The sequence below is a fragment of the Streptomyces spiramyceticus genome (assembly GCF_028807635.1).
In the GTDB taxonomy this organism is placed as follows: Bacteria; Actinomycetota; Actinomycetes; order Streptomycetales; family Streptomycetaceae; genus Streptomyces; species Streptomyces spiramyceticus.
In genome coordinates, this window is sequence record NZ_JARBAX010000001.1 from 2,261,432 (window position 1) to 2,315,626 (window position 54,195).

The following is a 54,195-nucleotide window of genomic DNA, read 5'->3' on the forward strand; positions in this document are numbered from 1 at the left end:
GACTCAGGCAATACCTGATGCGCCGCTTCTCCGCGTACGGGATCGACGTCTCCCACTTCAAGCTGCGGCCCTACACGCGCCATGAGATGCCGGATGAGGACTCCCTACGGGACGCGGTTACCGCGTCGACATCACTGGCGGAGACTCTGCGACACCTCGACCGGCCCGACAGCTTTGGCTGGAGGCAGTCCCTCAAAACGTGGATTCGCGAAGCAGGACTGGACACCTCGCACTTCCTGGGTCAGGCACATCAGCGCGGGAAGCCAGGGACCGTTCCCGCTCTTGCCGCCGAGGACGTGCTCGTGCACCACGAAGGGAAGCGACGCACGACAACCAAGATCTTGCGTCGTGCGCTTCGCGAGATCGGCGTTCCGGACTGCTGCGACAGCTGCGGGACGCCGCCCGAATGGCACGGGCGCCCCATGACGCTGGAGATCGACCACATCAACGGCGACTGGAGTGATGACCGCCGACAGAACCTGCGGCTGCTGTGCCCCAACTGTCATGCGATCACTAGCACCTGGTGCCGAGGAGGAGCCCGTCGGCAGCAAGGCTAGTTCCAAAAAAATCCGTTCCCTCAGCCGGGCCGCTACGATGAGGCAGGACACGCGGCCGTGGCGGAAAGGCAGACGCGCGCCGGTTTAGGTCCGGGTGAGCACAGCTCGTGTGGGTTCGAATCCCACCGGCCGCACCAACACGAAGGCCCCGTACGACATGCGTACGGGGCCTTCGACGTGCTTGGGCTCAGCCCAACAGTTCCCGGACCACCGGAACCAAGGCACGGAACGCCTTGCCCCGGTGGCTGATCGCGTTCTTCTCGGACGCCGACAGCTCCGCGCATGTGCGCGTCTCGCCGTCCGGCTGGAGGATCGGGTCGTAGCCGAAGCCGCCCGTGCCCGACGGGGTGTGGCGCAGGGTTCCCATGAGGCGGCCCTCTACTACGCGTTCCGTGCCGTCCGGGAGGGCCAGGGCTGCCGCGCAGGCGAAGTGGGCGCCTCGGTGGGCGTCGTCGATGTCCGCGAGCTGGGCCAGCAGCAGGTTGAGGTTCGCGGCGTCGTCGCCGTGGGTGCCCGACCAGCGGGCGGAGAAGATGCCGGGGGCGCCGTTCAGGACGTCCACGCACAGGCCCGAGTCGTCGGCGACGGCCGGGAGGCCGGTGGCCTGTGCCATGGCGTGGGCCTTGAGCAGGGCGTTTTCGGCGAAGGTGACGCCGGTTTCCTTGACGTCGGGGATGTCGGGGTACGCGTCCGCGCCGACGAGGTCATGGGTGAGACCTGCGTCGGCGAGGATCGCGTGGAGCTCGGTGATTTTCCCGGCGTTGCGGGTGGCGAGGATCAGGCGCGTCATGCCACCAGTATTTACGACGTGCAGACGTTGCCGATTTCCTTGGCCGCGTCGGTGACCGGGCTCACGTCGGGGGTGCTGTCGCCGTCCTCGATGGCCTTGCGGACGTTGTCCACGGCCTTGTTGAGGTCGTCGACGGCCTTGTCGAGATCGGCGTTGTCGGTCTTGTCGCCGAGGTCGTTCAGTTCCTTGTCGATGTCGTCGAGGGCCTTTTCCGCCTTCAGCGGGTCGTCGGCCGCACTGGAAACGGCCTCCGTCAGCTTGTCGACGCTGTTCGCGATGGAGTCGGCGGTCTGGACGCAGTCCAGCGCCTTGTCCACAGCGCCGCAGCCGGACGCTGCGGTGAGCGTGAGCAAGGTGGCGGATATTGCGAGTGCGGTGCGGAGGCGCGAGGCCATGGAACGGTCCCTCCCGGAAGTGGAAGTGCGGACGGGCGCACGGTTTTGTCCGTACGCCCGTATTCGTTACGACGCGTGGGGCGCGTACGCGGTTGCTCGGCCCTGCCTCAGCCCTGGAGGGCCTCGGTCTGGAGCGCGGTGAGGTCGGCGCAGCCGCCGGTGGCGAGGTCGAGGAGGGCGTTCAGTTCCTTGCGGTCGAACGGCTCGGCCTCGGCGGTGCCCTGGACTTCGACGAAGCGGCCGTCGCCGGTGCAGACGACGTTCATGTCGGTCTCGGCGCGTACGTCCTCCTCGTAGCAGAGGTCGAGGAGCGGTTCGCCGTCGATGATGCCGACGCTGACGGCGGCGACGGTACCGGTGAGCGGCTTGCGGCCGGGCTTGATGAGCTTCTTGGCCTGGCCCCACGCGACCGCGTCGGCCAGGGCAACGTATGCCCCGGTGATCGCGGCGGTGCGGGTGCCGCCGTCGGCCTGGAGGACGTCGCAGTCCAGGACGATCGTGTTCTCGCCGAGGGCCTTGTAGTCGATGACCGCGCGGAGGGACCGGCCGATGAGGCGCGAGATCTCGTGCGTGCGGCCGCCGATCTTGCCGCGTACGGATTCGCGGTCGCCGCGGGTGTTGGTGGAGCGGGGCAGCATCGAGTACTCGGAGGTGACCCAGCCTTCGCCGCTGCCCTTGCGCCAGCGCGGGACGCCTTCGGAGAAGGAGGCGGTGCAGAAGACCTTGGTGTCGCCGAAGGCGATGAGGACGGAGCCCTCGGCGTGCTTGCTCCATCCGCGTTCGATGGTGACCGGGCGGAGCTGATCGGGGGTGCGGCCGTCGATTCGAGACATGGTGCCGAGCCTAGCCGGTGGCCGTGCATGCGTGAGGGGCCCGTTCCGGTGGCCGGAACGGGCCCCTTGCGGTGAGACGGCGGTGACTAGGCCGTGAACCGGGCTTGAGTCAGGGGCAGGCCGGGTGGGTCACATCATGTCTTCGATGTCGGCGGCGATCGGGTCGGCGTCGGTGCCGATGACGACCTGGATCGCGGTGCCCATCTTGACGACGCCGTGGGCGCCTGCGGCCTTCAGTGCGGCCTCGTCGACCTTGCTCGGGTCGAGGACCTCGGTGCGGAGGCGGGTGATGCAGCCTTCGATCTCGTCGATGTTCTCGATACCGCCGAGGCCGGCGACGATCTTCTCAGCCTTGCTGGCCATGTCTTTCTCCCTGTTGTCCAAAGCACGAAGTCCCGGCCCACCCGTGGCCGCTTTGCCACGGTAACTCACGGTTGGCCCAACTTCACGGGCGAGTAACTGCCCTGTACCGAATGATGGCGATCACCGGTGCCCCGTCTTCCGGCCGAGCTCCGGACCGTACCGCAACTGGTCTACACCAGTATGCAATGCCCGCCAGACCTCGCTAGCTCCGGGAGGACCCCGATGAGTTCGACCAGCGAGGCTGCGGGCGCGGCCGCACCGAAGAAGAGCTGGTGGAGCGGGCTTTTCCAGGGGCTTCAGAAGATGGGGCGCAGCCTCCAGCTCCCCATCGCCGTACTTCCGGCGGCCGGCATCCTCAACCGCCTCGGTCAGCCCGATGTGTTCGGTGAGGACGGTCTCGGCTGGAACGACGTCGCGAAGGTGATGGCCGGTGCCGGTGGTGCGCTGCTCGACGGAAGCCTTGGTCTGCCCCTGCTGTTCTGCGTCGGTGTCGCGATCGGCATGGCGAAGAAGTCGGACGGCTCGACGGCGCTGGCCGCGGTGGCGGGCTTCCTCGTCTACTACAACGTGCTGCGTCAGTTCCCCAAGGACTGCGAGGGCGGCGCCAAGGCGGTCCCGACCGGCTGCCAGACGGCCGACGGCGCGGTAGTCGCGTTCACGTACCAGAACCCGGGGGTCTTCGGCGGCATCGTCGTGGGCCTGCTCGCCGCCTGGTTCTGGCAGCGCTACCACCGCGTGAAGCTGGTCGACTGGCTCGGCTTCTTCAACGGGCGCCGGCTCGTGCCGATCATCATGTCGTTCGTCGCGATCGCCTTCGCCGCGCTCTGCCTGTGGATCTGGCCGCCGATCGGTGACGCCCTGGAGGACTTCAGCGACTGGCTGGTGGGGCTCGGCGCGTGGGGCTCGGGCATCTTCGGCGTCGCGAACCGCGCACTTCTGGTCGTCGGCCTGCACCAGTTCCTCAACGTGCCCATCTGGTTCCAGTTCGGTACGTACGCCAAGCCGGACGGCACGGTGGTGCACGGTGACATCAACATGTTCCTGGCGGGCGACCCGACCGCGGGCTGGTCCACGACCGGCTTCTTCCCGATCATGATGTTCGCCCTCCCGGCGGCTGCCCTGGCGATCACACACTGCGCCAAGCCACGGCGGCGCAAGCAGGTCGGCGGCCTGATGCTGTCGGTCGCCCTGACGTCGTTCGTCACCGGCATCACCGAGCCGATCGAGTATTCGTTCCTGTTCATCGCCCCTGTGCTGTACGCGATCCACGCCGTGCTCACGGGTGTCTCGATGGCCGTGACCTGGGCACTCGGCGTGAAGGACGGATTCAGCTTCTCGGCCGGACTGATCGACTACGTCATCAACTGGAGCCTGGCGACCAGACCATGGCTGATCATTCCGATCGGCCTGGGCTTCGCGATCATCTATTACGTGATCTTCCGGTTCGCGATCACCAAGTTCAATCTGCCGACTCCGGGGCGGGAGCCGGACGAATTGGGGGAGGAGATCGAGCGGGATATCACGAAGGCATAGGCCAGGAGCATGGAATCGGGGGTTCCTTATCTGTCCTTCACCGTGCTAAAACTGGTCTACACCACTGAGTGGTGTAGACCACGTGGCGAATGCGCTGCGTTTCCCGGAGATGCCGCCGTCCCCCATTTCCCCCTGGCGGCGCCTTTGCCCCCTGGAGGAATTGATGTCCACGGACAGCGCCGCCCCCGCGGCTGCCAAGAAGAAGGGCGCAGGCGCGATGGCTGTCATGCAGCGCATCGGCCGCAGCCTCATGCTGCCGGTCGCCGTGCTGCCGGCCGCCGCGCTGCTGGTTCGTTTCGGCCAGCCCGACATGCTGGGCCGGGAGTCCTTCCCGACCTTCATCACCAAGATCGCAGGCTACATGGCGGCGGGCGGCGGTGCGCTGCTCGACAACATGGCTCTCCTGTTCGCCGTCGGCATCGCGATCGGCTTCGCGAAGAAGTCGGACGGCTCGACCGCTCTCGCGGCCGTCGCCGGTTACCTGGTCTTCAAGAACGTCCTCGCCACCTTCACCGACCCCAACCTGCCGAAGGTCGCCGCTGTCGTCGACGGCAAGATCGTCATGAACGAGGCGCCGGTCAACGCAGGTGTCCTCGGTGGCGTGGTCATGGGCATCGTCGTCGCCCTCCTGTACCAGAAGTTCTACCGGACCAAGCTGCCCGACTGGGCGGGCTTCTTCGGCGGCCGCCGTCTCGTCCCGATCCTCTCCGCCTTCGCGGGCCTCTTCGTCGGCATCATCTTCGGCTTGATCTGGCCGGTCCTCGGCGCTGGTCTGCACAACTTCGGTGAGTGGCTGGTCGGCTCCGGCGCCGTGGGCGCGGGCATCTTCGGTGTCGCCAACCGTGCGCTGATCCCGATCGGCATGCACCACCTGCTGAACTCCTTCCCCTGGTTCCAGGCCGGTACGTACGAGGGCAAGAGCGGCGACATCGCCCGCTTCCTGCAGGGCGACCCGAGCGCCGGACAGTTCATGACCGGCTTCTTCCCGATCATGATGTTCGCCCTCCCGGCGGCCTGCCTCGCGATCGTGCACTGTGCCCGTCCCGAGCGCCGCAAGGTTATCGGCGGCATGATGTTCTCGCTCGCCCTCACCTCGTTCGTGACGGGTGTGACCGAGCCGATCGAGTTCACCTTCATGTTCATCGCCCCGGTGCTGTACGCCGTCCACGCAGTGCTGACCGGTGTCTCGATGGCGCTGACCTGGGCGCTCGGCATGAAGGACGGCTTCGGCTTCTCGGCCGGCGCGGTGGACTTCCTGCTCAACCTGGGCATCGCGTCCAACCCGTGGGGCCTGGCCCTGGTCGGTCTCTGCTTCGCGGCGCTCTACTACGTGGTCTTCCGCTTCGCGATCACCAAGTTCAACCTTCCGACGCCGGGCCGCGAGTCCGACGACGAGCTCGCCGAGCTGCAGAAGGCCGAGGCGAAGTAAGCCACAGGTCGTACCAACGAGAGGGCCCCCGGACCGCTGTCGGTCCGGGGGCCCCTCTTCGTCCTGCTCAGGCTGCTCAGGCTGCTCAGATCTCGTACTCGGCGCCCGCGACAGCCAGTTCCGCCGGTCCGTCGTACACCGCGCGCGCATCGGCCAGGTTGACCTGCGCGTCCGTCCACGGCGGGATGTGCGTGAGGACCAGCCGGGACGCTCCCGCGCGCGCGGCCAGCTCACCCGCCTCGCGGCCGTTGAGGTGGAGGTCCGGGATGTCCTCCTTGCCGTACGTGAACGACGCCTCGCACAGCAACAGGTCGACGCCTTCCGCCAGTTCGTCCAGGGCGCCGCAGGCCCCCGTGTCGCCGGAGTACGTGAGCGTCCGGCCGCCGTGCTGGATGCGGATGCCGTACGTCTCGACCGGGTGGGCCACCTTCTCCGTACGTACCGAGAACGGGCCGATCTCGAACGTGCCCGGCTTGAGGGTGTGGAAGTCGAACACCTCGCTCATCGACTTCTCGGTGGGGGTGTCGGCGTACGCCGTGGTGAGGCGCTGCTCGGTGCCCTCCGGGCCGTACACGGGGATCGCCGGGGGGCGGCCGCCGTCGTGGCGGTAGTAGCGCGCCACGAAGTAGCCGCACATGTCGATGCAGTGATCCGCGTGGAGGTGGCTGAGGAAGACGGCGTCGAGGTCGTAGAGACCGACGTGGCGCTGCAGCTCGCCCAGGGCGCCATTGCCCATGTCGAGGAGCAGCCGGAAGCCGTCGGCCTCTACGAGGTAGCTCGAACAGGCCGATTCCGCGGACGGGAACGACCCTGAGCAGCCGACGACGGTGAGCTTCATGGAGCGTGAACCTCCGTGGCAGGGACGGGGAGGGTTCGTGCGGGTTCGTCGAGCGTAAGGCGCGAAAGACCTGGTCGCTCCTCGATGGCCCGTCGTTGTGGGGGAAGTCACCGGCTCTGTCACCGGTTCGGGCGGAGCGCGCGAGGAGCGCGGAGCGCCGGTACGGTCGGGCGCATGGATACGTCTTGGTGGTCGGCGCTGGTCGGCGTCGTGATGATCGCGCTGGTCGCGGCGGTTGTCGACGGGCGCAGGCGGGGGCGGCGGCCCGGGGGGCGCACGCGTCCGCCGGGTGCGCCGGGGCGGCCGAGGGTGCGGACGGCGGCGCAGAGGGCGCCGCAAGGGCCGCGGGGGCAGCGTCGCAAGCCGCCGGAGCGGGTGCCGCGGGCGGGTGAGATCTGGTGGGCGGATGTGCCGTACGAGGACGGGCCGGGGTCGAAGGACCGGCCCTGCCTGGTCCTTTCCGTACGGGGTGACAGTGCGCTCATCGCGAAGATCACCACCAAGCACCGCGAAGAACGGCCGGGCGTGATCGTGCTGCCGGCGGGGGCGGTGGGGGATGCGCGGGGGCGGCCGAGCTTCCTGGAGACGGATGAGCTGCGGGAGGTGGAGGTGTGGGAGTTCCGCCGCCGGGTGGGGGTGGCGGATCCCGAGGTTTGGGACGGGGTTCGCCACCTTGCCCGCGGTTAGGCGTGGCCTGGCGGGAGTGGGCAGCGCCGGGGTGGGCAGCGGTGGGTGGGCGGACTGGCTGGCTGCTGCGCGGGGCCTTTTCCCCACCCCGCCCCTTCCCGAACCGGGGCGCTGCCCCGGGCCCCGCTCCTCAAACGCTGGAGGGGCTGAGAGTTGCGGCAAGCAAACAACATCCAGCCGGGCGCAGCAAAATCCAGCCCGTCCGGCGTTTGAGGGCACTCCCCCAGACTTCGTCCGGGGGACCCCCAAGGGCGTCCCGAACTGGGGCTTGCCCCAGTTCGGGAAGAATGGGGTCTCCCCTGCTCGAACGAAGTTGAGAGCTTGGGGAAGGGTCGGGGAAAGCCCGCCGCAGGCGCGTCCGCATGCCGCCTACGCCCAGAGCTGGCCCTGCAGGGTTTCGATGGCCGCCTCGGTCGTCTCCGCCGTGTAGACGCCCGTCGACAGGTACTTCCAGCCGCCGTCCGCCACCACGAACACGATGTCGGCCGTCTCCCCCGCCTTGACCGCCTTCCGGCCCACCCCGATCGCCGCGTGCAGCGCCGCGCCCGTCGAGACGCCCGCGAAGATGCCCTCCTGCTGGAGGAGTTCGCGGGTGCGGGTCACCGCGTCGGCAGAGCCGACCGAGAAGCGCGTGGTCAGGACCGACGCGTCGTACAGCTCGGGGACGAAACCCTCGTCGAGGTTGCGCAGGCCGTAGACCAGGTCGTCGTAGCGCGGCTCGGCGGCGACGATCTTGACGTCGGGGACGTTTTCGCGCAGGTAGCGGCCCACGCCCATGAGTGTGCCGGTGGTGCCCAGGCCCGCCACGAAGTGCGTGATGGAGGGGAGGTCGGCGAGGATCTCGGGGCCCGTGGTGGCGTAGTGGGCGCCCGCATTGTCCGGGTTGCCGTACTGGTAGAGCATCACCCAGGACGGGTTCTCGGCCGAGAGTTCCTTGGCCACCCGTACCGCCGTGTTGGAGCCGCCCGCCGCCGGGGACGAGATGATCTCCGCGCCCCACATGGTGAGCAGGTCGCGGCGCTCCTGGGAGGTGTTCTCCGGCATGACGCACACGATGCGGTAGCCCTTGAGGCGGGCCGCCATCGCGAGCGAGATGCCGGTGTTGCCGCTGGTCGGCTCCAGGATGGTGCAGCCGGGCGTCAAGCGGCCGTCCTTCTCCGCCTGTTCGACCATGTGGAGCGCGGGGCGGTCCTTGATCGAGCCGGTGGGGTTGCGGTCCTCCAGCTTGGCCCAGATGCGGACCTCGCCCGAGGGGGACAGCCGCGGGAGGCGGACGAGCGGGGTGTTCCCGACCGCCGCCAGCGGGGAGTCGTACCGCATCAGACCATGCCGCCGGCGACGGCCGGGAGGATCGTGACGCTGTCGCCGTCGGCGAGCTTCGTGGAGATGCCGTCCAGGAAGCGGACGTCCTCGTCGTTGAGGTAGACGTTCACGAAGCGGCGCAGCTGGTCGCCGTCGACGATGCGCTCCTGGATGCCGTGGTGGCGCGCTTCCAGGTCGTTGAAGAGGTCGGCGAGCGTGTCGCCGTTGCCCTCGACGGCCTTGGCGCCGTCGGTGTAGGTGCGGAGGATGGTCGGGATGCGGACCTCGATGGCCATGGCTTTCGACTCCTGTCAGGAGGGCGGCGTGCGTGAAGGGCGCGGCAGTTCGTCCCCCGCGCAGGGGCGTGCATGTGGTGCGTACTACTACATGGTGCTGCGTGGTGCGTGCGGCCGTGTGCTGGGGTGGGCCCGCGGCTCAGGGCGTACAGATCGCGCTGGCGAGCCGGCACAGGTCGACGTGCAGGCGCGCGACAAGCAGCACTGTGCTCGGCGTCGTCTCAATCACGTCGTGGGGAACCATTCGGTCATCGTATAGATTCCCGACCCGCTTCCGGGTATGTGATCTCACATAGTGACCGAAAAACGTTCATTATATGGACACGGGAGGTGGAAGACGGTCGGGGTGCCGGCCGTTGGATGCGTGCTGACCTCGGCCGATACCCCGTAGACGGTACGCAGGAGCGACGAGCAGTTGACTATCCCTGTACGACCTTGACGTCTTCCTCAGTGATCACGCCGCTCACAATGCGGAACGAACGGAACTGGAACGGGCCGGCGTCGTCGGTGTCTGCCGTGGAGACCAGGACATAGTGGGCGCCGGGCTCGTTGGCGTAGCTGATGTCCGTACGGGACGGGTAGGCCTCGGTCGCCGTGTGCGAGTGGTAGATGATCACGGGCTCTTCGTCCCGGTCGTCCATGTCGCGGTAGAGCTTGAGCAGGTCGGACGAGTCGAACTCGTAGAACGTGGGCGAGCGGGCGGCGTTGAGCATCGGGATGAACCGCTCGGGCCGGTCGGTGCCCGCCGGGCCCGCGACCACCCCGCAGGCCTCGTCGGGGTGGTCGGCGCGTGCGTGCGCGACGATCTGGTCGTACAGGGCCTGGGAAAGGGTCAACATGGGCCCCAGGATAAGCAAAGGGTCCCGCCCGTACCGAAGGTTGGTACGGGCGGGACCGAATACTGGACAGCGGTCAGGCTCAGGCCTTTGCGGAGACGCTCGCGTTCCGCTTCTTCAGCACCAGCCACGAGACGCCGAGCAGCAGCGCCCACAGCGGCGCGCAGTACAGCGAGATCCGCGCGTCCTTGTCGATGCCCATCATCACGACGACCATGCCGATGAAGAGCAGGGCGAACCAGCTGGTGTACGGCGCTCCGGGGGCCTTGAAGGCGGACTGCGGCAGCTCGCCACGGTCGGCCTTGGCGCGGTAGCGGATCTGGCTGACCAGGATCATGATCCAGGCCCACATGCCGGAGATGGTCGCGAAGGAGACGACGTAGTTGAACGCCTCGCCCGGCCACTGGTAGTTGATCCACACGCCGACCAGCATCAGGGCGGCGGAGAAGGACGTGCCCGCGAGGGGCAGGCCGTTCTTGGTCAGCTTGGTGAAGAACTTCGGGCCCTGGCCGTTGAGCGCGAGGTCGCGCAGCATGCGGCCGGTGGAGTACATGCCCGAGTTGCAGGAGGACAGCGCGGCGGTGAGAACCACGAAGTTGACGATGGCCGCGCCGACGCCGAGGCCCATCTTCTCGAAGGCCGCCACGAACGGCGAGACGCCCGGCTGGAAGTGGGTCCACGGGACGACCGACAGGATCATGATCAGCGCGCCGACGTAGAAGACGGCGATGCGCCACGGGACGGTGTTGATGGCCTTGGGCAGGACGGTCTTCGGGTCCTTGGCCTCGCCCGCGGTGACGCCGACCAGCTCGACGGCGAGGAAGGCGAACATGACCAGCTGGAGGGTCATCAGGCTCTGGCCGATGCCGTTGGGGAAGAAGCCGCCCTGGTCCCAGAGCATGGTCACCGATGCGGTGTCGCCGGCGTCGGAGAAGCCGATGGTGAGGATGCCGGCGCAGATCAGGATCATGCCGACGATCGCGGTCACCTTGATCATCGAGAACCAGAACTCCAGCTCGCCGAAGAGCTTCACGGAGATCAGGTTCACGCAGAAGAGGAGGACCGTGAAGATCAGGGCGAAGACCCACTGCGGCTGGTCGGTCCAGCCGTCCGTGCCCTTGGTCCAGTACTGCATGTACTCCGAGGCCGCGGTGACCTCGGTGATGCCGGTGACGACCCAGAAGAGCCAGTACGTCCAGCCGGTCACGAAGCCCGCGAAGGGGCCGACGAACTCGCGGGCGTACTCCGAGAAGGAGCCGGAGACCGGGCGGTACATGAGGAGCTCGCCGAGCGCCCGCATGATGAAGAAGATGACCAGGCCGGCCAGGGCGTACGCCAGGATCAGGCTGGGGCCCGCGATGGAGATGCCCTTGCCCGCACCGAGGAAGAGGCCGGTGCCGATGGCGCCGCCGATCGCGATCATCTGGATCTGGCGGGCGCCGAGTCCGCGCTGATAACCCTCGCCGCCGCCTTCTTCAGGCGGGCCGCCGGGGGCTTCGTTGTCCTTTTTGTGCGTGTCGACCTGTGCAGAGGAGGTCATGGTCGCGCCTTTCTCCATGACGATCCGGCCGTGGGGGCTCGGATCGACTGTGACGATCCTTTGGGGGAGTCCCCCGGATGTGGATGGAGTGCTTCCGGCGGTCGGCCGGTCACAGCGCACCCGGCGGACAGGGGTGGCGTCCACCGGGCGGTCGAGAAGATTTATCACGGCTGCACTATTGATCCCCACAGATCCACAGCGCCCCCTGTGGCGCACACCACGGGAAAAAGCGGACGAAAAACCCCTGGGGCGGCAAATGATCAGGCGGCGGTAATGCGATCGTTATCCGGATTTGAGCGTCCGTTGAGCGAACATCGCGCTCGATATGTCCCGACAGGTCAGGGCATAAGCGTTTCGACGAGGCTCTCCTGAAGCGCACCGAGCCACAGATACGCCATCACCATCGGCTTGCGCGGATCGGAGTCCGGCAGCCGGTAGAGCTCACCGCTCTCGTCCTCTTCGGTGACCTCCAGGCGGGTGCCGATGGTCAGCCGCAGATCGTTGAGCGTGCCGAGCCAGCGCGGGCAGTCGTCGGCCGGCAGCTTCAGTACGCCGACCTCCTCGCCGGACGCGGCCATCGAGTCCAGGCTGCGCACGACCGCGAGGGCGTTCTCGCGCTTGCGGGCCCGCAGATCGTTCTCCGTAAAACGCCTGAATTCGGCCGAACGGGCGCGCATCTCGTCCTCGGACACCCCGGATTCCGCCGGATCCGCGTGCGGGTCGCCGTAGGCGTCGGGAAAGAGACGGGCCAGCGCCGGGTCGGAGGGCGCCTCGCTCGGGCCCTCCGCGAACAGCGCGGCGAGCGGGTCCTCGCCCTCGGCGGGCTGGTCGCCCGGGCCGACCAGCTCAAGGAGCTGTACGGCCAGACTGCGCAGGATCGAGATCTCGACCTCGTCGAGGGCGACGGCCACGCCACCGCCCGGGACCTCTTCGAAGTACCCGGCGTACCCGGCCATCAGCCGCGGTCCTGCGTGAGGGTCGCCCAGAGCCCGTATCCGTGCATCGCCTGCACGTCGCGCTCCATCTCCTCGCGGCTGCCGCTGGAGACGACGGCGCGGCCCTTGTGATGGACGTCGAGCATCAGCTTGTGGGCCTTGTCCTTGGGGTAACCGAAGTAGGACTGGAAAACGTACTCGACGTAGCTCATGAGATTGACGGGGTCGTTGTGGACCAGGGTCACCCAAGGAACGTCGGGTTCGGGGACGGCGAAGGTTTCCTCGGCCGACTCTGGGCGTTCGATCTCTACGGGGGCGACACTCACCCGTCCCATGCTGCCACTCCGCAGGGGCCATCGCACAAACGACCCGGGAGAAATCGTCACTCTGACGAGATTGGGGGTAGCATCCCCGTATGAACACTGCGGACCTTGGGCTGCCGGTGGATGTGCCGTCGACAGCGCTCTTCACCGACCAGTACGAGTTCACGATGCTGCAGGCCGCGCTCAAGGCGGGCACCGCCGACCGGCGCTCGGTCTTCGAGGTCTTCACCCGTAGGCTGCCGGACGGGCGCCGTTACGGCGTCGTGGCGGGCACGGGGCGGGTGCTGGACGCCGTGGAGAACTTCCGGTTCGACGCGGGGGTGCTGGGCTTCCTGCGCGAGCAGGGCATCGTCGACGAACCGACCCTGGAATGGCTCGCCTCGTACCGCTTCACGGGCGACATCTGGGGCTATCCGGAGGGCGAGGTCTACTTCCCGGGCTCCCCGATCCTGCGGGTCGAGGGCACCTTCGCCGAGTGCGTGCTGCTGGAGACCGTGATCCTTTCGATCCTCAACCACGACTCGGCCATCGCCGCCGCCGCGTCCCGGATGGCCGCCGCGGCGGGCGAGCGCCCGCTCATCGAAATGGGCGCCCGGCGTACGCACGAGCTGTCCGCCGTCGCATCGGCGCGCGCCGCGTATGTCGGCGGGTTCACCTCGACCTCGGACCTGGCGGCCGGTTTCCGGTACGGCATCCCCACCGTCGGCACCAGCGCCCACGCCTTCACCCTGCTGCACGACAAGGAGCGCGACGCCTTCCAGGCACAGGTCGCCTCGCTCGGCAGCGGTACGACGCTGCTGGTCGACACGTACGACGTGGCGGCGGCGGTCCGTACGGCCGTCGAGGTGGCGGGGACCGAGCTCGGCGCGGTCCGTATCGACTCCGGGGACCTGCTGCTGGTCGCGCACCGGGTGCGGCAGCAGCTGGACGAACTCGGCGCCACCGGGACCAGGATCGTGGTGACGAGCGACCTCGACGAGTACGCGATCGCTTCGCTGGCGGCGGCTCCGGTGGACGCGTACGGCGTGGGCACTCAGCTGGTCACCGGCAGCGGGCACCCCACCTGCTCCATGGTCTACAAGTTGGTCGCCAGGGCCCGCTCGGGGGACCCCAAGGCGCCGCTCCAGTCGGTCGCGAAGAAGTCCCTGGGCGGCAAGTTCTCGCTGGGCGGCCGCAAGTGGGCCGCGCGCAGGACGGACGCGTACGGCGTCGCGGAGGCGGAGGTCGTCGGCACCGGGCCGGTCCCGGCGGAGCTGGCCGACCGGCAGCTGCTCGTCGAGCTGATAAAGGGCGGCGAGGTGGTCGCCAGGGAGCCGCTGGACGAGGTGCGCGACCGGCACATCGCCGCGCGCGGCGGGCTGCCCATGTCCGCGGTGCAGCTGTCGAAGGGAGAGCCGGTGATCCCGACAGAGTACGTATGAGGGGGCCGGCCGACCCCCTATCAGTCAATCGCCCCCTCCCACAAGGCCGTTGGAGTCTCTACCCTCAACACTCTCGACCCCGTCCCCGCCACTCCCCCACCGAAGGGCCCCCGCCATGCACCGCGCCTTGATCGTCGTCGACGTTCAGAACGACTTCTGTGAGGGCGGCAGCCTCGCGGTGGCGGGCGGTGCCGATGTCGCCGCCGCCGTGACCGACCTGATCGGCGAGGCCCCGGCCGGCTACCGCCATGTCGTCGCCACCCGCGACCACCATGTCGACCCGGGCGACCACTTCTCGGCCAGCCCGGACTACGTCCACTCCTGGCCCGTGCATTGCGTCGCCGGTACGGAGGGCGTGGGCTTCCACCCGAACTTCGCGCCGGCCGTCGCCTCGGGCGCCATCGCCGCCGTCTTCGACAAGGGCGCGTACGCCGCGGCGTACAGCGGCTTCGAGGGCACCGACGAGAACGGCGTCCGGCTCGCCGACTGGCTGCGCGAGCGTGGCGTCACCGAGGTCGACGTGGTCGGCATCGCGACGGACCACTGCGTGCGCGCGACCGCGCTGGACGCGGCGCGGGAGGGCTTCGCCACGCATGTGCTGCTCGACCTGACGGCCGGAGTCTCGCAGGAGACGACGGCTGCGGCGCTGGAGGAGATGCGCGAGGCGGGCGTGGAGCTGTCGGGCAAGCCGGTGGTCTAGGCGTACGTCACGCCCGGCGCGGGCGCCTCACGCCGGGCGTGCCTGTCCGCACGCCCGGCCTACCCGTTCTCACGCCCCGGCCTACGCGTCGTCTACGCCGGGCGTGCCGGTGCTCACGCCGGGCGTACGGGTCTGAGCAGCGCCCGTATCGGGTGCCACAGCTCCGAGGTCGTCTGCGGCGCCGCGCGCCACAGCAGGCCGTCCGGATGGTGCAGGACCGCCGTGATCTCGTCCAGCGTCGGGGGATGGGCGTTGCCCCGCAGGTAGACGGCGCGCAGTCCGAGATTCCGCAGCCTGGTCAGGGCGCGGGCTCGGTTCGCGGAGTGGACCAGGACGCGGACCTTGCCGTCGTCGCCCCCTGGGCTGGGCAGGGTCAGAGCGACGACCACACTGCCGCCAGGGAGCCGTACATAACCACCGGACATGCCTGTCAATCCCCCGTAAGACGTCGTGTCAATAAGAGCTGGGCAAGAGCATCTAAACGTGAACGGCCGCCGCCCGCTAGAGGGCGACGGCCGATCATGTTTTGACCTGCGGTTATACAGGGGGCCTGGGGGCGTCCCCCAGAAAACTCAGTACTTCGCGGAGGGGCCGACCTTCACCGTCATCGTCGAGCCACTCTTCGGCTCGCTGACGATCGAGATCTTGGTGTTGGTGTCAGGGACCTCCACACCCGCGGTCGGGTTCTCCTTGTACCAGTACGTCCCCTTACGGTCGTCGAAGACCGGGACGCCCTTCTGCGACTTCAGGTCCAGCGGCACGTCCGCGTTGTGCAGCGTGAACGCGTCCGTCCGGTACTTGCTGAAGGTCGAGTCGAAGGTCTGGATCTTGTTCCGCATCAACTTGCCGTCCGCCCACTTCAGCGGCTTGGCGTGCGCGTCGACCGGCAGGATCAGGCCCTTGCCGTGGTGCTGGCTGGTGTTGTTGTCCTTCTGGGAGGTGTCCCAGAGCCAGACCAGCAGGCCGTTCTGGTACGGGTAGTGCTCGACCCAGCTGGGACGGGTCGTGGCGAAGCCGAAGTTGTACGGGCCGGCCTTGAGGGTCTTGTCGTACGACACGTACTGGCGGTTCTCGGCCAGGTAGTACTGCTCGTACGCCTTGGTGAAGGACTCACCGATGCGCGAGAAGCCCTTGGCGGTCCAGCCGTTGTCGTCGCCCTCGGCGTTGTCCGTGAACAGCGGGGCGCCGTCCGCGGTCACCGTGATGGCGTCGGCCGCGAAGCCCTTGCCGCCCGCGCCGCCGTCGGTCTGGTAGCGGAAGCGGAGGTCGATCTTCTTGCCCGCGTACGCGTCCAGCGGGAACGCCAGCTTCTTGTACGCGCCGCCCTCACCGGTCAGGCCGGGCTTGTCGGCGGCGTCGCGCGGCAGCGCCTTGCCGTCCGCGGTGCCGTCGACGGCGTCCCATGTCTTGCCCGCGTCGGTCGAGACCTCGGCGTACAGCCAGTCGTACTCGGCCTCGATGTCCCACCAGCCCTGCAGCGACAGGCCGGCCTTGGCCTTGCCGGTGAGGTCGACGGACCGCGTCAGGGTGTTCTTGAGGTCGTCACCCATGTCGCTCCACCACTGCTTGGAGCCCTCGGCGGGCTTCACGACAGTCGTGGTGACGGGCTTCTTCGGCAGCTCGACGACGAGCGCCTGCGGGTTCCTGGTGTTGTACGCCGAAACGCCCAGCTTGTGCGTCGACTTCTTCGCGGCCTTGGCCTTGTCGTAGTCGAGCCAGCCCAGCTGGAGCTTGTCCCAGGCCGTCATGTCGCCCGGCAGGTCGCCGATTTCGTTCTTGGCCTTGCCGAGCCAGGAACCGGCCGACATCAGTGACCAGAAGCCGACGTTGTTGTCGCCCTTGCCGCTGGTGTCGTACAGGTCGGGCAGGCCCAGGTCGTGGCCGTACTCGTGGGCGAAGACGCCGAGGCCGCCGTTCTCGGGCTGCATCGTGTAGTCGCCGACCCAGATGCCGGTCTTGCCGATCTGGGCGCCGCCGGCCGGGTTGTTCGCGGGGCCGGTCTTGCCGGCGTCCGTGCCGTACGCGTACCAGCGGTGCGCCCAGAGCGCGTTCTCGCCCTCCGTGCCGCCGCCCGCCGACTCGTCCTCGCCCGCGTGGACGATCTGGAAGTGGTCGATGTAGCCGTCCGACTCGTTGAAGTTGCCGTCCGAGTCGAAGTCGTAGCGGTCCCAGAGGTCGTACTTGGCGAGCTGCGCCTTGATCTCGGCGTCGCTCTTGCCGGCGGCCTTCTGGGCCTCGGTCCAGGCGGTCACGCCGTCGCGGACGGCGTCCCACACGTTGGAGCAGTTGCTGCTGCCGCAGTAGTTGGAGCCGTAACGGGCCTCGTTGTAGTCGACCTTGACCCAGTCGGAGACCTCGCCGTCGACCGAGTAACGGCCGGACGAGGTCTTCTCGTAGTAGGTCTTGAGCGAGTCCTTGCCCTTGCCCGTACCGAAATACAGGTCCTGGAAGTGCTTCTGGTTGTAATCCTTCTGCCAGGCCGTGGAGTTGTCCTGCGCACGGTCCGGCTCGGCTATCCGGTTGTGCGCCGGTCCGGCCTCGCCCCCGTACTTCTTCACGGGCGGCTTCGGTCCGTCGCCGTCCGGGTCGAACATCGTGGTGTTGTCGACCTTGTCGCCGAACTCCACCAGGATCGTGAAGATCTTGTCGGTCTTCTCCCGGCCGAGCTCGACGTACTTCTTGTCGTCGAGCTTCACGACCTTGGAGCCGCCGCGGCGCTGCACCGTGGCGTCCCCGGATATGACCTGTTCGAGCGCAGCCTGGCGCTCGGCGTCCTGCTGCTCGCTGAACGGGCCTTCGAGATCGTGCTCGACATGGTCTTTGGCCGGCGCCGGGTCACGACGCTCGATGCCTGCCGAGCCGGCCGACTTGTCGTCGGCCTGAGCGGTGGCGAACGCCGACGCCGTCGCGGCGGTCGCGGCCATGGCCACGACTACGGCGGCGGCTCTGATCCGCCCTCTGTTGGTGGTCACTTGATGAATGTCCTCCCCCGCGGCCGCGTCACACGGACCGTATGTGAGGGGTTCCGCGCGCGACACGCGTCTCAAGTGACGACATTCGACCGGAGTTGCCGAAGAAAAGACAGATCTTGACTTGGGCAGCCCAAGTGCACTATGCAGACTTCCACTTCCGCATTCCGGACACCTTTGATCAGGTTCGAAGGGCGCGTCGATCTCACCTGATGAGATACGGAATGACTCCGTGCGCCCCCGATGCACCGGCACCGTGGGTTAGGTCACGCTTACTGCCGGTTCCGTGCGGGCAGTCACCGTCGTAGAGTCGCTCGACAGTGCGACCCGGTTGCCCGGTCGAGAGACCCTTTTTGCTCCCCATCGCTGCTCCGAGGACGGATATCGCCATGCCGCGTCCGACTGCCGCACAGTGTGCCTACGGTTCGGCCACCGTCATCTTCTCGACGCTCGCCATGCTGCTCCTTTCCCAGACCGCTTCCGGCATCGGCATCGCGGTCATCGCGCTCGCGGCGCTCGCCCTGGGAGTGCTGGTCGCGCTGACCGTTCCCATGCCGAAGACGGCGCGTACGGTGCGGTGTACGACTCGCGGGAGTGCGAGTCCTACGCCGGACCGTACGGCCGTCTCCGAAGCGGTCAGCGGGGCGCGGGTGCCGACGCACTCACGTGGTTGACACGACCACGGTTTTGCCCGCCTTGTCGTGCAGCCCCTGCTTGTAGGGCTTGTCGACCAGCACCATCACCAGGTTGATGAGCCACCAGAGACAGAAGCAGCAGACCAGGGCAGGCACCCACAGCACGACGGAACGCAGAAGTGAGGCGCTGATCTCCGGGACCATGCCGCTGTTGAGCATCGCTACGCGCAGGTTCATGAGCCGCTTGCCGACGGTCTGGCCGCCGCTCCTGGTGGTCATGTAGGCGTCGTACGCGATGTACGCGGCCATGGTGATGAGCTGCCACGCCAGTGACTTGCCGCCGGTCATCTGGGTGGAGATCTCGTCCCAGTCGTCGCCGTTGTAGGCATCGAACATGCCGAGCAGCCAGCCGAGCAGGGACAGCGGGACGCCGACGATCAGTACGTCGATGATGCGGGCCACGATGCGCTTGCCGAGGGGGGCGAGCGGCGGCATCCCGGCGAGCGGGTCGGCGGCGCCGCCGCTGTAGGGCGGGGGCGGGGTGCCGTACGGGGGGCCGCCGCCGTAGGGACCGCCGTCGTAAGGGCCGCCGCCGCCCGGTCCGGCGGGGCCGCCCGGTCCGCCAGGTCCGTACGGTCCCCCGGCCCCGCCCGCGCCGCCCTGTCCTCCTGCTCCGCCCGGTCCGCCCTCTCCGCCCGGCGGCGGTTCCTGCGGCGGCTTCTTGAGGAACGGGTCGTCATCGGACGGCTGGCCGGGCGGCGGCTGGTCGGTGCTCATAACCGCAGTCGACCGCGACCGCCCGCCGTCCGCATCCGGTCGGGTGCCGTTCGGGGGATGGACGGGTTAGGGGGTGTCCGGCGGAGCAGGCCGGCTTCAGGGTGCGGCGCCATATCAGCGCTGGTGAGCGGGGCTTGGTGCGTGCAGCTGCAAGGCGGAGGAGGGAGTCGACGCAATGGGGGTCCCCCCTGTTCGAGCGCAGTCGAGAACTTGGGGGAGTCGCCGACCGACGACAACGCCGGAGGGGGTCCCCCCTGGCCCTTAAGGCCTTGGGGGAGTGCGTGCCAAGCCCCGCGGCCCAGGCATGATCCGCCGGACACCCCCCTAGGCCCCCGCCTCACCCTCCGTCAGCTGTCGCTCGCCACGAACGTACGCGCCACCTTGTCGTGCCAGCACTGCCTCCACGGGCGGTCGAACAGGCACCACATGGCGTTGACGACACCGACGGCGAGGACGCCGAGCACGCCGTACACCAGCCAGCGCCGCAGCGCCGCCCAGAAGGCCGGGGGCTCGTGCGCCTCGATGTCCCGCACGTGCATACGGCACAGCTTCTTACCGAGCGTACGGCCCCACTTGACGGTCGGCAGCACCTCGTAGACCACTCCGAAGAGCAGGAACGCGGCGAGCACGATGCCGAGGTATCCGGCCGTCGTACCGTCGAGCAGCCATACGGTGACGGTCTCGCCGGAGAGCTTCGCCGCCTCGATCTTGCCGTCGACATGTGTGACGGCCTTCGATACGAGCGGTACGGCGACCGGGCCGACGACGGCCCCGAGGACCACCGTGTCGACGAGTCGCGCTGCAAGCCGCTTGCCGAGTCCGGCGGGCCTCGCCGCGGCCTGGGCCTGGGCGGCCTGCAGGAACGGGTCACTGACCGGCGGCTTCCAGGGCACGACGGGTTCCGAAGCGGGCGCGCCCTGGTCCGGCTGCGCCAGCCGGTGCACCTGCTGCGCCCACGAGGCGGCGCCACCACCGGCCCCGGACGCCACGGGGGCGCCCCCAGCGGCGCCTTGGGCGCCCTGCCCCTGCTGCGCCTGGCCGGGAGTCGAAGCACGGCCGGTGAGGGGGGCCTGTGCCTGGCCCTGTGCCTGTCCTTGTGCCTGGCCCGGGACTTGACGGGGGCTCTGCCCCTGGCCGGCGGCCGGGGCCCAGCTGGGGCCTTGGGCCTGACCCGCGCCGGCTGCCTGGCCGGAGGTCTGCTGGCCCTGCCCCGGGACGTGCGGCCGGGCCGGGGCGTGCGCCTGACCCGGGTTCTGGCCTGACGTGTGGGGCCCGCCCTGGCCCGGGACGTGCGGCCGATCGGGGCTCTGGCCCTGCCCCGCGCCTTGCGCCTGACCGGGGTTCTGGCCCGGAGGCCGGCCCTGGCCCGGGTTCTGCGGCGACGGGTTGGCGGGGGTGGGCCGGCCGGGGGTCTGGGGCTGCTGGGCGCCCGGGGTCATCGTCCTGATCGCCATCGTGCCGTCCGCCCTGGTCGTGCGGGCGGCCTCCTCCGCGCCCTGGCGCAGGGCGCGGATCGTGACCGTACCGTCGGCGGGAGGCTGTGCCTGTCCGGGCCTGCGTACGCCCGGCAGTGCACCCCGGCTGGGGTCGCCCGAGGCCGGGTCCTGCGTACCGCCACCGGAACCGGAGGCCGAAGCACCGCCTGCCCCTTGCTGCGGCGCCGGGTCGCCGGGGTCGGACGCCCCTGCGCGGGGGTCGCCCGCGCTCTGGGACGGGGTCCCCCGGCGTGGGTCGCCCGACGCGGCGTCCGGCTGCGAGGAGCCCCAGGAGACGCGGCGGTCGCGCTCGCCGCCGAAGCCCGTCTGGCGGGAGGTGTCCGCCTGCCAGGCCGACGCCGGTTCCGGGGCGTTTCCGTGCAGGTGCGCGCCTTCGGGCTCCTCGTCGAAGAAGAGCGGGCCGGTCTCCTCCACCGGAGACGGCGCGGACGGCGCGGACGGCGCGGTGGGCGCAGCGGACGTGGCGCCGCCCGGCGGGGGCGGCATCGCCTCGCCGTCGGCGGGCGCGGGGCGGCTGGTTCCGGGCACCCACGCGGCCCCGTTCCAGAACCGGACATATCCGGGGATGGACGGGTCGGGATAGTAGCCAGGAGTGGGGCTGCTGTCGCCGTTGGCCGGGGTGGGGGCGCTCATCACCGTGGTCCCGTATCTAGTCGATGGCCTCGTTATCGGGGTCCACATCTATCAGACCGCCGCAACGCGCCGGGCCCCTCCCGCCGGAAGCACTCCTTTCCGGGCATCCCTCCGGCCGTATGCGAAGTTCTTCAAGCAGGGGGTGAAAGTCGCGTAATGGAGCGAAGGGAAGCCCCTCTCTTCCCGTGAGGCCCGCTCCCGGGCCCCGTACCGGAGGAGAGGAAGGCACCCACATGAACACCGTCGTGGAACGCGAACTGGAGCTCAACCTGGTGCTGTCGCCCGAGCGCAGCATCCCCGTCCCGGCCCGGCTGACGTACCGCACGGACGACCCGTACGCCGTGCACGTCGCCTTCCACATCGGCTCCGACTCCCCCGTCAACTGGACCTTCGCGCGCGAGCTGCTCGTGGAGGGCGTGTTCAGGCCGTGCGGCCACGGCGACGTCCGCATCTGGCCGACCAAGATCGACTCTCGAAGCGTGATCTGCATGGCGCTGACGTCCCCCGACGGCGACGCCCTCCTGGAGGCACCGTCCGTGGCCGTCTCCGCCTGGCTGGAGCGGACGCTGCTGATGGTCCCGCCGGGGACGGAGACCGAGCAGCTCGGCATCGAAGAGGCGCTCGCCGAGCTGCTCGCGCCGTTGCCGGCCGACGATCTGTGGCTGCGGGACCCCTGGCCGTCGGACGAGTCGCAGGACGGGGAGGCGTGAGCCCTAGGGGGTGTCCGGTCGGTCTCCCCTAGTCGATCACGTACGTGTGCGTGATGAATTCGATGGAGTGGCCGTCGGGGTCGTCGACGTAGAAGCCGCGGCCCTGATGGTGGTGGTTGATCTCCTGCGGCTCCTGGTGGTACGGGTCGGCCCAGTACGGGAGCTCGCGCTCCCTGACGCGGGCGAAGATCTCGTCGAACTCTTCGTCGGGTACCAGGAATGCCAGGTGTTGCGAAACGATGCGCTCACTGTCGTCGTCGAGGTAGTCGAGGGTGACGCCGTTCTCCAGCGGGACACTGGCGAACGGGCCGAACGGCTTCGCCTCCGGGGCCCCGATCAGCTCCGTGAGGAACTGCGCGGCGGCGAAGCGGTCGCGGCTGCGGACGATGGTGTGGTCGAGACGGGCGGGCACGGTTCCTCCTCGTTGAGGCGGCTGCTGCTTGGCCTGCCCTTTCACGCTATGCGCACTGCCGTGTCCGCGAAATCGGGCTTTCGTCGTACGACACAAGCCGCAGCGGTCCTAGGGGGTGTCCGGTCGGTCTCCGCGGCGTCGCGGGGCTTGGCACGCACATCTGCGGCGTTGTCGTCGGTCGGCGACTCCCCCAAGTTCTCGACTGCGCTCGAACAGGGGGGACCCCCATCGCGTCGACTCCCTCCTCCGCCTTGCAGCTGCACGCACCAAGCCCCGCTCCTTCTCCCACGGAGACCGACCGGACACCCCCTAGAACATTTTGCCGGGATTGAGGATGCCGAGCGGGTCGAAAGTCGCCTTGACGCTGCGCTGCAACTCCAGTCCCACCGGTCCGAGTTCGCGGGCCAGCCAGTCCTTCTTGAGTACGCCGACTCCGTGCTCGCCGGTGATCGTGCCGCCGAGTTCCAGGCCGAGCGCCATGATCTCGTCGAAGGATTCGCGGGCACGCCGCGACTCGTCCTCGTCGGCGTGGTCGAAGCAGACGACGGGGTGCGTATTGCCGTCGCCCGCGTGCGCGCAGACGCCGATCGTGAGGTCGTACTTCTCGGCGATGACGGCGGTGCCCTCGATCATCGCGCCGAGCTTCGAGCGCGGTACGCACACGTCGTCGATCATCGTCGCGGTCTTGACGGCTTCGAGCGCGGTGAGCGACATCCGCCGTGCCTGGAGGAGCAGTTCCGACTCGGCGGCGTCTTCGGCGGGCACAACCTCGGTGGCGCCGGCCGCGGTGCACAGTGCGCCGACGGCGGCGAGGTCGGCGGCCGGCTCTGGGGTGTCGAAGGCAGCGAGCAGGAGTGCCTCGGTGGACTCGGGGAGGCCCATGTTGGCCATCTTGTTGACGGCGCGCAGGGTCGTACGGTCCATGAGTTCGAGGAGGGACGGGGCGTGGCCGCGCGCCATGATCTCGCAGACGGCCTCGCAGGCGGCGGCCGCGGACGGGAACTCGGCGGCGAGTGCGAGCTGCTCGGTCGGGGCGGGCCTGAGCGCGAGCACGGCCTTGACGACGATGCCGAGGCTGCCTTCGGATCCGACGAAGAGCCGGGTGAGGTCGTAGCCGGCGACGCCCTTGGCCGTGCGCCGTCCCGTGGTCAGGAGGCGGCCGTCCGCGAGTACGACGTCGAGCCCGAGGACGTACTCGGCCGTCACGCCGTACTTGACGCAGCACAGGCCGCCGGATGCCGTGCCGATGTTGCCGCCGATGGTGCACATTTCCCAACTGGAGGGATCCGGCGGGTAGTAGAGCCCCTGCTCGGCGACGGCGCGCGACAGGACCGCGTTGATGACGCCCGGCTCGACGACCGCGATCCGGTCGACGGCGCTGATCTCCAGGATGCGGTCCATCCTGGAGAGGGACAGGGCGATGCATCCGTCGGTCGCGTTCGCGCCGCCGGAGAGGCCCGTACGGGCGCCCTGCGGGACGACGGGGACGCGCAGCGCGGTCGCGGTGCGCATGATGTGCTGGACCTGCTCGACGGTGCGTGGCAGGGCGACGACGGCCGGTGCGCCGGCTTCGCAGAAGCTCGCCATGTCGTTGGCGTACGAGGCCGTGATGTCCGGGTCGGTGATCAGGGCGTCGTCGGGGAGGCCCGCACGCAGCTGTACGAGAAGATCGTCCATGGTCCCAGCCTGGCACTCGGGGGCCATCGGTGTGAACCCGTCAGCGATCCGGTTCGCACGGCTGGGTGTGCTCTTCGTACTGCCGCAGAGTGATCGCATGATCGCCATGGAGACGGCACAGCAGACGGCACAGCGAGTGAAGCGCCGCCGGTCCACGGTCGCAGTGCTCGCGGGCGCGGCGGTGCTGGTCGCGGGGGCCGCGGGGCTGCTGACACTCGTACTGTCGGCGGGGAACCAGGGCCCGCCGCCCCCGCCCGGGCCCGCCGGCCGGGCGATGGCCGCCGTCGGGGCGGTGGGGGCGGGCAGTCCGGCCTCTGCCTCCGACCTGGGCGCGCTGATCGGCGACCGCCGGACGTGGCTGCGCAGGCACCCCCACGACGACAGTTCCTGGGCCGTGCTCGGCTCCGCATATCTGGAGCGGGGCCGGTGGACGGGCGACCCGGGGGACTATCCGCTCGCGGAGCGGGCCCTGCGGCGTTCGCTCTCCGTACGGCCGGAGGAGAGCGGCAACCTGGACGCAATGGTCGGGCTCGCGGCGCTGGCGCATGCGCGGGGCGACTACCGGGTGGCGAAGCACTACGGCGAGATGGTACGGGCGCGCTCGCCGCAGCGCTGGACGACGTACGCCGTGCTGAGCGACGCGTACAGCCGCCTGGGCGACCAGAAGGCGGCCACCACGGCGGTGGAGAAGCTGGGGGCGCTGGGGGCGGCGCCGGGCTACACGGTGGGGCGGCTGTCGGCGGAGGTGTACTGGAACCGCGGCTGGCGGGAGGACGCGGCGGCGGCGCTCTCCGACGCGACGGCGCTGGCCGCCACGCCGGCGGAGAAGGCGGCCGGGCTGAACCGCATGGGCGACCTGGCGTGGGAGCGCGGCGAGGCGCAGGAGGCGCTGGGTCACTACGAGACGGCGCTCGGAGTCGCCCCCGGCCACGGGCGGGCACTGGCGGGCCGCGCGCGGGTCCTGGCGTCACTGGGCCTGACGGACGAGGCGGAGCGCGTGTACCGGGCGGCGCTCGCTGCTCTGCCGGTACCTGAACTGGGGCTGGAGTACGGGGAGTTGCTGGAGTCGCGGGGGAAGGCGGACGAGGCGGCGGAGCAGTACGCGCTGGTGCGGGCGAGGGTGACGTTGGGGGCGGTGCGTGGGCGCACCGGCTCGGACTCGGGCTCCGGTCCCGGGTCCGGTGCCGGCTCCGGTGAGCTGCTGCTCGGGCTCCTGGACGCGGACCACGGTGACCCGGGGGCGGCGGTCGCGCGGCTGCGGGCGGAGTGGAAGCGGCATCCGAATGCGTACGTCGCGGATGCGCTCGGGTGGGCGCTGTACCGGGACGGTGATTCGGACGGCGAGGAGGCGCTGAAGTACGCCCGCAAGGCGACGGATCAGGGGCTGCGCAGTGCGGTGTTCCTGTACCACCTGGGGGAGATCGAGATGCACCTGGGCAAGGACGGCGCGGCCCGGCGCCACTTGGCGGAGGCACTGCGCGTGAACCCGTCGTTCTCGCCGCTGCTGGCGCCGAGGGCGCGGGAGGCGCTGGGGGCGCTGGGTGAGCCGGCGGAGGGTGGGCCGCGGGATGTGTACGGCCGCGCCCCTACGGTGCGGGCGGCGCAGCGTTAGGGCGCCTGCGGGGCATACGTGCCCATCCCGCTACCTCCGCTCCTTGTAGTAGATCGAGTACCGCCGCTCCCCCACTCCCCCCGACGCAAACCCCATGCACAACCGCGCCCTCGTCGTACGCCGTACCGCCAGGCCCTCCGGCTCCCGGTAGTCGAGCGAGTAGCCCGCCTCCGTGCGGGACCGCTGGATGAGCTTGCCCGTGCGTATGTCGATGCACGAGACGTACGTATTGCCGTGTCCCGAGGGGGGATTACCGGTGCCGTACGGATCGCCCGCCAGCTGGTAGAGGTAGTTGCCGTGCAGGGCGAAGCCCTGGAAGTCGGCGTCCGGGTCGGGGTGCGCGGCGGCCTGGGGGAAGTCGTGGAGCGGCTTCGTGAAGTCGCCCGCGACCGCGCGGCCGAGCGAGAAGACCCGGTAGCGGACCTTGCCCGCGATGCGGTGGCGGACCGCGATGCGCTTGGTGCCCATGTCCACGGACGGCTGGTTCGCGGTGGAGCCGGCGACCGGGTAGCGAGTGGATTCCGCCGAGCTGCGGCGTACCTGCCGGTCCACGAAGCGGAACCGCGTGATGCCGCGCCCGAACGCCCCGGACTCCGCGACCCGCCCGTCCGACTCGGTCCAGATCCAGGTCGCACCCGCCGCGTCGCGCTCGACACCCATACCCACGCCGTGGCCGTGTCCGAGCAGATACATGTGTCCCAACCGCCGGCCACTGAAGTCCAGTTGGTTCAGGCACATGTCGCCACGCTGCCGACGCTCCGTACCGGAGTACGCACGCGGCTCGCCCGCGAGCCTGATGCCGCCCTGCATCACCTGGAGGACGTACAGCCGCTGACGCGCGTCGTCGAAGGCGAAGGACTGGAGGACGGTGGTGTTCTTGAGCGTCTTCTTCCAGTGCCAGCGCTCGGACGGCACTGCTAAGTCGATACGTCCGTCGTCGCCACTACTCACATCCGCCATGGTCATGACTAACCATAACGGCCAACTGCCCAACGGGTCAGGGCCCGTCGGACAGTTGGCCGTGCTGTGTCGCCGTGCGTGCGCGGCAGAAGGTCAGAGGTTGCCGCGCTTCTCCTGCTCGCGCTCGATCGCCTCGAAGAGCGCCTTGAAGTTGCCCTTGCCGAAGCCCATCGAGCCGTGCCGCTCGATCATCTCGAAGAAGACGGTCGGGCGGTCCTGGACCGGCTTGGTGAAGATCTGCAGCAGGTAGCCGTCCTCGTCGCGGTCGACGAGGATCTTCAGCTCGCGCAGCGTCTCCACAGGCACGCGGGTCTCGCCCGCCCAGTCGCCGAGAGTGTCGTAGTACGAGTCGGGGGTGTCCAGGAAGGCGACTCCGGCCGCGCGCATGGAGCGTACGGTCGCGACGATGTCGTTCGTGGCCAGGGCGATGTGCTGCACGCCCGCGCCGCCGTAGAACTCCAGGTACTCGTCGATCTGCGACTTCTTCTTCGCGATCGCGGGCTCGTTGATCGGGAACTTGACCTTCAAGGTCCCGTCGGCGACGACCTTCGACATGAGCGCGGAGTACTCGGTGGCGATGTCGTCGCCCACGAACTCCTTCATGTTGGTGAAGCCCATGACCTTGTTGTAGAAGGCGACCCAGTCGTTCATCTTTCCGAGCTCGACATTGCCGACGCAGTGGTCGATCGCCTGGAAGGTCCGCTTGGCCGGCGGCTCCACGATGGGCTGCGCGGCGACGAAGCCCGGCAGGTACGGGCCGTCGTAGCGGCCGCGCTCGACCAGCGTGTGGCGGGTCTTGCCGTACGTCGCGATGGAGGCCAGGACGACGATGCCGTGCTCGTCCTTGACCTCGTGCGGCTCCTCGATGCCGCGTGCGCCGTGCTCCACCGCGTAGGCGTACGCGGCACGCGCGTCCGGGACCTCGATGGCGAGGTCGACGACGCCGTCGCCATGCTCGGCGACATGGTCGGCGAGGAAGCGGCCGTGGTCGGTGGTGGCCTTGATGACGGAGGTGAGAACAAAGCGGGCTGCGCCATTGGTCAGGACGTAACTCGCGGTCTCGCGGCTGCCGTTCTCCGGTCCGGAGTAAGCGACGAGCTTCATGCCGAAGGCCGTGGAGTAGTAGTGCGCGGCCTGCTTGGCGTTGCCGACGGCGAAGACGACAGCGTCCATTCCCTTGACCGGGAAGGGATCGGCCTCGCGCGCGGTGCTGGGGGTGGTCCGGTGCGTTGTCTCAGTCATGGCGGCAGAGTCTCTCCGTATCGCATGCTGCGCAATAGTTCGCCGAAGGGCTGGTCAATCTGCACAGTGAATGGACAGTATGGAAGGGCTATCTGTACAGGATGACCACTCGAAGAGCAGGGACCGAGAGGCGGCGACCATGCCCACGGACGGGATCGACGAACTGGACGGCAGGCTCATCGTGCTGCTCGCGCGCGAGCCGAGGATCGGGATGCTGGAGGCGTCCCGGCGGCTCGGGGTGGCGCGCGGGACCGTACAGGCGCGGATGGACCGGCTTCAGTCCAATGGAGTCATCCGCGGGTTCGGCCCGGACGTCGATCCGGCGGCGCTCGGCTATCCGGTGACGGCCTTCGCAACGCTGGAGATCAAACAGGGCCAGGGCGCCGATGTACGGGCCCATTTGGCCACCGTCCCCGAGGTGCTGGAGCTGCACACCACCACCGGGCACGGCGACATGCTGTGCCGCCTGGTGGCCCGCTCCAATGCCGATCTTCAACGTGTGATCGACCGGGTTGTCGGTTTTGATGGCATCGTGCGGGCGTCCACGGCGATTGTCATGGAAAATCCCGTTCCGCTGCGGATCATTCCGCTCGTGGAACAGGCGTCCGGCTCGTCCTGACGTCCGAGGAGTGGCCCGTGGATTTCTGGGAGTACCTCGGCAGTCGCCACCAGCAGCTGCTGACGGACGCCTACCAGCACGCGAGCGCGGTCTTCCAGTGCATGGTCGTGGCCACCCTGCTGGGTGTCCTGATCGGCGCCCTGACGTACCGGAGCGAGTGGGCCGCCAACCTTGCCACGACGACCGCCTCCACCGTCCTGGTGATCCCCTCGCTCGCGGTGATCGGCCTGCTGATCCCGGTCGTGGGTCCGGGCGTGGCTCCCACGGTCGTCGCGCTCACCCTGTTCGGGCTGCTGCCCGTCGTCTGCGGCGCGATCGTCGGGCTGCGGGGCGTCGATCCCGCCCTCGTCGACGCCGCCAAGGGCATCGGCATGTCGCGCCTCGCCCGGGTGGCGCGGATCGAACTGCCGCTCGCCTGGCCGCCGATCCTCGCCGGGATCCGTGTGTCCACGCGGCTGCTGACGGGCATCGCCGCGATCGCCGCGTACGCCTCCGGGCCCGGCCTCGGCCATGAGATCTTCCGCGGCCTCGCCTCCCCGGGCAGCAAGAACGCGACCCACCAGGTGCTCGCGGGCACGCTCGGCACCATCGCCCTGGCTCTGATTTTCGACGCCGTGTACGTGCTGGTCGGGCGCCTGACCATCCCGAGGAGGGTCCGTGTCTGAGACCAGGGACGAGTCGGTCGCCGCCGCTTTTCCGGCTGCCCCGGCCGCACGACTGCTGCCGTACCGCGTGACCTGGCAGATGCTGGTCGTCGTGCCGGGGGTTCTGGTGGCGCTCCTGCTGGCGACCTGGCTCTCGTACACCCACGCCGACCTGGACTCCGTGTCGCGCAGCGCGCTGGGCGGCGGCAATGTGTGGCTCCGCTTCAGCCGGCATGTCCAGCTGACCGTGATCTCCACCGTCTTCGCGCTCGCCGTCGCCGTCCCGCTCGGCATCCTGCTGACCCGCCCCGGCGCACGCCGCGCCGCGCCGCTGCTGACGGCCTGCGCGAACGTCTGGCGGGCGACACCGGCGATCGGCCTGCTGGCACTGCTGGTGATCTGGCTGGGCGTCGGCGAGTGGGCGGCGCTGATCGGCATCACCCTGTACGCGGTCCTGCCGGTCCTCTCCGGCACCGTCGCCCGTCTGAAGGCGGACGAGCCGACGCCCCTGGGGGCCGTGGCCGTCGTCCAGCTCGTCCTCGCGGGCGCACGGACCGCGCTGGTCCTGAACGTCGGCACGGCCACGCTCGCCGCCTTTGTCGGGGGCGGCGGCCTCGGTGACCTGATCGCCACCGGGATCACCGAACAGCGGATGCCGGTACTGCTCCTGGGCTGCGTCCTGACGGTGGCGCTGGCGCTGTTCGTGGACTGGCTGGCATCGATCGCGGAACTGCTGCTGCGGCCGCGTGAGCCGGAGGCGGAGGCGGAGGCGGGCCGATGAAACGGCGGATGCGGCGGCGGGCGGGGCGTACACGCGACGACGCTGCACGCCTGCTGGCTGCCGCCCTGGCCGTGGGCGCGGCGGTCGCCGGGTGCGGGCTGGCCGGCGGGAGCCCGCTGGTGGACGACGTGAAGCCGGGATCGGTCGGCAGGGGCCTGCCGCTGGAGGGCGCCGAACTGACAGTGACGTCGAAGGAGTTCACCGAGCAGCTGATCCTCGGGCAGATCCTCGCCCTTGCCTTGGAGGCGGCGGGCGCGGACGTACGCGACAGGACGGGGATCCAGGGGGCGGTCGGCGCCCGCGAGGCCGTGGCGAGGGGCGACGCGGATGTGATGTACGAGTACACGGGCACGGCGTGGACCACCTACCTCGGCAGCGAACGCCCGTTCGCCGATCCGCGGCAGCAGTGGCAGGCGCTTCGCGAGGCGGACCTGAAGAACGGCATCACCTGGCTGCCGCCGGCCGCCCTGAACAACACGTACGCCCTGGCGACGAGCCCGGCGAACGCGAAGAAGTACCGGACGAAGACGCTGTCGGAGGTGGCGGCGCTGTCGAAGAAGGACCCGTCGGCGGTGACGCTGTGCGTGGAGAACGATTTCGCCGCGCGGGACGACGGGCTGAACGGCATGAGGAAGGCGTACGCGATGGGCGTACCGGCGGGCGCCGTCGCGACGATGGACGGCGGGACGGTCTACACCCGCTTGTCGGAGGGCGGCTCCTGCACCTACGGCGAGGTGTTCACGACCGACGGCCGCATCAAGGCGATGGGCCTCACGGTGATGACCGACGACAGGCACTTCTTCCCCAACTACAACGCGGCCCCCGAGATCAACAGCAAGTCCCTGAAGAAGTACCCGGCGATGGCGGACGTCCTCGGCCCGATCACGAAGAAGCTGGACAACGCGGTGGCGCGGGAGCTGAACGCGAGGGTGGACGTGGACGGGGAGGATCCGCACTCGGTGGCGAAGGAGTGGCTGGTGCGAGAGGGCTTCGTCAGGGCGGGCTAGGCGGCGGCGTCCGCAAGAAGTCCGCGGCAAGGGAGCCTGCCGCTGCAAAGAGTCCCTTGCAAAGGATCCGATGCAAAGAAATTGTTGCAACGAAACCTTTGCAAGTCTAGGGTGAGGGCATGGCCGAACCCGAAGTACCGGAAGAACGCAAAGAGTTCGACGAGCCCGACCTCCGCGTACTGGACGCCCGTTCGCTGCGCGGTCTCGCGCATCCGCTGCGGATTCAGCTGCTGCTGTCGCTCCGCCACGACGGCCCCGCCACCGCCTCCCAACTGGCCGAGCGCCTCGGCGAGTCCAGCGGCGCCACCAGCTATCACCTGCGCCAGCTCGCCGCCCACGGCTTCGTCGAGGACGACCCGGAGCGCGGCAAAGGCCGCGAGCGGTGGTGGAAGGCGACACAGGAAGGGACCATCTTCAGCAGGGAGTTGCACCGCAGCCCCGATCCCGCCGTACGCGGAGCCGCGGACCTCTACCTGCACGAGATCGCGAACATCCACACCCAGGAGCTCGGCACCTGGCTCGGCACCTCGCGCGAATGGCCCGAGGAATGGGCCGGCAGCTCGGACATGAGCGACTTCACGCTCCAGCTCACCCCTGAGCAGTTGAGGGAGCTGAACGAGAAGATGCGCGAGCTCATCAACAGCTACAACGGACTGTCCGACGAAGGCTCCGCCCAAGTCCGCCTGCATACACACTCGTTCCCCCGCCGACCCACGGACTGAGAGGGACCCACCCGCCATGCACCCCGATATACACCTCCAGCTCCACCACCAGCGCGCCGCCGAACTTCAGCACGAAGCCGCCGAGTACGCCCGGCTCCCCCGCCCCGCGTCGCGACATCTGCGCACCCGGCTCGGCTGGACCATGGTCGAGCTCGGCCTGCGTCTCGCCCAGCACCCTCCCGCCCGGCCGGCTCGTATCGCATGACCGTCAAGGGGGGACGGAAGCCATTCGCCGCCGTACTGGCCGCCAACGCCGTGTCCATAGCGGGCACTTCGCTCACCATGATCGGCGTCCCGTGGTTCGTGCTCGACACCACGGGCAGCGCCGGCCGGGCCGGCGTCGTCGCCTTCTGCGCGACGCTGCCGGTCGTCGTCTCCGCGCTCGTCGGCGGGCCGCTGATCGACCGCATCGGCCGCCGCCGTGTCTCCATCGCCTCCGACCTGGTGTGCGGCCTCGCCGTCGGCGCGATCCCGCTGCTGCACTACGCCGGCGCGCTGGAGTTCTGGATGCTGTGCGCCCTGATGGCGCTCGGCGGCCTCGCCCATACGCCGGGCATGACCGCCCGTTACGTCCTCGTCCCCGACCTCGCCGCCCACGCCGGCACCACCCTCGCCCGCGCGGCCAGCCTCTTTGAGGGCGTCTCGCGCGGGGCCCGCATGATCGGCGCCGCGCTCGCGGGCGTACTGATCGCGCTGCTCGGCGCCGAGGCGGTGCTGCTGCTCGACGCGGCGACGTTCGCGGTGTCGGCGCTGCTGGTCGCGGCGGGGGTACGGGGCGTACGGGCGGCCGAGCCGCAGAAGACCGCGGCGCCGGTGTCATTCACGATGTACCGCACGGAACTTCGCGAGGGGTACGTCTTCCTTCTCCGCCACCGCCTCCTCCTGGCCATAGTCCTGATGGTGATGCTCACCAACGGCCTCGACCAGGGCTGGAGTGCGGTCCTGCTGCCCGTCCACGCCAAGGACAACCTGGGCGGCGCAACGGACCTCGGCATGCTCGCGGCGATCTTCGGCGGCTGCGCGCTGCTCGGCGCCCTGCTCTACGGGGCGGTCGGCGAGCGTTTCCCGCGCCGGGTGGTCTTCACGGTCGCGTTCCTGCTCTGCGGGCTGCCGCGCTTCGTCGTCGCGGCGCTGGTGGACGGGACGGTCCCGCTGGCCGTGACGATGGCGGCGGGCGGTCTGGCCGCCGGGATGCTCAACCCGATCCTGACGACGGTGACGTACGAACGCGTCCCGCAGGAGCTGCGCAGCCGCGTCGGCGGCGTGTCCACGGCCGGCTGCGAGCTGACGATGCCGTTGGGCGGTCTCGCGGCGGGGCTGCTGGTCGAGGAGGCGGGGCTGGTGACGGCGCTGCTGGTGGTCGGCGGGGCGTACTTCCTGGCGACGCTGAGCCCGGTGATCTTCCCGTCCTGGCGCACGATGGACGAAGCGAGGCCGGCTCCTAGCAGCTCGGGACCTTCCCGTCCTTCTGCGCCAGCGCCTGAAGCGCCTGCACCGCGTCCTTGAGCGTCGTCACGGGCACCAGGCGCAGCCCGTCGGGCAGATCGGCCTGAGCCTGCGAGCACTCGCCCTTCGGCACTAGGAAGACCGTCGCCCCGTCGCGCCTGGCGGCCTGCGTCTTGAGCGGTACGCCGCCGACCTCGCCGACCTTGCCGTCGGAGGTGATCGTGCCCGTACCGGCGATGTTGCGGCCGCCGGTCAGGTCGCCGCCGGAGCCGTCGCCGTCGAGCTTGTCGACGATGCCGAGGGAGAAGAGCAGCCCGGCGCTGGGGCCGCCGATGTCGGCGAGCTCCAGGTCGACCTTCACCTGGTCCTTGCTCTTGCCGAGGTGAGCGAGGGCGGCGTCGACGGCGGTGTTCTGCGACTTCTCCATCGCGGCGATGTTGTGCTTGGCGATCTCGGCGTCGCTGTTGCCGGTGGGGTAGACCGCTTCCTTGGGCATGACAGCCCGGTCGCTCCTGAACCACGCGTCGACGACCTGCCCGAGGTCGATGTCGACGGACGGCCCTGTCGCCACGATCGTCGTCATCCGCAACTGACCGGTGGTCTTGCGGACCGGCGCCCCTGTGACGGTAATCACCGGCTCGCCCTTGTTCTCACCCAGGACGTTCGCGGTGCTGCCGGGCTGCGCGAGGACATACGGCAGGGGCGCGAAGGCGGCCACGGCCGTGAGCGCGGCGACGGGGGCCGCGCAGAGGGCGAGGACGCTGATACGGGAGAGACGTGAGAGCACGCCCCCAATCTAACGGGAGCGCACTCCTTAACTTCCTCCCCGCCCTCACCGCCCTCACCGCAAAGCGTCGGCGACCTCGCGAGCCGCGTCGACCACACGCGGCCCCACCCGCTCCGGGATCGTGTCGGCCAGCATGACCACGCCGACGCTGCCCTCCAGGCCCGTCACCCCGACCAGCGGCGCGGCGGCGCCGCTCGCGCCCGCCTCCAGTTCGCCGTGCGTGAGTGTGAAGCCGTCCTGGCCGTCGGCGAGGGCGCCCTGGCGGGCGGAGAGGATCGCCCGGCCCGCCGCGCCCCTGTCCAGCGGGTGACGGAAGCCTGTGCGGTACGCCACGTGGTAGTCCGTCCACGTCGGCTCGACGACCGCGACCGCGAGCGCCTCCGCGCCGTCGACCAGGGTCAGGTGCGCGGTGGCACCTATGTCCTCGGCGAGCGAACGCAGCGCGGGCAGCGCGGCCTCCCGTACGAGCGGGTGGACCTGACGGCTCAGGCGGAGCACGCCGAGGCCGACGCGGGCGCGTCCGCCTATGTCGCGGCGTACGAGCGCGTGCTGCTCCAGGGTCGCGAGCAGCCGGTATACGACGGTGCGGTTCACACCGAGTTTGTTCGAAAGCTCGGTGACGGTCAGACCGTGGTCGGTGTCGGCGAGCAGCTTGAGGACACGTAGTCCCCGGTCGAGCGTCTGGGAGGTTTCCGCAGTCACGACGCCCTCTCCTCTGTGGTGAGTGCGGCGGTTCTCTCACGCTTGCGGCGCCGGTCCCGTCGGCGTCGCGCGCAGAGGCCGCCGGCAGGCCATGGCACCGGCTGCGCTCCGCGGCGGCGTTGCCACGGGGCGTGTGCGTTGCCGGAAAGGTAGCGATCGACTCCGCTCAGCGGAAGCCCTCGTCCAGAATCCGGTCGTGGAAGGTCAATTGATGCCCATTCGAGACCGTTCCCGGCCGGACGTGCGTCGGGCCCCCTTCATGCGTACGCACAAAGGGGGCCCGGGGGTGCCTTGGGGGCATCACCTCATGCGGGTGGCCCACTCCTGGACCTTCTTGATCCGCTCCTGCAACTGGCCCGCCGTGGCCTCCGCGCTCGGCGGTCCGCCGCACACGCGCCGCAGCTCGGTGTGAATGACGCCGTGCGGCTTCCCGGTCTGGTGGACGTACGCGCCGACCATCGTGTTGAGCGACTTGCGCAGCTCCAGCAGCTGCTTGTGGGTGACGACGGGACGCGCCTCGGCCGGCTTCTCCAGGAGGTCGGCCTCGGCGGCGGGCTTCTGGCGGCTGTGCGCGATCTGCCGGGTCTGCCGCTTCTGGAGGAGGAGCTGGACCTGGTCGGGTTCGAGCAGCCCGGGGATGCCCAGGTAGTCCTGCTCTTCCTCGCTGCCCGGGTGGGCCTGCATGCCGAACTCGGCGCCGTCGTAAAGGACCCGGTCGAAGACGGCGTCGGACTCCAGCGCCTCGAAGGGCAGCTGCTCCTCGGTCTCCTCGTCCTCCAGCTTCTCGGCGTCGGCGAGGAGCTTGTCCTCCTCCGCGAACGGGTTCTCGTCGTCGCTGCCCTTCTTGGGCTTGTCGAGGACGTGGTCCCGCTCGACCTCCATCTCATTGGCGAATTCGAGGAGCATCGGAATCGTGGGAACGAACACCGAAGCGGTCTCTCCCCGCCTCCGTGATCGCACGAATCGCCCGACGGCCTGCGCGAAGAAGAGGGGCGTGGAGATGGTCGTCGCGTACACCCCGACAGCCAGCCGCGGTACGTCGACACCTTCCGACACCATGCGGACCGCGACCATCCACCGGGAGCCGTCCGCGCTGAACTGGTCGATTTTCTTCGATGCGGCCTTCTCGTCGGACAGGACGACGGTCGGCCGGTCCCCGGTGATCTTCTTGAGGATCTTGGCGTACTCGCGTGCGGTGTCCTGGTCGGACGCGATGACGAGCCCGCCGGCGTCGGGGATGCCCTTGCGTACCTCGGTCAGCCGCGTGTCGGCGGCTGCGAGCACATTGGGGATCCACTCACCGGTCGGCGCGAGCGCGGTGCGCCACGCCTGCCCGATGGCGTCCCTGGTCATCGGCTCGCCGAGGCGGGCGGCGATCTCGTCACCGGCCTTGGTGCGCCAGCGCATGTTGCCGCTGTAGGAGAGGAAGATGACGGGCCGCACGACACCGTCGGCGAGGGCGTTCCCGTACCCGTAGGTGTAGTCGGCGGAGGACCGCCGGATGCCGTCGTTCCCCTCCTCGTACGCGACGAAGGGGATCGGGTTCGTGTCGGAGCGGAAGGGCGTACCGGTCAGGGCGAGCCGCCGGGTCGCCGGATCGAACGCCTCCTGGCAGGCCTCGCCCCAGGACTTGGAGTCACCGGCGTGGTGGATCTCGTCCAGAATCACGAGCGTCTTGCGCTGCTCGCACCGGTTGCGGTGGAGCATCGGCCGTACGCCGACACCGGCATAGGTGACCGCGACCCCGTGGTACTCCTTGCTCAGCGGCCCGGCGCTGTAGTCCGGATCGAGCTTGATGCCTATACGGGCCGCCGCCTCCGCCCACTGCTTCTTGAGGTGCTCGGTCGGCGCGACGACGGTGATCTGCTGCACGACATGGTGGTGCAGCAGCCACGAAGCGAGCGTCAGCGCGAAGGTCGTCTTGCCGGCGCCGGGCGTCGCGACGGCGAGGAAGTCGCGGGGCTGGTCCTGGATGTACTTCTCCAGCGCCCCCTGCTGCCAGGCACGCAGCTTGTTGGCCGTGCCCCAGGGGGCGCGGCCGGGGAAGGCGGGTGAGAGGTGGTGGGAGGCGGTAGTAGTCACGGTCTCCGGTTCAGGGGCTCTCGGGGGGCGGCACAAGGGGTACGTACGACAACCGGGCCACCCTACCGGTGGCCAAGTCCCGTGCCCGCCGGAGCTACGCGGTGACCTCGCGGAGTGCGATACGGGTCACACCGCTTCGTGCAGTGCCCTCAATCTCCGGGCGATCTCGCCGACGTCTTCGAGGACTCCCGAAGCGACCTCGATGACGAGCTTGTAGGACTCGTCCTGATCAACCTCGACCATTTCGGTGCCGTTGAAGTCGAGGAAGACCACCGTGGACATCCACGCCATCCGCTTGTTGCCGTCGACCAACGGATGGTTCACAGACAGTGATTGCAGCAGCCCGGCGGCCTTCTCGAAGAGATCGGTGTACGCCTCGACACCGAACATCTGCGACTGCGGGCGATGCACCGCCGAACTGAGCAGCCCCAGATCGCGCACCGCGACCTGTTGCCCCCCACAGGCGATCTCCGCCAGATCCAGGACCTCCTGGACCGTCAGATACTTCACCTACTCCCCCAGCCGCTTCAGCAGGTCGGCATGGCGCACGGCGTACTTCGCCCCGAGACGCTTGACTGTCTCCCGGTCCGCCTCCTGCTCCAGGTAACGGTCGATCGCCTGAAGCACTATGGCGTGCATGCTGCGCCCCTCCTCCTCGGCCCGGAGCTTGAGGGCTTCTTGCTGGTCGTCACGAAGACGAAGGTTCATAGCCATACCACGACGGTACCACTACTGGGGCCATCATGGTACTAATCACCTCGCGTCCGCAGTCGCGTAGCGACCCACGCCCCCGCCAGCGCGACCCCCGCCATCGGCAGGAACACCGCCGCGAAGGCCGCCGGATGCGAGCCGGAGGCCGAGGTCGTCGCGTGGGCCGTGCCCACCGCGCCGCCGCCCAGGGCTGCGAAGACCGCGCCGCCGATCGCGAGGAGCATGACGTTCGACAGGCCGTCGGAGATCTGGAGGGCGGCCGAGTTGGCGCCCGCCTCTTCCGGGGCCGAGAGCTTGAGCAGGAGCACGCTGGTCGAGGCGATGACCGTGCCCATGCCGAAGCAGCCGGCTCCCCAGGCGACCGCCACCACCCACACCGGGACGGCGGGGATCAGTACGCTCGGCGCGGTCGCGATTGCCGCGGCGACCAGCACCATGCCGCCGGACACCATCCGCTCCCGGTACGGCTCCATGCGCGGCCGCGACTGTACGTACGAACCGGACGCCCACGTCGCACCGCCCACCGCGAGCGAGAGCCCGGCCAGCGTCGGGGACAGCCCGCGCTGGGTGACCAGCATCAGCGGTACGAAGGACTCCGCGGCGATGAAAGCCCCGGCCGCGATCCCCCGCAGGAGCACCACCGAAGGCAGCCCGCGCGCCGCCCGGTAGGTGCCGCGCGGCAGCAGCCCCAGGACGGCGGGCACGAGCAGCGCCCCGCCCACCGCCGCGGGGAGAAGCGACAGCCACCGGAGGTCCTGGCCGGCGTACTGGAGCAGCCCGGCGCCCAGCGAGATGCCGAGCGCGAGCCGGATGCGGCGGCGGTCGAAGGCGGGGACGGGGGCGTCGGGGTCTGCGGGTCCGGCCGCCATGCGGCGTATCGCGGGCAGCGCGATGACGAGCGGGAAGACGACCAGGGCGGGGATGCCGACGAACACCCAGCGCCAGCCCAGCTGCTCGGTGACCGTCCCGGACACGAGCGGCCCGACGACGGAAGGGACGACCCAGCTCGCGGCGAAGGCGGCCAGTATCGCGGGCTGAAGGCGCTGCGGATAGGCGCGGCTGACGACGACGTACAGGGCGACGATCACCAGCCCGCCGCCGAGTCCCTGGACGGCGCGGCCGAGGATGAACAGCCACATCGCGTCGGCGGTTCCGGAGAGCAGCAGCCCGGCCCCGAAGGCGCTGATGCCGGTGGCGAGGGGCCCGAGGGGACCGCGCCGGTCGGCCCACTGCCCGGACAGGACCATGGCGAAGAGGCTGGTCGTGAAGTAGGAGGAGAAGGCGAAGGCGTAGAGGGAGATCCCGTGCAGCTCGCGGGCGGCGACCGGCATGGCCGTGCCGACCGCTGTCGCCTCGAAGGCGATGAGCAGGACGACGGCGATGATGCCGATGCTGAGGGCTCGGTGCGTCTTGCCCAGGACGCCGCTCTGTTCCGCGGGTACGCCGGGTATCTCAGCAACTTCGGGCGCGACCTCGGCGTCGCGCGGCTCCAGGGCGGTCATTCGGCCAGAGTAAGGGGCGCACCGGCGAATGGACCCTGTCGCAAGGACGGTCGGGCGTCGGCCTTTGGTCGTACGACCGGCGGCGGTGTGTGAACGCGGCATGGCAGTCGCATTGCACCCCGCACGGATCCCTTGAGGCGGTGCGCTCGGCGGCTTACGTTCGAGGAGTTCCAGCACGGCCGTGTGCCCGAGTGGCTCAGGGGCTTGCCTGCAAAGCAAGTTACGTCGGTTCGATTCCGATCACGGCCTCCACGCAGTAGCTGACGGGCAGGAGCCCCGGTACACCGGGGACTCCCGGCACGCACCAGACCCCAGCGCTCGGCTCTGGATTCCCGCGCACACGCACAAGCCCCGCCGTCCTCTGGGAGACAGCGGGGCTCTGAGCGCTTCGTCGGGGACGCCTACCGGGGCAGGAACTCCTCATCACGGACGGCAGAGACGAACGAGTTGAACGCGGCGGCGGGGAAGACGAGGGCCGGACCTTGAGGGGTCTTGCTGTCACGGACGGGCACAAGACCTGAGGCAGCAGCGGCGGACGGGTCCCACTCAAGGCAGTTGCCGCCTTCGGGGCCGCTGTAAGTGGACTTGACCCACTGCGGGGGCGGATTCGTGTTCACAGGCTCTCCATCTGGTCTCTGATGAGGTCCGCGCTGTCCCGTGCTGAAAGCGCCTCGCTCGTAACGCCATCGTAGGCGCGTACCGCAGCTCGAACGGGCTCCTGATCGTCAATGATCGCGGCGCTACGGTATGCCTCAACACAGACCATAGTCACGTGATTTGGTCCCGTCAGGAACGTGACCGGCCACTCGATGAGTAGGTGTGCCTCAGCGTCCAGCGGAAGGATCTGGATGCGAGTGGTCGCTCGCTCACCATGAGCAAGCAGCGTGGCGAGTTGGTCCCGCATCACCTCATGAGTGCCCACGCGCCGTCTGATCACGGATTCGCAGAGGACCACGCGGACATCAGGCGGCGCAGCCCCTCTCAGCACATCTTGACGCGCCAGCCGGGCGCCCACATTTGCTGAGATCTCCCGGTCACTCGCCCTCGGGTCACCCTTCCGCAGGATGGCCCGCGCATACCCGCCTGTCTGAAGCAGCCCCGGGACGATGGTGGGTGACCACTCCCATACCGCTACTGCCTCCCTTTCCAGGGCCATTCGTCGCCGGTAAAGCTCAGGAAACGACTGGGCGACGGTGTCCTCGTACAGGCGCTTGAACAGTCCGTCGGTCGCAAAGACCTGATCGAACAGGGGTGGCAGCTCGGGCGGGATTGGCCCTGTTCCGGTCTCAACACGGCTGATCGTGCTCTTCGAGGTCCGAGCCTTCCTGGCTAGATCAGTCTGGGAAAGCGTGCTCCCTGGGTGTAGTTCCCTTGCGCTTCTGAGCGCCTCTGCGAACTGCTGGCGTGGGCTCGGCGCCCCTTCGGACGATTGCTCTAAGCCCATGAAATCCCCCTTGACCGCTGGGCTGGTCGCTCCATACGTCGGATGCATCCTCACTGGTCAGCGGCATTTGCATATGCCGGTCTGACCAAAGAGCAGGTCGGGACGCAAACCCCTACCGAGCGTACGCCGACGAGGCCATGGTGTGAGCAGAAAGTCACGGAGAGCACGCAAAGAGGCGAAGGGCAAGGCATGGCTACCCCCCTACCGAAGCGCACACCGCAGCTTGATGCCGCCATAGCTCGGCGCGACTTCTACCGACTGACGCCGGAAACCGTGACGTTCTCCAAGCTGGTACCCCTGCCGCCCTGGGTACCGCGCGGCCCGTACATCACACCAACGCAAGAGATCCTGACGGTCGTTGAGGCCGGATTGGAGCGGTTGGCTATGCGCATCACTGAGCGTACGTCGACGACACCAGCGATCACGGTCCCCGCCCTTGAGCCTGTGCCGGTCGACGGATGCGACGTATGCGCCGCATTGGTGCGGCAGCGAGAGGCGTCCCGAAGCGTCGACCCGCTCACCGTCCAGAGCTGCAATGAGGAACTGGCGAGCCATCCGCATAGAAGGGCGGACCGGTCATGAGGACACGAAACCCCGTTGCGGCGCCACCGCGAAGCGTGCACCGAACGCCCGTCTTCGCTACACCAATTGAACTCACCAGGGGCATGGTTGTCTTCGATCGCGACTACGAAATGCCCGGCACAGTGCGAGGCATTGACGGACGCATGATCGAAATGGAGCGCCCCACTGGACTTGTGTGGCGCAGGGACTTCAGCAGACTGCGACGCGCGACCGAGTGGGAGTGCAAGCAGCTCGTTGCGGTTGGCAGGCTGCAAAAGCAACGACAGGCAGGCCGCTGACCCTCCAAAGGTTTCGTCCCTGCCGGACGTATCCGCAGAGGTTCCCCCGACTTCGCGAAATCCCGGCAGGGACGAATTGAGCCCCCGCCCCCACGGGCGGGTCAGTACGCACCGAACGGCAAAGGAGATGGAGAGCATGAGCGCGATCACAAGCAACGGTGGCGACAAGCTTCCGGGCAATCCGTACCCCGGTCCGCACCAGCCACCGACCCCCGATGGGGGCCCCGGCGTTCCCAACCCGCCCAAGGTCTACCCGGTCACCGCGCGGTGACTACCGATGCGCACGAGACGCGCCCCAGCCTTACCGAGCTGGGGCGTGTCCTCATGTCTGGTGATGCCCTTTCTTCGGATTGGGCGCCTACGTTCGCGGCCGTTCCCCGCTCTGCGTTCCTGCCGGAACGGATGTGGCCCTTCGATATGGGCGCCGGAAAGAGCGTGGCCATTTCGAAGAGGGATGATCCAGCCGCTTGGATGGAGTACGCGGACTCCGACGTGCCGATCGTCACTCAGTGGGACGACGGTGCCCACAACGGGGCAGAGCCGGGGGAGGTTTCGACTAGCTCCGCATCCATGCCCAGCGTCGTGTTCCGAATGCTTCGGGACTTGGACGTACAGCCCAGCCACCGAGCCATGGAGATCGGCACGGGAACCGGTTGGAATGCCGCTCTGCTGGCGCACCGGTTGGGTGCTCAGAACGTCGTCACGATCGAAGTTGACGGGACCGTTGCCGAGCAGGCTCGAACGGCCCTTGAGCGCTTCGGCCTGCCCGCGCGAGTCGTCCACGGTGACGGCTTCAAGGGGTTCCAGGAAGGGGCACCGTACGACCGGATCATTGCCACATGCGGTCTTCGGTTCATCCCGTTCGCATGGGTGCAGCAGAGCCAACCGGAAGGCGTCATTGTTGCCCCCTGGGGGACGCACTACAGCAACGGAGACGCGGTGGCCCGACTGGTCGTTACCGACGACGGAGAGAGCGCGACAGGGGCCTTCACGGGCCCCGTGGAGTTCATGAAGCTCAGGGCACAACGTCGCCCACCCGTGGACCATGACGAGTACGTAACTGGCAGCGTGGCAGACGGCGACGAGTCGTCTACGGACATCTCCGAAACAGAGTTCATCGGAGAGCAGTTCGGCCCTCAGCGCTTCGCGCTGGGTCTCCGAATTCGCAACTGCTGTCACACCGTCGCCGAAAAGCATGACGGGGCACGGCCTGTGTGGTTCTACGGGCTCGACGATCGCTCTTGGGCGTGCGTCATGTTCCGCGACGGGAAGAATGCGCGAGTCTGGCAGTTCGGCCCTCGACGACTGTGGGATGAGGCAGAAGCCGCGTTCCGCTGGTGGGAAGGCGAAGGCAAGCCGGGGCATGAGCGGTTCGGGCTCACCGTGAATGCGGAAGGGCAATCCGTTTGGCTGGACGACCCGGCCGACTCCTGGCCCGTTTGAGGCCAGGCAAGCGCTGATCGCATTCCGCTGCGAGCGACTGGCCCATCTCGGGCATAAAAAATTTCAGGCATCCAGCCGGCGGCTGGGTGCCCTGAAATTTGCCATCTGCGCCCGAACAACAATTAAGGCCCTTTCCGTTTTGGGTCATCCTCCACGATTTGACAGAACGTGCGGACAATTGTCCGATCGGACGCGTTACTGCGGCCCATTTCCCTGCACAGCGCGGCCGTTACTTCACCGGATCTCTTGGCCTGCTCTTGCGCTTCCTCAACCGCTTCATAGGCTGTTCGAGCCTCAGCCCGCTGTACTTTCGCCTCGCTGTACGCCAAAAAAGCGAGCGTGCTCAGGAGCGAGAGAACCAGCACATTGATAGCGATAACGGCAGTAGAGACGATATTCCGTCCGCGTTCGCGGCCAGAGGCGAACTCGGTTTCTTCCGGTTCAATGTCCTCCAACGGCGACCGTAGAGAAGGGTTGCGTGCGTCTCCGTCCACCAATACGGAGTAGGTCACGTATTGCCCGCCAGAGATTAGGCAGGGTGCAATTTCCACAAATTTACCGTTAATGGATACCGGTGGGGCAATAGCCGTGGTTGGCTGGGTTTTGATTTCCAGAACTTCCAGCACATTGGCCGCGAGGTCGATCTTGATACTGTCGCCGTTATGGAAAGAGCTGGCGGTGATCGCCTTCTTCCCTGGGTTTTGTAGCATAACGTCGACGAGGCGGGGGTTCCTTAGAGCGTTGCCTCCATGTTGCACGTGCAGCGTACTCGTTGCGGATTGCGCGGTATTCAGCAATGAGACGTTCTTCAGCCATGCGTACTGAAGCTTCCGCTTAGGGTTGGCGTATTTGTTTGTCAACCATGCGCCGCCTAACCCACCGCCTAGCAGTGTTGCTATGGCCGCGACAGTGATGGTCCAGAAGGTTGCCGTTGCGTACCAGGGCGCTGCGAGCTCTGTCATGTGTGCGGCCTTCGTGATGAGCGGGGCGGTCGGCGACGGTGTGAGCGAGGAGCCACCCCCAACCGTAGCGGAGCTGGGGGGCTTTGGCGTTTAAACGGATCAACCAGGCAGGCGGATTCAGGTGCATCCGCGGTTCACCGGTGCGTCCGGAGTTGGGGACTCCTGCAGCGGCTGCACATCAGCTATGGCATTGAGCCTCCAAAGCAAACGCCCTCTTACGAGACCGTCCTTCATTGCTGAAATCTCCGCATGACCTCCAGCCGACGAAGGCCCCATTCAAAAATGCACCCCGGGTCCCGGGCGCATATTGAGGCGAGCCAACCGCCTGCAAAGCAAGTTACGTCGGTTCGATTCCGATCACGGCCTCCACGCAACCGCGTCGCTACACCGGCAGCACGCACACCGGAATGGGCGCGGCGAACGCCGTCCCCACCGGATCCGGGCGTCCCGTGGCCCGGTCCGGACGGAAGACGGTGACCGTCCCTGACTTCTGGTTGGCGGCGAACAGCAGCGTGCCGGACGGATCCAGCACGATGTGCCGGGGATACGAGCCGCCGGACGGCGTGACGGACACCAGCCGCACCGCCGCGCCACCGCGCTCGACGACGAACGTCGCGATGCTGTTGTGGCCGCGGTTGGACACGTACAGGAAGCGTCCGCCCGGTGAAGTCACCACCCCGGCAGGGTAGTTGCGTTCGGTGAGCTCGGTGCCGGGTGGCAGGGTGGGCAGCGGCGCGCCGGGGGTGAGGGTCCCGGCGCGCCGGTCGTAGCCGCAGACGGCGATGGTGCTGTCCAGTTCGTTCACGACGTACGCGTACCTGCCGGACGGATGGAAGGCGAGGTGCCGCGGCCCCGCCCCGGCCTTCATCGCGGCGCGGGCACGCTCATGGAGTCGCCCGGTGCGCGGGTCGAGGCGGTAGGTGTGGACGGAGTCGGTGCCGAGGTCTACGGCGAGGACGTAGCGCCCACCCGGGTCGCTGACCACCATGTGCGCGTGCGGCCCTTCCTGCCGCGCGGGATCGGGCCCGGACCCGGTGTGCTGTACGACGTCACTGGCCTCCCCGAGCACACCGCCGCGCCCGATGGGGTGCACGCAGACGCTGCCGCCGGTGTAGTTCGCGGTGAGGAGGAAGCGCCCGCCGGGGTGTACGGAGAGGTGGCAGGGGTCGGCGCCGCCGGTACTGCGGCTCTCTCCCAGCACCTCGGGCGGCCCGGCCTGCCGGACGCGCACGGCGGTGACGGCTCCCCGGGCGCGCTCGTCGACGGCGTACAGGGTCCTGCGGTCGGGCGAGAGGGCGAGGAAGGAGGGGTTGGAGACGCCGGGGAGGACCCCGGTGGAGGCGAGCTCCCCGCTGCGCGGCCGGTACGCGGCGAGCCCGATGCCGGTGCCGCCGCCCGGCTGCGTGGTGTAGGTGCCGAGGTAGGCGCGGCGTGGGGCGGGGGCCGGGGTGGGGGCGGCCTGCGCGTCCCCCCGGGTGGGCGCGACGGTGGCTTGCGCGTCCCCCCGGGTGAGCGCCGCGGCGGCACCAGCACCGGCGAGCAGCCCGAACCCGCGTCGGCTCACGCCCCGTGTGGTCCTATCGCTCATGAGACCCCTCACGCATCCGAGTTCGAGAGTCGCCGCTGCGGTCGCATAGTGGCTGGCCCCATGCGCCGGGACAAGGGGGCCGCGCGGGACTACTCCTGATGCTCCGCCCGGACGTGTGCCGCGTTCATGCCGGTGAAGACCCTGCCGCCGGGGGGCCGTGCGGCGGAGGCGACGGTGCGGTGGTCGCCGCTGCCGACCCGCGCTGCCAACACGTCGGCACCACGGGAGCGAGCCATCCCAGCCCGGCCGCCCCCGCCGCACACGTGACGCAGAACAGCAGCCACTGGAGCACCGACACCCCCGTTCGCCCCCCGTCCCTACGGGTTGGGTACGGCGACCGCCGCCTGCGGCCTGATCGGCAGGCGGTTGACCGGGCGGCCCGTCGCCGCGCGTACCGCCGATGCGACCGCCGCCGGGGACGTGACCGCCGGGACCGCGCTGGCCGGCTTCGCGCCGAAGGGGGCGACCACGTCGCGCTCCTCGACCAGCTTCACGATCTGGATGTCCGGGGCGTCGAGGGAGGTCGGGAGTGCGTAGTGGGTGAGGTCAGGGTGGCGGACGAGGCCTCGGGGGGTGCGGAGGTTTTCGGTCAGGGCCGCGCCCACGCCCTGCGTCACGCCCGCCTCGATGCGGGTCGCGAGCTGCGCCGGGTTCAGGATGCGGCCCACGTCCTGGGCCACCGCCATTTCCACCACCCGTACCGAGCCGAGCTCGATGTCCACGTCGACGATCGCGCGGATTGCGCAGAACGCCAGGCCCACGAAGGCGTCGCCCTGGCCCGTTTCGTCGAGGGCCTCCGTGGGGTGCGGGCGGCACTGGGCCGTGGCCCAGAGTTCCTTGCCGTCCATGGCCTCGGTGACCGTGGTGGACAGGACACCGTCGTACGACGTGATCTTGCCGTCCGCGATCTGCAGCAGCTCGGTGGACATGCCGAACTTGTGCGCCAGCGGCTGGAGGAGCTGCGTCCGGACCATTTTGGCCGCCCGCTCCACCGCTCCGCCCGACACCCACGTGTGCCGGCCGTGCGTCGCCGCGCCCGCCGGGGGCTGGTCCGTGTCGACCGACGCCACGTGGACCTCTTCGATGCCCAGGGTCTCCTGGACGATCTGGCGGGCCAGGGTGGAGAAGCCCTGGCCGGTTTCCACCGCGGCGCAGATCACCGTGGCCACGCCGTCGTGGACCTTCACCGTGGCGGTGGAGACCTCGTCCGCGCCCTCCGCTCCGAGCATGTGCACCATGCCCAGCGCGTAGCCGACGCCCCGGCGCACGGCGCTCGGTTCGCCCGCACCCTCGGGGCCGCCCGGCAACAGCCAGTCGTCCTGCGGGGTGTCCTTGGGGAGGGTGGGGAGGCGGAAGTCCCTTACCGAGCACAGGAGTTCCGCGACGGGCGCCGGGCACGTCACGGTCTGGCCGGTGGGCAGCAGGTCGCCCGTGGCCATGACGTTGCGCAGGCGCAGTTCCGCCGGGTCGAGGCCGAGCTTCGCCGCCAGCTTGTCCATCTGGCCCTCGTACGCGGCGCAGACCTGGAGGGCGCCCTCGCCGCGGACGTGACCGGACGGGGGGTTGTTCGTACGGACCGCCCAGCCCTCGATGAAGGCGTGCGGGACGACGTACGGGCCGCAGGCGAAAGCCACCGCGGCGGCGAGAGATTCGGAGGACGCGTCGGCGTACGCGCCCGCGTCCAGCAGGATCTGGGCCTCGACCTTGACCAGGTGTCCTTCCGCGTCCGCGTGGTGGCGGTAGCGGAGCAGGGTCGGGTGGCGGTGGGCGTGGCCGAGGAAGGACTCCTCGCGGGTGGCCGCCAGCTTGACCGGGCAGCCGGTCTTGAGTGCCAGCAGCCCCAGCGGGATCTGGAAGCTGCCGTCCTCGCGGTCGCCCGTCGCGCCCGGTACGCCCGTCACCACTACCTTGACGCGCTCCTGCTCCAGGCCGAAGCAGGCCGCGGCCCGGTCGCGGTCGGTGTGCGGGTCGGTGGACGCCGTGTAGAGCTCTACGCCGCCGTCGGGGCGGGGGACGGCGAGACCGGCCTCCGCGCCGATGGGGGCGGGGTCCTGGCGGCCGATGCGGTACAGGCCCTCGACGATCACTTCGCCCGTGACCGACGGGTCGCCGAAGCTGAGCGGGATGTGGCGGATCAGGTTGCCGTCGGGGTGGAGCGGCTCGGCAGCGAAGGCCTGCTCCGGGTCGGTGACCGGATCCAGAAGTTCGTATTCGACCACGATCGCCGCGGCCGCCAGACGGGCCGTGTCGGGGTGGTCGGCGGCCACTGCCGCGATCGCCTCGCCGTGGTGGCGGACCAGGTCGGAGGCGAAGACGGGGCGGTCGGCGACGGTTCGGCCGTGCGCGGGGTCGCCCGGCACGTCGTCGTGGGTCACCACGGCCCGTACACCCGGCATTTCGGACGCACCGGAGGTGTCGACCGAGACGATACGGGCGTGGGCGTGCGGGGAGCGCAGCACCGCCGCCCACAGCAGGCCCTCGGCCCACAGGTCGGACGCGTACGGGAACGTGCCCTCGGTCTTCGCCCGCGCATCGGCCGGCGGGAGGGACGCGCCGAGGCCGTGGGTGGGCTGCTCGGGCGGGGACCCGTCGACCGCCGGTGCGGTGGTCGCGGTGGTCGCGGTGGCCGCGTCGTGGCTCACGCCATGCCTCCGTCGTGCGGGTGGGGCTGCTGGACACTGCCGGCCCCGGGGGGCGCCTGGTGCGGGATGCGGACCGCCTCTTCGGGGACGGCAGCGGCAGAGGCGGCGGATGCCTCTCGCTCGGCCACGACCTCGCGTACGGCTTCCAGGACACCTCGGTAGCCGGAGCAGCGGCAGAGGTTGCCGCAGAGGGCCTGGCGGGCCTCCAGGTCGCTCGGGGCGTGGTTGCCTTCGAGGAGGTCGTGGACGGTCATCGCCATGCCGGGTACGCAGAAACCGCACTGGACGGCGCCGCAGTTGGCGAGAGCTCGCTGGACGTCGGACGGTTCACCGTCGGTGGCCAGGCCCTCGACTGTACGGACCTCACTGCCGGCGGTTGTGGCTGCGGGCACCAGGCAGGAGGCGACCAGGCGGCCGTCGACCTGGACGGCGCAGGCGCCGCATTCGCCCTGGGAGCAGCCGTCCTTGGCACCGGCGAGGCCGAGGCGCTCGCGCAGGACGTAGAGGAGGGACTCTCCGATCCAGGCGTCGGTGACGGGGCGGTCGGCGCCGTTCACGCGCAGGACGTAGGAGGCGTGGGGGTGTTCGCTGTGCGCGGCGGCCGAGTCGGAGACGGGGTCCGGCTCGGGGTCCTGATCCCGTTCCTGCTCCGCTTCCGCTTCCTGCCTCGGTTCCGTTGTGGCTTCCGGTGCCGCCTCGGGCTCCGGCTCGGGTTCGGGCTCCGGCTCCGGCTCCGGTTCGGCGTCGTTCGAGGCCGTCGCCCAGGGCGCGGTTGCCCCGCCCGGCAGGGTCGCGCCCGCGTCCGCCGTGTTCGCCGTACTCGCCCATGGCGCGGTCGCTCCGCCCGGCAGGGTCGTCGGCGGCGGCGCGGCGCCCCACTGGGCGGCGGCGAGTGCGGAGGTCGTGAACTCGCCCGATTCGTCCGGGAGATCCCCGTCTGCCACCGGGATGGTCCACTGGCCCGTGAGCTCGGCCGCGGGTGCCTGTGCCTGCTCCGGTACGGGGGCGCGGGCGGGCGTGGGTTCCGCCGCCGCCTCGAACGACCACTGGCCCGTCGCGCCCGGGTCGTGCGCGGGGGCCGCCTGGGCAGAGGGCTGCGAGCCCTCCGGTTCCGGCCAGCGCATCTCGCCGTGCACCGGCGGCGCCATCCACGTCCCGGTCGCGCCCGGGTCGGTGGCAGCGCCCGGCGCCACCGTGATCTGCGGCGGTACGTAGTCGTGGCCGGGGGCGGCCAGCGGGTCGCCCGTGCCGGTCGCGGCCCCCATGCCCGTCATGCCCTCGGGCAGCTGCACGAAGGCCGTGGCCTCCGCGTCGTACTCGCCGCCCTGCGGGATCGGCTGCCAGCCGCCGGGGTTCGCGGGCCCCGGCGTCCGGGGGTTCTCGTTCTCGCTCACGCCAGTGCCCTCCCCAGCGCTCGTCGGGCCAGCGCGGCGACGGTGCGCCGCAGATGCAGTACGGCGGGTGGCAGCGGGGGCGGCTCCGACCCGTCCGCCGCCGGTGGCGGGTCCGGGATGCAGCCGGCCGCGACGTACTCGCCGAAGGCCGTGCACGCCTCGGGCGCCAGCTTGCGGTCCGCGTCCCACTCGATCAGCGAGGCGATCCAGCGCTCCGCCTCCAGCGGCCGCAGCGGCACCTGAGCGATGGCGCCCACCGCGCAGCGCACCTCGCGGTGCGCGGGGTCGAGGACCAGGGCCACGGACGCGGACGCGCGGCCGGGGCCGGTACGGCCGGTGGCCTTGAAGAAGACCTGGGGGGCGTGCAGCAGCGGTACGCGCACGAAGCCGATCAGCTCGCCCGGGCCCAGCATCTCGCGGCCGGCCAGCAGGTGGGAGACGGGCATCTCGCGGCGTGCGCCACCGGGTCCGGCGATCACGAGCGTCGCTTCCAGGGCGGCCAGGACGGGCAGGGAGTCGCCGGTCGGGGCGGCGGTGACGATGTTGCCGCCCAGCGTTCCCGCGTTACGGATCTGGGGCGGGCCCGCGGCGCGCGCGGCCGCCGCCAGTGCCGGGATGAGGGCCGCGAAGTCGGGCCTTCCCATCCGGGCGTGCGTGAGGCCGGCGCCGAGCAGCGCGTGTCCGTCCTGGTACTGCCAGCCGCGGATCTCGCTGATGCGGCCGAGTCCGACCAGGGCCGATGGCCGCAGCTGCCCGGAGTTCACGGCGGCCATCAGGTCCGTACCGCCCGCGACGGGCACGGCGGCAGGCATGGCGGTGAGTGCCGCCACGGCCTCGTCGAGCGAGGCCGGCAGCGTCACGGACTGCGCCGCCTGCGGTGCGTGCGTGGTCAACCCAGCTGCCCCTTCCCGGTGTCCCGGCTGTCCCGCCTGTTGCGCCGTACGGTACGTGCTCACAGCCCGGACGTGGCAACTCTGGCACATCTTGAGAACCGGCCGACGCGAGGGTCCGCTAGGGGACTCTCGTCCCCGACCAGGGCATAGGTCCGGTTTCGCACTTCATTGGCGTTGAGTACGAATTGCCACTGTTCAGCGGCCTTGTGCAACTTACGCCGGGGCCAGGACCTCCACGGTCCCAGCCCCGGCGCAGTACGGCCCATACCTTCCCGCCCGGCTCACACGTTTGGGGGCGACCCCTCGATCGGGCGTCCGAGGCTCGCTGTCATCCCATTGGGGGCCGGACGCTTCTGCCACGGCAACGGGCCGCCCGGCGGCCGGTACTCGACACCCAGCGCGTCAAGTCGGGCGTAGTGCCCTGTCATTCGCGCCTCGAAACCGGCGAAGTCGCGCTCTGCGGACGGCGGCAGGTCCGACCAGGCGACCTCGGCGAAGGCGGCCAGGCGCGGGAACGTCTGGTAGTCGACGCGGCTCCGGTTCTCCATCACCTCGGTCCAGACGTTGGCCTGGGTGCCGAGCACGTGCCGCGCCTCTTCGGGCGTGAGCTGCGGCGGTACGGGCTCGAAGCGGTAGACGTCCTCCAGCGTGCGTACGTACCCGATGGGCATCGGCTCGTCCGCGCCGCCGTCCTGGCGGTGGTCCAAGTACACCTGCTGCTCGGGGCACATGACGACGTCGTGGCCGGCCCGGGCGGCGGTGATCCCGCCCGTGTATCCGCGCCAGGAGGAGACGGCGGCGCCGGGCGCGAGGCCGCCTTCGAGGATCTCGTCCCAGCCGATGAGGCGGCGGCCGCGGTCGGTGAGCCAGGTGTCGAAGTGGCGGACGAACCAGGACTGGAGCTGGTCCTCGCCGGCCAGGCCGAGTTCACGCATACGGTCCTGGGCGGCCGGGGACTTCCTCCACTGGTCCTTCAGCGCCTCGTCGCCGCCGATGTGGATGAAGGTGGAGGGGAAGAGGGCGAGGACTTCCTCGAAGACGTCCTCGAAGAAGCGGAGGGTGCTGTCAGTGGGGGCGAGTACGTTCTGATTAATGCCCCAGGTGTCCCAGACGGCGAGTTGGGAGGTGTCGACGATGTCCGTGTTGCCGAGTTCCGGGTATGCGGCGATGGCGGCCTGCGAGTGGCCGGGGATATCGATCTCGGGGACGACGGTGATATGCCGCTCGGCGGCGTACGCGACGATCTCGCGGATGTCGTCCTGCGTGTAGTAACCGCCGTGCGGCGTCTGCGTCCACAACTCCGATGCCCGGTGGCCCCATTGGGTGCGCGCACGCCACGCGCCGGTCTCCGTCAGCTTCGGGTGGCGCTTGATCTCGATGCGCCAGCCCTGGTCGTCGGTGAGGTGGAAGTGGAAGACGTTGAGCTTGTGGGCGGCGAGGAGATCCAGGTAGCGCAGGACGCCGTCCTTGTGCATGAAGTGCCGTGATACGTCGAGCATCAGGCCGCGCCAGCCGAAGCGCGGACTGTCCTCGACGGCGCAGCCCGGCAGCTTCCACACGCGGTCGGGGTTCACCGGTGCGCGCCGGAAGGCGTCGGGGCCGAGGAGTTGGCGCAGGGTCTGGGCGCCGTAGAAGACTCCGGCCGCGTCGCCCCCGGTGAGGGTGACGCCGTCGGCGTTCACGTGCAGTGCGTAGCTCTCCGGAAGCGCGCTCGCGGTGGCGATCCGCAGGCGGATCGCCACCCCTGCCGTGCCCGGTGCCAGCGGCAGCCCTGACGCGGCGCCGACCGTGCTGCTCAGCCAGCGCGCGACGCCCTCCGTACCGGGCTGCGCGTCCACCACGGTGTTCCGGTCGAGAAGGAAGCCGTCCGTACTGCCGAAGCCCTCGTAGCCGAGGGGCGCGGGAATGAGGTCCATCACGTCATCCTTACCGCTCCGCCGAGTCCGGAGACCAGGCGTCGCTGTACGAGTACGAAGACAGCAGCGTGCTGGAGAGGCGTCAACGCAACGGCCCCCGGGGCGCGCACTCGGCGCACCCCGGGGGCCGTCACGGGTGAAGCAGGGACTGCTTACAGGAGGGCTACTTCTTGCCCTTGTCCTTGTCCTTGCCGCCCTTGTCCTTGTCGCCACCGGCGCCCAAGGACTCGAAGATTTCCTTGCACATCGGGCAGACCGGGTACTTCTTCGGGTCGCGACCCGGGACCCAGACCTTGCCGCAGAGCGCCACGACGGGCGTACCGTCGAGCGCGCTCGCCATGATCTTGTCCTTCTGGACGTAATGGGCGTACCGCTCGTGGTCTCCGTCGCCGTGCGAGGTCAGCGGCGTCGGTTCGACGAGGGTCCCCGTACCTGCCCCGCGCTCGGGCTCGGGCTCAAGAGTGCTCATGGCATCCAAGCGTACTCACCCCCGCCGCGTTCAGTTCAGACTCGGGTCGTCCGGGTACGTCGCGATCATCGCCAGCTTGCTGCGCTGCCTGCGCAGTACGGCCCGCCACAGGCTCTCCGGCTCCGGGGACGACACATCGCCGGGCTCCGACTCGACGACGTACCAGGCACCCTCGCGCAGTTCGTTCTCCAGCTGGCCGGGCCCCCATCCCGAATACCCGGCGAAGATCCGCAGCGAGCCGAGGGCCGCCGCGAGCAGCTCCGGCGGGGCCTCCAGGTCGACCAGGCCGATCGCGCCGTAGACCCTGCGCCAGCCCAGAGGCCCTTCGTCGCCGGGGATCACGGCCACACCCAGCGCCGAGTCGAGCGAGACCGGGCCGCCCTGGAAGACGACGTCCGGGTCGCCCGCGAGCGCCGCCCAGGGCAGCAGGATGTCGCGGACGCCGACCGGGGTCGGGCGGTTGAGGACCACGCCGAGGGAGCCCTCCTCGTCGTGGTCGATGAGGAGCACCACCGCGCGGTCGAAGTTGGGGTCCGCGAGGGCCGGTGTGGCCACCAGCAGCCGCCCTGTGAGCGAGGACACCTCCGTCATGCGACACATGATCCCGCACATTGGCCCTCCGGGGGGAGCGGACGGCGATGCGTAAGCGTGCGCAGCTCAGGGCGCACTGCAGCAGCGGGAGCGCGCACCCCCGGAACGTCACCCTCCGCAGAGGCCGCTGTGCGGAGAGTGTTGTGTCTGATTCATGACATACGCCCACCCCCCTTGGCCTTATGGCACAGGGGTAGTCGCCCCTTACTCTTTTCACTGGCCACCTGTCCGACCACTCCGGAACGCGAGATCCATGACCGGCACTGACGATGTACTGCTTGTCCACGGCGGCACCCCGCTCGAGGGCGAGATCCGCGTCCGCGGCGCGAAGAACCTGGTGCCGAAGGCGATGGTCGCCGCGCTCCTCGGCAGCGGTCCGAGCCGACTGCGCAACGTGCCCGACATCCGTGACGTGCGCGTCGTACGCGGACTCCTCCAGCTGCATGGCGTGACGGTCCGCCCCGGTGAGGAACCGGGCGAGCTGATCCTCGACCCGTCCCACGTCGAGTCCGCCAACGTCGCCGACATCGACGCCCACGCGGGCTCCTCGCGCATCCCGATCCTGTTCTGCGGCCCGCTGCTGCACCGGCTGGGCCATGCGTTCATCCCGGGCCTGGGCGGCTGTGACATCGGCGGCCGGCCGATCGACTTCCACTTCGAGGTGCTGCGCCAGTTCGGCGCGACGATCGAGAAGCGGGCGGACGGCCAGTACCTGGAGGCCCCGCAGCGGCTGCGCGGCTGCAAGATCCGCCTGCCGTACCCGTCGGTCGGCTCGACGGAGCAGGTGCTGCTGACGGCCGTGCTGGCCGAGGGCGTCACCGAGCTGTCGAACGCCGCCGTGGAGCCGGAGATCGAGGACCTCATCTGCGTACTGCAGAAGATGGGCGCGATCATCTCCATGGACACCGACCGTACGATCCGGATCACCGGTGTCGACTCGCTCGGCGGCTACAACCACCGTGCGCTCCCGGACCGCCTGGAGGCGGCCTCCTGGGCGTCCGCGGCGCTCGCCACCGAGGGCAACATCTATGTGCGCGGCGCCCAGCAGCGCTCGATGATGACGTTCCTCAACACGTTCCGCCGGGTCGG

At 69.5% G+C, this 54,195-nt stretch carries 57 protein-coding genes and 2 tRNA genes (2 of these 59 only partly in view); 22 read left to right on the forward strand and 37 right to left on the reverse strand.

Annotation, left to right across the window (positions count from 1 at the left end):
* Nucleotides 1-557, forward strand: partial view of an HNH endonuclease signature motif containing protein gene (locus PXH83_RS10155; protein ID WP_274559066.1) — the 3' portion only. It extends 109 nt beyond the left edge of the window; the window shows 557 of its 666 coding nt (coding positions 110-666); its start codon lies beyond the left edge, outside the window; it ends in the stop codon at nt 555-557.
* A gap of 51 nt (nt 558-608) precedes the next feature.
* Nucleotides 609-694 (forward strand) — tRNA-Leu (locus tag PXH83_RS10160).
* Nucleotides 695-744: 50 nt separating this feature from the next.
* On the opposite strand, the gene rdgB is transcribed toward PXH83_RS10160, so the two are convergent.
* From rdgB to PXH83_RS10180, 4 genes are all read right to left on the reverse strand, one after another.
* The gene (rdgB, locus tag PXH83_RS10165; RefSeq protein ID WP_274559067.1) at nt 745-1,347 is read right to left on the reverse strand and encodes an RdgB/HAM1 family non-canonical purine NTP pyrophosphatase; all 603 of its coding nucleotides are present in this window, start codon (nt 1,345-1,347) and stop codon (nt 745-747) included.
* An 11-nt stretch (nt 1,348-1,358) separates the two neighbouring features.
* Nucleotides 1,359-1,742, reverse strand: a complete 384-nt coding sequence (locus PXH83_RS10170; RefSeq protein ID WP_274559068.1) for a hypothetical protein — start codon at nt 1,740-1,742, stop codon at nt 1,359-1,361.
* 107 nt (nt 1,743-1,849) lie between these two features.
* The gene (gene rph, locus PXH83_RS10175; protein WP_274559069.1) at nt 1,850-2,575 is read right to left on the reverse strand and encodes a ribonuclease PH; all 726 of its coding nucleotides are present in this window, start codon (nt 2,573-2,575) and stop codon (nt 1,850-1,852) included.
* 129 nt (nt 2,576-2,704) lie between these two features.
* Entirely contained in the window at nt 2,705-2,938 is a 234-nt protein-coding gene (locus PXH83_RS10180; RefSeq protein ID WP_093800669.1) for a PTS sugar transporter subunit IIB, read from the reverse strand.
* A 222-nt stretch (nt 2,939-3,160) separates the two neighbouring features.
* On the opposite strand from PXH83_RS10180, the gene PXH83_RS10185 reads away from it, so the two are divergent.
* Together PXH83_RS10185 and PXH83_RS10190 are read left to right on the forward strand one after the other, a co-directional pair.
* The gene (locus PXH83_RS10185; protein ID WP_274559070.1) at nt 3,161-4,471 is read left to right on the forward strand and encodes a PTS transporter subunit EIIC; all 1,311 of its coding nucleotides are present in this window, start codon (nt 3,161-3,163) and stop codon (nt 4,469-4,471) included.
* Between the two features lie 163 nt (nt 4,472-4,634).
* Nucleotides 4,635-5,900 carry a PTS transporter subunit EIIC gene (locus PXH83_RS10190; RefSeq protein ID WP_274559071.1) on the forward strand — a complete coding sequence of 422 codons (1,266 nt, stop codon included), beginning with the start codon at nt 4,635-4,637 and terminating at the stop codon, nt 5,898-5,900.
* Nucleotides 5,901-5,985: 85 nt separating this feature from the next.
* Here the strand turns inward: PXH83_RS10190 and PXH83_RS10195 are convergent, their stop codons facing one another.
* Nucleotides 5,986-6,738: an MBL fold metallo-hydrolase gene (locus PXH83_RS10195; RefSeq protein ID WP_274559072.1), complete on the reverse strand. Its 753-nt coding sequence runs from the start codon at nt 6,736-6,738 to the stop codon at nt 5,986-5,988.
* 174 nt (nt 6,739-6,912) lie between these two features.
* On the opposite strand from PXH83_RS10195, the gene PXH83_RS10200 reads away from it, so the two are divergent.
* Nucleotides 6,913-7,425 (forward strand): type II toxin-antitoxin system PemK/MazF family toxin, encoded by a 513-nt coding sequence (locus tag PXH83_RS10200; RefSeq protein WP_274559073.1) that lies wholly within the window; start codon nt 6,913-6,915, stop codon nt 7,423-7,425.
* A 369-nt stretch (nt 7,426-7,794) separates the two neighbouring features.
* Here the strand turns inward: PXH83_RS10200 and PXH83_RS10205 are convergent, their stop codons facing one another.
* From PXH83_RS10205 to clpS, 7 genes are all read right to left on the reverse strand, one after another.
* Nucleotides 7,795-8,745, reverse strand: coding sequence for a PLP-dependent cysteine synthase family protein (locus PXH83_RS10205; RefSeq protein WP_274559074.1), 951 nt, complete (start codon nt 8,743-8,745; stop codon nt 7,795-7,797).
* Nucleotides 8,745-9,023 carry a MoaD/ThiS family protein gene (locus PXH83_RS10210; protein WP_274559075.1) on the reverse strand — a complete coding sequence of 93 codons (279 nt, stop codon included), beginning with the start codon at nt 9,021-9,023 and terminating at the stop codon, nt 8,745-8,747. Before PXH83_RS10210 ends, PXH83_RS10205 begins: the two co-directional genes overlap by 1 nt.
* A gap of 139 nt (nt 9,024-9,162) precedes the next feature.
* On the reverse strand, nt 9,163-9,267 hold the full coding sequence (locus PXH83_RS32325; protein ID WP_338054706.1) for a putative leader peptide: 105 nt from the start codon (nt 9,265-9,267) through the stop codon (nt 9,163-9,165).
* Nucleotides 9,268-9,442: 175 nt separating this feature from the next.
* Nucleotides 9,443-9,862: a M67 family metallopeptidase gene (locus PXH83_RS10215; protein WP_274559076.1), complete on the reverse strand. Its 420-nt coding sequence runs from the start codon at nt 9,860-9,862 to the stop codon at nt 9,443-9,445.
* A gap of 79 nt (nt 9,863-9,941) precedes the next feature.
* Nucleotides 9,942-11,399: an amino acid permease gene (locus tag PXH83_RS10220; RefSeq protein WP_420803142.1), complete on the reverse strand. Its 1,458-nt coding sequence runs from the start codon at nt 11,397-11,399 to the stop codon at nt 9,942-9,944.
* A gap of 338 nt (nt 11,400-11,737) precedes the next feature.
* Complete coding sequence (locus tag PXH83_RS10225; protein WP_274559078.1) at nt 11,738-12,355, reverse strand: DUF2017 domain-containing protein; 618 nt, start codon at nt 12,353-12,355, stop codon at nt 11,738-11,740.
* Nucleotides 12,355-12,669, reverse strand: a complete 315-nt coding sequence (gene clpS / locus PXH83_RS10230) for an ATP-dependent Clp protease adapter ClpS (RefSeq protein WP_274559079.1) — start codon at nt 12,667-12,669, stop codon at nt 12,355-12,357. Before clpS ends, PXH83_RS10225 begins: the two co-directional genes overlap by 1 nt.
* 80 nt (nt 12,670-12,749) lie before the next feature.
* Between clpS and PXH83_RS10235 the strand changes: the two genes are divergently transcribed.
* Together PXH83_RS10235 and PXH83_RS10240 are read left to right on the forward strand one after the other, a co-directional pair.
* Nucleotides 12,750-14,078, forward strand: coding sequence for a nicotinate phosphoribosyltransferase (locus PXH83_RS10235; RefSeq protein ID WP_274559080.1), 1,329 nt, complete (start codon nt 12,750-12,752; stop codon nt 14,076-14,078).
* Nucleotides 14,079-14,193: 115 nt separating this feature from the next.
* On the forward strand, nt 14,194-14,778 hold the full coding sequence (locus PXH83_RS10240) for an isochorismatase family protein (protein ID WP_274559081.1): 585 nt from the start codon (nt 14,194-14,196) through the stop codon (nt 14,776-14,778).
* A gap of 113 nt (nt 14,779-14,891) precedes the next feature.
* Here PXH83_RS10240 and PXH83_RS10245 read toward each other — a convergent pair whose 3' ends face one another.
* Nucleotides 14,892-15,203 carry a hypothetical protein gene (locus PXH83_RS10245; RefSeq protein ID WP_274559082.1) on the reverse strand — a complete coding sequence of 104 codons (312 nt, stop codon included), beginning with the start codon at nt 15,201-15,203 and terminating at the stop codon, nt 14,892-14,894.
* Between the two features lie 147 nt (nt 15,204-15,350).
* A complete protein-coding gene (locus PXH83_RS10250; protein WP_274562754.1) occupies nt 15,351-17,702 on the reverse strand; it encodes an immune inhibitor A domain-containing protein in 2,352 nt (783 codons plus the stop codon).
* A gap of 434 nt (nt 17,703-18,136) precedes the next feature.
* On the opposite strand from PXH83_RS10250, the gene PXH83_RS10255 reads away from it, so the two are divergent.
* Nucleotides 18,137-18,421 (forward strand): hypothetical protein, encoded by a 285-nt coding sequence (locus PXH83_RS10255; protein ID WP_274559083.1) that lies wholly within the window; start codon nt 18,137-18,139, stop codon nt 18,419-18,421.
* On the opposite strand, the gene PXH83_RS10260 is transcribed toward PXH83_RS10255, so the two are convergent.
* Together PXH83_RS10260 and PXH83_RS10265 are read right to left on the reverse strand one after the other, a co-directional pair.
* A complete protein-coding gene (locus tag PXH83_RS10260; protein ID WP_274559084.1) occupies nt 18,410-19,159 on the reverse strand; it encodes an RDD family protein in 750 nt (249 codons plus the stop codon). The genes PXH83_RS10255 and PXH83_RS10260 overlap by 12 nt on opposite strands.
* A 347-nt stretch (nt 19,160-19,506) precedes the next feature.
* Nucleotides 19,507-21,288 carry an RDD family protein gene (locus tag PXH83_RS10265; protein ID WP_274559085.1) on the reverse strand — a complete coding sequence of 594 codons (1,782 nt, stop codon included), beginning with the start codon at nt 21,286-21,288 and terminating at the stop codon, nt 19,507-19,509.
* Nucleotides 21,289-21,521: 233 nt separating this feature from the next.
* On the opposite strand from PXH83_RS10265, the gene PXH83_RS10270 reads away from it, so the two are divergent.
* Nucleotides 21,522-21,998, forward strand: coding sequence for an SsgA family sporulation/cell division regulator (locus PXH83_RS10270; protein WP_274559086.1), 477 nt, complete (start codon nt 21,522-21,524; stop codon nt 21,996-21,998).
* A 28-nt stretch (nt 21,999-22,026) separates the two neighbouring features.
* On the opposite strand, the gene PXH83_RS10275 is transcribed toward PXH83_RS10270, so the two are convergent.
* Nucleotides 22,027-22,410 carry a VOC family protein gene (locus PXH83_RS10275; RefSeq protein ID WP_274559087.1) on the reverse strand — a complete coding sequence of 128 codons (384 nt, stop codon included), beginning with the start codon at nt 22,408-22,410 and terminating at the stop codon, nt 22,027-22,029.
* A gap of 309 nt (nt 22,411-22,719) precedes the next feature.
* Nucleotides 22,720-24,087: an FAD-binding oxidoreductase gene (locus PXH83_RS10280; protein WP_274559088.1), complete on the reverse strand. Its 1,368-nt coding sequence runs from the start codon at nt 24,085-24,087 to the stop codon at nt 22,720-22,722.
* Between PXH83_RS10280 and PXH83_RS10285 the strand changes: the two genes are divergently transcribed.
* Nucleotides 24,086-25,699, forward strand: a complete 1,614-nt coding sequence (locus PXH83_RS10285; RefSeq protein ID WP_274559089.1) for a tetratricopeptide repeat protein — start codon at nt 24,086-24,088, stop codon at nt 25,697-25,699. The two genes, PXH83_RS10280 and PXH83_RS10285, sit on opposite strands and share 2 nt — an antisense overlap.
* Nucleotides 25,700-25,729: 30 nt before the next feature.
* Here PXH83_RS10285 and PXH83_RS10290 read toward each other — a convergent pair whose 3' ends face one another.
* Nucleotides 25,730-26,659 carry a phage baseplate protein gene (locus tag PXH83_RS10290; protein WP_274559090.1) on the reverse strand — a complete coding sequence of 310 codons (930 nt, stop codon included), beginning with the start codon at nt 26,657-26,659 and terminating at the stop codon, nt 25,730-25,732.
* Nucleotides 26,660-26,752: 93 nt separating this feature from the next.
* Complete coding sequence (gene hppD / locus PXH83_RS10295) at nt 26,753-27,901, reverse strand: 4-hydroxyphenylpyruvate dioxygenase (protein ID WP_274559091.1); 1,149 nt, start codon at nt 27,899-27,901, stop codon at nt 26,753-26,755.
* Between the two features lie 139 nt (nt 27,902-28,040).
* Between hppD and PXH83_RS10300 the strand changes: the two genes are divergently transcribed.
* The 7 genes from PXH83_RS10300 (at nt 28,041) to PXH83_RS10330 (ending at nt 33,180) form a co-directional block, all read left to right on the forward strand.
* On the forward strand, nt 28,041-28,520 hold the full coding sequence (locus PXH83_RS10300; protein ID WP_274559092.1) for an Lrp/AsnC family transcriptional regulator: 480 nt from the start codon (nt 28,041-28,043) through the stop codon (nt 28,518-28,520).
* Nucleotides 28,521-28,537: 17 nt separating this feature from the next.
* Entirely contained in the window at nt 28,538-29,185 is a 648-nt protein-coding gene (locus tag PXH83_RS10305; RefSeq protein WP_274559093.1) for an ABC transporter permease, read from the forward strand.
* Nucleotides 29,186-29,237: 52 nt separating this feature from the next.
* On the forward strand, nt 29,238-29,945 hold the full coding sequence (locus tag PXH83_RS10310) for an ABC transporter permease (protein ID WP_274562755.1): 708 nt from the start codon (nt 29,238-29,240) through the stop codon (nt 29,943-29,945).
* Nucleotides 29,942-30,952, forward strand: a complete 1,011-nt coding sequence (locus PXH83_RS10315; RefSeq protein ID WP_274559094.1) for a glycine betaine ABC transporter substrate-binding protein — start codon at nt 29,942-29,944, stop codon at nt 30,950-30,952. Before PXH83_RS10310 ends, PXH83_RS10315 begins: the two co-directional genes overlap by 4 nt.
* A gap of 119 nt (nt 30,953-31,071) precedes the next feature.
* Nucleotides 31,072-31,674, forward strand: coding sequence for an ArsR/SmtB family transcription factor (locus PXH83_RS10320; RefSeq protein ID WP_274559095.1), 603 nt, complete (start codon nt 31,072-31,074; stop codon nt 31,672-31,674).
* A 16-nt stretch (nt 31,675-31,690) separates the two neighbouring features.
* A complete protein-coding gene (locus tag PXH83_RS10325; protein WP_274559096.1) occupies nt 31,691-31,879 on the forward strand; it encodes a hypothetical protein in 189 nt (62 codons plus the stop codon).
* Nucleotides 31,876-33,180 (forward strand): MFS transporter, encoded by a 1,305-nt coding sequence (locus PXH83_RS10330; protein WP_274559097.1) that lies wholly within the window; start codon nt 31,876-31,878, stop codon nt 33,178-33,180. Before PXH83_RS10325 ends, PXH83_RS10330 begins: the two co-directional genes overlap by 4 nt.
* On the opposite strand, the gene PXH83_RS10335 is transcribed toward PXH83_RS10330, so the two are convergent.
* From PXH83_RS10335 to PXH83_RS10360, 6 genes are all read right to left on the reverse strand, one after another.
* The gene (locus PXH83_RS10335) at nt 33,116-33,907 is read right to left on the reverse strand and encodes a S16 family serine protease (protein WP_274559098.1); all 792 of its coding nucleotides are present in this window, start codon (nt 33,905-33,907) and stop codon (nt 33,116-33,118) included. The genes PXH83_RS10330 and PXH83_RS10335 overlap by 65 nt on opposite strands.
* A gap of 54 nt (nt 33,908-33,961) precedes the next feature.
* Nucleotides 33,962-34,609, reverse strand: a complete 648-nt coding sequence (locus tag PXH83_RS10340) for an IclR family transcriptional regulator (RefSeq protein ID WP_274559099.1) — start codon at nt 34,607-34,609, stop codon at nt 33,962-33,964.
* Between the two features lie 300 nt (nt 34,610-34,909).
* On the reverse strand, nt 34,910-36,691 hold the full coding sequence (locus PXH83_RS10345) for a DEAD/DEAH box helicase (RefSeq protein WP_274559100.1): 1,782 nt from the start codon (nt 36,689-36,691) through the stop codon (nt 34,910-34,912).
* 126 nt (nt 36,692-36,817) lie between these two features.
* Nucleotides 36,818-37,201, reverse strand: coding sequence for a type II toxin-antitoxin system death-on-curing family toxin (locus PXH83_RS10350; protein WP_274559101.1), 384 nt, complete (start codon nt 37,199-37,201; stop codon nt 36,818-36,820).
* Nucleotides 37,202-37,399 (reverse strand): Arc family DNA-binding protein, encoded by a 198-nt coding sequence (locus PXH83_RS10355; RefSeq protein WP_215133503.1) that lies wholly within the window; start codon nt 37,397-37,399, stop codon nt 37,202-37,204. It abuts the gene before it with no gap.
* Nucleotides 37,400-37,440: 41 nt separating this feature from the next.
* Nucleotides 37,441-38,904, reverse strand: coding sequence for an MFS transporter (locus tag PXH83_RS10360; protein ID WP_274559102.1), 1,464 nt, complete (start codon nt 38,902-38,904; stop codon nt 37,441-37,443).
* 177 nt (nt 38,905-39,081) lie between these two features.
* Between PXH83_RS10360 and PXH83_RS10365 the strand changes: the two genes are divergently transcribed.
* Nucleotides 39,082-39,156: transfer RNA gene (locus tag PXH83_RS10365), tRNA-Cys, on the forward strand.
* A 149-nt stretch (nt 39,157-39,305) separates the two neighbouring features.
* On the opposite strand, the gene PXH83_RS10370 is transcribed toward PXH83_RS10365, so the two are convergent.
* Both PXH83_RS10370 and PXH83_RS10375 read right to left on the reverse strand, forming a co-directional pair.
* Nucleotides 39,306-39,521 carry a DUF397 domain-containing protein gene (locus PXH83_RS10370; RefSeq protein ID WP_274559103.1) on the reverse strand — a complete coding sequence of 72 codons (216 nt, stop codon included), beginning with the start codon at nt 39,519-39,521 and terminating at the stop codon, nt 39,306-39,308.
* Nucleotides 39,518-40,348, reverse strand: coding sequence for a helix-turn-helix domain-containing protein (locus tag PXH83_RS10375; RefSeq protein ID WP_274559104.1), 831 nt, complete (start codon nt 40,346-40,348; stop codon nt 39,518-39,520). The genes PXH83_RS10370 and PXH83_RS10375 overlap by 4 nt, the downstream gene beginning before the upstream one ends.
* Nucleotides 40,349-40,732: 384 nt before the next feature.
* Between PXH83_RS10375 and PXH83_RS10380 the strand changes: the two genes are divergently transcribed.
* The 3 genes from PXH83_RS10380 to PXH83_RS10390 all read left to right on the forward strand — a co-directional run bounded on the left by PXH83_RS10380 (nt 40,733) and on the right by PXH83_RS10390 (nt 42,651).
* The gene (locus tag PXH83_RS10380; protein WP_274559105.1) at nt 40,733-40,930 is read left to right on the forward strand and encodes a hypothetical protein; all 198 of its coding nucleotides are present in this window, start codon (nt 40,733-40,735) and stop codon (nt 40,928-40,930) included.
* A 414-nt stretch (nt 40,931-41,344) separates the two neighbouring features.
* Complete coding sequence (locus tag PXH83_RS10385; protein ID WP_274559106.1) at nt 41,345-41,479, forward strand: hypothetical protein; 135 nt, start codon at nt 41,345-41,347, stop codon at nt 41,477-41,479.
* 53 nt (nt 41,480-41,532) lie between these two features.
* Nucleotides 41,533-42,651, forward strand: a complete 1,119-nt coding sequence (locus PXH83_RS10390) for a methyltransferase domain-containing protein (protein WP_274562758.1) — start codon at nt 41,533-41,535, stop codon at nt 42,649-42,651.
* Nucleotides 42,652-42,773: 122 nt separating this feature from the next.
* On the opposite strand, the gene PXH83_RS10395 is transcribed toward PXH83_RS10390, so the two are convergent.
* The 9 genes from PXH83_RS10395 to PXH83_RS10435 form a co-directional block, all read right to left on the reverse strand.
* Nucleotides 42,774-43,613: a hypothetical protein gene (locus PXH83_RS10395; protein ID WP_274559107.1), complete on the reverse strand. Its 840-nt coding sequence runs from the start codon at nt 43,611-43,613 to the stop codon at nt 42,774-42,776.
* Nucleotides 43,614-43,995: 382 nt separating this feature from the next.
* Nucleotides 43,996-45,177, reverse strand: a complete 1,182-nt coding sequence (locus tag PXH83_RS10400) for a lactonase family protein (protein ID WP_274559108.1) — start codon at nt 45,175-45,177, stop codon at nt 43,996-43,998.
* 113 nt (nt 45,178-45,290) lie between these two features.
* The gene (locus tag PXH83_RS10405; protein ID WP_274559109.1) at nt 45,291-45,413 is read right to left on the reverse strand and encodes a hypothetical protein; all 123 of its coding nucleotides are present in this window, start codon (nt 45,411-45,413) and stop codon (nt 45,291-45,293) included.
* Nucleotides 45,414-45,518: 105 nt separating this feature from the next.
* Nucleotides 45,519-47,843, reverse strand: a complete 2,325-nt coding sequence (locus PXH83_RS10410) for a xanthine dehydrogenase family protein molybdopterin-binding subunit (RefSeq protein WP_274559110.1) — start codon at nt 47,841-47,843, stop codon at nt 45,519-45,521.
* Nucleotides 47,840-49,237 (reverse strand): (2Fe-2S)-binding protein, encoded by a 1,398-nt coding sequence (locus PXH83_RS10415; protein WP_274559111.1) that lies wholly within the window; start codon nt 49,235-49,237, stop codon nt 47,840-47,842. The genes PXH83_RS10410 and PXH83_RS10415 overlap by 4 nt, the downstream gene beginning before the upstream one ends.
* Nucleotides 49,234-50,130 (reverse strand): FAD binding domain-containing protein, encoded by an 897-nt coding sequence (locus PXH83_RS10420; protein WP_214922198.1) that lies wholly within the window; start codon nt 50,128-50,130, stop codon nt 49,234-49,236. Before PXH83_RS10420 ends, PXH83_RS10415 begins: the two co-directional genes overlap by 4 nt.
* Before the next feature lie 281 nt (nt 50,131-50,411).
* Complete coding sequence (locus PXH83_RS10425) at nt 50,412-52,046, reverse strand: beta-N-acetylhexosaminidase (protein ID WP_274559112.1); 1,635 nt, start codon at nt 52,044-52,046, stop codon at nt 50,412-50,414.
* 163 nt (nt 52,047-52,209) lie between these two features.
* The gene (locus PXH83_RS10430) at nt 52,210-52,515 is read right to left on the reverse strand and encodes a DUF3039 domain-containing protein (protein WP_274559113.1); all 306 of its coding nucleotides are present in this window, start codon (nt 52,513-52,515) and stop codon (nt 52,210-52,212) included.
* A 30-nt stretch (nt 52,516-52,545) separates the two neighbouring features.
* The gene (locus PXH83_RS10435) at nt 52,546-53,106 is read right to left on the reverse strand and encodes a YqgE/AlgH family protein (RefSeq protein ID WP_274559114.1); all 561 of its coding nucleotides are present in this window, start codon (nt 53,104-53,106) and stop codon (nt 52,546-52,548) included.
* 253 nt (nt 53,107-53,359) lie between these two features.
* Here PXH83_RS10435 and murA point away from each other — a divergent pair, with 253 nt between their 5' ends.
* Nucleotides 53,360-54,195, forward strand: partial view of a UDP-N-acetylglucosamine 1-carboxyvinyltransferase gene (gene murA, locus PXH83_RS10440; RefSeq protein WP_214922212.1) — the 5' portion only. 505 nt of this gene lie beyond the right edge of the window; the window shows 836 of its 1,341 coding nt (coding positions 1-836); the start codon lies at nt 53,360-53,362; its stop codon lies off the right edge, out of view.

What these genes read in the sequence shown, in the direction of transcription:
- PXH83_RS10180 (WP_093800669.1), bottom strand. Translation starts at nt 2,938, where the DNA reads ATGGCCAGCAAGGCTGAGAAGATCGTCGCCGGCCTCGGCGGTATCGAG.
- PXH83_RS10320 (WP_274559095.1), top strand. Translation starts at nt 31,072, where the DNA reads ATGGCCGAACCCGAAGTACCGGAAGAACGCAAAGAGTTCGACGAGCCC.
- PXH83_RS10240 (WP_274559081.1), top strand. Translation starts at nt 14,194, where the DNA reads ATGCACCGCGCCTTGATCGTCGTCGACGTTCAGAACGACTTCTGTGAG.
- PXH83_RS10280 (WP_274559088.1), bottom strand. Translation starts at nt 24,087, where the DNA reads ATGGACGATCTTCTCGTACAGCTGCGTGCGGGCCTCCCCGACGACGCC.
- PXH83_RS10215 (WP_274559076.1), bottom strand. Translation starts at nt 9,862, where the DNA reads ATGTTGACCCTTTCCCAGGCCCTGTACGACCAGATCGTCGCGCACGCA.
- PXH83_RS10190 (WP_274559071.1), top strand. Translation starts at nt 4,635, where the DNA reads ATGTCCACGGACAGCGCCGCCCCCGCGGCTGCCAAGAAGAAGGGCGCA.
- PXH83_RS10170 (WP_274559068.1), bottom strand. Translation starts at nt 1,742, where the DNA reads ATGGCCTCGCGCCTCCGCACCGCACTCGCAATATCCGCCACCTTGCTC.
- hppD (WP_274559091.1), bottom strand. Translation starts at nt 27,901, where the DNA reads ATGACTGAGACAACGCACCGGACCACCCCCAGCACCGCGCGCGAGGCC.
- PXH83_RS10435 (WP_274559114.1), bottom strand. Translation starts at nt 53,106, where the DNA reads ATGACGGAGGTGTCCTCGCTCACAGGGCGGCTGCTGGTGGCCACACCG.
- PXH83_RS10255 (WP_274559083.1), top strand. Translation starts at nt 18,137, where the DNA reads ATGCCGCGTCCGACTGCCGCACAGTGTGCCTACGGTTCGGCCACCGTC.
- PXH83_RS10265 (WP_274559085.1), bottom strand. Translation starts at nt 21,288, where the DNA reads ATGAGCGCCCCCACCCCGGCCAACGGCGACAGCAGCCCCACTCCTGGC.
- PXH83_RS10360 (WP_274559102.1), bottom strand. Translation starts at nt 38,904, where the DNA reads ATGACCGCCCTGGAGCCGCGCGACGCCGAGGTCGCGCCCGAAGTTGCT.
- PXH83_RS10330 (WP_274559097.1), top strand. Translation starts at nt 31,876, where the DNA reads ATGACCGTCAAGGGGGGACGGAAGCCATTCGCCGCCGTACTGGCCGCC.
- PXH83_RS10390 (WP_274562758.1), top strand. Translation starts at nt 41,533, where the DNA reads ATGTCTGGTGATGCCCTTTCTTCGGATTGGGCGCCTACGTTCGCGGCC.
- PXH83_RS10270 (WP_274559086.1), top strand. Translation starts at nt 21,522, where the DNA reads ATGAACACCGTCGTGGAACGCGAACTGGAGCTCAACCTGGTGCTGTCG.
- PXH83_RS10425 (WP_274559112.1), bottom strand. Translation starts at nt 52,046, where the DNA reads ATGGACCTCATTCCCGCGCCCCTCGGCTACGAGGGCTTCGGCAGTACG.
- PXH83_RS10285 (WP_274559089.1), top strand. Translation starts at nt 24,086, where the DNA reads ATGGTCCCAGCCTGGCACTCGGGGGCCATCGGTGTGAACCCGTCAGCG.
- PXH83_RS10290 (WP_274559090.1), bottom strand. Translation starts at nt 26,659, where the DNA reads ATGGCGGATGTGAGTAGTGGCGACGACGGACGTATCGACTTAGCAGTG.
- PXH83_RS10200 (WP_274559073.1), top strand. Translation starts at nt 6,913, where the DNA reads ATGGATACGTCTTGGTGGTCGGCGCTGGTCGGCGTCGTGATGATCGCG.
- PXH83_RS10260 (WP_274559084.1), bottom strand. Translation starts at nt 19,159, where the DNA reads ATGAGCACCGACCAGCCGCCGCCCGGCCAGCCGTCCGATGACGACCCG.
- PXH83_RS10195 (WP_274559072.1), bottom strand. Translation starts at nt 6,738, where the DNA reads ATGAAGCTCACCGTCGTCGGCTGCTCAGGGTCGTTCCCGTCCGCGGAA.
- PXH83_RS10395 (WP_274559107.1), bottom strand. Translation starts at nt 43,613, where the DNA reads ATGACAGAGCTCGCAGCGCCCTGGTACGCAACGGCAACCTTCTGGACC.
- rph (WP_274559069.1), bottom strand. Translation starts at nt 2,575, where the DNA reads ATGTCTCGAATCGACGGCCGCACCCCCGATCAGCTCCGCCCGGTCACC.
- PXH83_RS10380 (WP_274559105.1), top strand. Translation starts at nt 40,733, where the DNA reads ATGCGCATCACTGAGCGTACGTCGACGACACCAGCGATCACGGTCCCC.
- PXH83_RS32325 (WP_338054706.1), bottom strand. Translation starts at nt 9,267, where the DNA reads ATGGTTCCCCACGACGTGATTGAGACGACGCCGAGCACAGTGCTGCTT.
- PXH83_RS10315 (WP_274559094.1), top strand. Translation starts at nt 29,942, where the DNA reads ATGAAACGGCGGATGCGGCGGCGGGCGGGGCGTACACGCGACGACGCT.
- PXH83_RS10210 (WP_274559075.1), bottom strand. Translation starts at nt 9,023, where the DNA reads ATGGCCATCGAGGTCCGCATCCCGACCATCCTCCGCACCTACACCGAC.
- PXH83_RS10375 (WP_274559104.1), bottom strand. Translation starts at nt 40,348, where the DNA reads ATGGGCTTAGAGCAATCGTCCGAAGGGGCGCCGAGCCCACGCCAGCAG.
- PXH83_RS10220 (WP_420803142.1), bottom strand. Translation starts at nt 11,399, where the DNA reads ATGACCTCCTCTGCACAGGTCGACACGCACAAAAAGGACAACGAAGCC.
- PXH83_RS10205 (WP_274559074.1), bottom strand. Translation starts at nt 8,745, where the DNA reads ATGCGGTACGACTCCCCGCTGGCGGCGGTCGGGAACACCCCGCTCGTC.
- PXH83_RS10250 (WP_274562754.1), bottom strand. Translation starts at nt 17,702, where the DNA reads ATGGCCGCGACCGCCGCGACGGCGTCGGCGTTCGCCACCGCTCAGGCC.
- PXH83_RS10430 (WP_274559113.1), bottom strand. Translation starts at nt 52,515, where the DNA reads ATGAGCACTCTTGAGCCCGAGCCCGAGCGCGGGGCAGGTACGGGGACC.
- PXH83_RS10300 (WP_274559092.1), top strand. Translation starts at nt 28,041, where the DNA reads ATGCCCACGGACGGGATCGACGAACTGGACGGCAGGCTCATCGTGCTG.
- PXH83_RS10185 (WP_274559070.1), top strand. Translation starts at nt 3,161, where the DNA reads ATGAGTTCGACCAGCGAGGCTGCGGGCGCGGCCGCACCGAAGAAGAGC.
- PXH83_RS10225 (WP_274559078.1), bottom strand. Translation starts at nt 12,355, where the DNA reads ATGGCCGGGTACGCCGGGTACTTCGAAGAGGTCCCGGGCGGTGGCGTG.
- PXH83_RS10325 (WP_274559096.1), top strand. Translation starts at nt 31,691, where the DNA reads ATGCACCCCGATATACACCTCCAGCTCCACCACCAGCGCGCCGCCGAA.
- rdgB (WP_274559067.1), bottom strand. Translation starts at nt 1,347, where the DNA reads ATGACGCGCCTGATCCTCGCCACCCGCAACGCCGGGAAAATCACCGAG.
- PXH83_RS10355 (WP_215133503.1), bottom strand. Translation starts at nt 37,399, where the DNA reads ATGAACCTTCGTCTTCGTGACGACCAGCAAGAAGCCCTCAAGCTCCGG.
- PXH83_RS10385 (WP_274559106.1), top strand. Translation starts at nt 41,345, where the DNA reads ATGAGCGCGATCACAAGCAACGGTGGCGACAAGCTTCCGGGCAATCCG.
- PXH83_RS10235 (WP_274559080.1), top strand. Translation starts at nt 12,750, where the DNA reads ATGAACACTGCGGACCTTGGGCTGCCGGTGGATGTGCCGTCGACAGCG.
- clpS (WP_274559079.1), bottom strand. Translation starts at nt 12,669, where the DNA reads ATGGGACGGGTGAGTGTCGCCCCCGTAGAGATCGAACGCCCAGAGTCG.
- PXH83_RS10245 (WP_274559082.1), bottom strand. Translation starts at nt 15,203, where the DNA reads ATGTCCGGTGGTTATGTACGGCTCCCTGGCGGCAGTGTGGTCGTCGCT.